A 52904-nucleotide genomic window follows, 5' to 3' on the forward strand; every position below is an offset into this window, starting at 1 on the left:
CCCCGTGGGACGGGGTGCATGACAACCGGGAGGGGAGGGGCGCAACACGGGAATGCAAAGGCACCCGGAGTTGCAGTCCGGGTGCAGAAAGGAGGTGAATCCTTATGGCTAGACACCGTAAGGATACACCCAAGCGTTCGCGCAGGCAATGGAAGCCGGGTGAAGTCGCTGTTCTCGTGACAGCGTTCGGAACCCTGCTGACGGGCCTCGCGGCGCTCCTGAATGCCCTGAAATAAGCCTCTTTCCCCCGGTCGCACCCTTGACGTAGAGACATGGCCTCGCCCAGCCTGGGCGGTTTTTATTTGCCGGTAAAGGAGCGCGGGACTCTGGGGGAGGCTTCCAGTGTCCCGCGCTTCTCGTCTTCCCGCTTTCTAGCCCTGCCGCTCCAGCCACCCGGCCAGCCACGGCAGCTTCTGCCCGACCTTCTCGCGCATCCCGCCCCAGTAGCGGCGACTCCAGCCTTCCACGTTGCGCTGCTTGCCCCGTGCAACGGCCATCGCGCCCTCGGGCACGTCCTCGTGGACGGCGCTGCCCGCCGCGATAAAGGCCGCGTCGCCCACCACGCGCGGGGCGATCAGGGTGGAGTTGGAGCCGATAAACACGCCCGCACCAACGGTGGAGCGGTGCTTGTTCACCCCGTCGAAGTTGGCGACGATGGTCCCAGCGCCCACGTTCGTCTCCGCGCCGATCTCCACGTCGCCCAGGTAGGCGAGGTGCCCCGCCTTGACCCCCGGCCCCAGCCGCGCCGCCTTCGTCTCCACGAAGTTGCCGATGTGGACGTCCCCCTCCAGCACCGTGCCGGGGCGAAGGCGGGCGAACGGCCCCACGTCGCTGCCGGGGCCGACATGAGCACCCTCCAGCACGGAGTGGGCCTTGACGACCGCGCCTTCTTCCAGCACCGAGTCGGTCAGGACGCTGTAGGCACCGACCGTCACGCCGTCCGCGATGCGGGTGTCCCCGCGCAGGATCACGCCGGGTTCCAGGGTCACGTCACGGCCAATTCGCACGGTGTCCTCAATTCGGACCGAGTCGGGGTCGTGCATCGTGACTCCGGCCCGCATGTGCCCGGCGTTGATGCGGCGCCGGAGGATCGCCTCGGCCTCGGCCAGCCCCGCGCGGTCGTTGGCGCCCATGACCTCGTCGGGGTCGTCCAGCTTGAAGGCCCGCACCGCCGCGCCCTCGGCCCGGTACAGCGCCAGCAGGTCGGTGAGGTAGTACTCGCCCGCCGCGTTGTCATTCGTGATGCGCCGGGCGAGTGCGGGGGCGCGGCCGTCCATCACGTACACGCCGGAGTTGAACTCGCGCACGGCCTGTTCCTCGGGAGTCGCCCCCTTCTGCTCCACGATGCGCTCCACGTTCCCCGCCGCGTCGCGGATGATCCGTCCGTAGCCGGTCGCGTCGGGCAGTTCGCCCGTCAGGATCGTGAAGGCCGAGGCGTGGGCGCGGTGGTCGTCCAGCAGCGCCCGCAGCGTTTCCGGGCGCAGCAGCGGCGTGTCCCCGTACAGCACCAGGATGTCGGCGTCACCCTGGTCAGACAGCGCGTCGGCCCCCGCAAGAAACGCGTGCCCGGTGCCGAGTTGCCCATGCTGCCGCGCGAAGGCCACGCCGGGCTGTTGCAGGGCCGCCTCCACCTGCTCGGCCCCGTGCCCGGTCACCACGACGATGCGCCGCGCTCCCAGCGCCTGCGCCGCCCGCACCGCCCACGCGACCATCGGGCGCCCGGCGACGGGGTGCAACACCTTGGGCAGCGCCGATTTCATGCGGGTGCCCTGCCCCGCCGCGAGAATCACCACGTCCAGCGGACGTTCAATCTGTGTCATTCAAGTTCACCTGTCCGCTCAGAAGTGTACGGGAAAGCCACCAGCTTCCAGTCGCCAGCAAAAAGCCGCAGCGCGTCGGCTGCGGCTCCTGGGTCCCGGCAGGGTTCAGCGGCCCGGCTCCCCATCGCGCAGGTTGCTCTCCACGCGGTCCACCAGCTTCTCGCCGCCCCGGCGCAGTTCGCCCCCGGCGGTCTGGAAGGCGGCGGCGGGCGACTCGCCGCGCGTCATGTCCGACACGCCCGTCTTCACGGCGTCCCCGGCGCGGGTCACGTTGCCCTCGGGGCCGGGGTTCACGCGCTTCAGGAGGCCCTGCACCTGCTGCTGAAGGCTGGGGTTCTTCTGGTAGAGCATGTAGGCGCCGTAGCCCGCGCCCCCCAGCAGCACCAGCGTCCAGGGAAAGCCGCCCCCGCCCTTTTTCTGCATCCGCAGGGCCGTGACCTCGCCCTGAAGCTCGCGGATGTCGTGCTGCTGGCGGGCGATCAGGGCGGCGGTCTCGGCGTGCTGCTTCATCACGGCCTTGGTGATCTCGCGCTCGAGATCGTGCTGGCCCTTCTTGGCCGCCTTGCGAAGCTGGTCGACGTGGTCCAGATGGGTGTCCTTGTTTTTCATGGGAAAGCCTCCTTGCCCGCCGAGTGTCCCCCGCCCGGCCCCGGCCCTGGTTGCGAGGCGCATGAAGGGGCCTTGCCGGGTCGCTCAGCCGGGGGGATGGAAGACAGGAGGCGGGGCGGTGGCCTGTCCTGCACCACCGCCCCGCCCTTTTTGCTCTCGCTTCACTCAGCGCATGTCCGGCTGGGGGGCCGCCGCTGCCGGGGCAGAAGTGACCGTATCGGGCTGGCGCCGAATCTTGATCAGCATGTAAAGGCTCAGCAGGATCAGCGGCACGCTGATGATGTGTGTGTCGGTCCACAGGCCGATGCCGGGGGCGTCGAGGCCCTGGTTGAGATAGGTCTTGATCGCCAGCGGGTTGAGGCGGAACGTTTCCTCCAGCCCGGCCCGCAGGATGGAGTACCACAGCCAGAACTGCCAGAAGGCCCAGCCTGCCTTGCGCGAGCGCAGCCAGAAGTAGGCGGCGATACTCAGCACGATGCCGATGAACACGCCGTAAAGCTGGGTGAAGTGCACGGGCGCCGTCATCACGAGCTGCCCGCCGATCTCCTGGCAGTAGCGCGAGAGGTCCATGTCGGGGTTGGGGTTGGGAATGCACATGCCCTCGTGAAAGGCGCGGGCGGAATCGGGCCAGCGGTAGCCGACCGGCCACCCGGTCACCCGGCCCACCGTGTCGGTGCCGTTCATGATGTTGCCGATGCGCCCGCCGATGATGCCGAACGCCACGCCGGGCACGAACAGGTCGGCGTACCGGTAGAAGTTCAGCCGGTAGCGCCGGGCGTAATACACCAGCACCAGAATCCCGCCGATCAGCCCGCCGTGAATCGAGATGCCGCCCTGGCGCAGGTTGATGATGTCCAGCAGCAGCCGGGGCATGGGCGTGCCCGCGAACTGCTCCCAGGAGGTCGCCACGAACACGATGCGGGCGCCCACCAGCCCCCAGATGATCGCCCACAGCACCATGTCGTTGAAGAGGTCCACGTTCAGCCCGCGCTGACGGGCCAGCCGGGTGCCGACCAGCAGCCCCAGGACGATGCCCAGCGTGATCAGCACGCCGTACCAGGCAATCGTGAAATTGCCGATCTGAAGGAATACCGGGTCCATAAGTCAGGAGCAGTGTAGAGCGAATGGGACCGTGAAGGCGCGGCAAAGACAAAGCCCGGCCTGCGGGGACCGGGCTCCGGGAAGGGGGGAGGGCAGACTCAGGCGCCCAGCGCGGCCTCGTCCTCCTGCGGCACCACCCGGAAGAGGCGCGAGAGCAGGATGCCCAGTTCATATAGGGCGTACAGGGGCACGCCCACCAGCAGCATGTTGATGGGGTCCGGCGTCGGCGTGATGAAGGCCGCGAACAGCAGCACCACGACCAGGGCAATGCGCCAGGCCCGGCGCAACATCACGTGATTGACCAGCCCGATGCGCGTGAGGATCACCGCCAGAATGGGCATCTCAAAGGCCAGCCCGAAGGCCACCAGAAAGCTGGTGATCGTGCCGATGTAGTTCGCCAGGCTCTGCATCTGCTGGACCGTGCCGCCCAGAAAGTCCAGCAGGAAGCGCACCATCGCGGGCAGCACGAACGTGTATCCGAAAGCCGCCCCGGCCAGAAAGGACAGCCCCGCCCCCACGATGAAGGGCAGCGCCCAGCGCCGCTCGTGGGCATACAGCCCCGGCGCGATAAAGGCCCACACCTGCCAGAGAATGAACGGGAGCGCCAGCGCCAGCCCCGCCCAGAACGACAGTTGCAGGCTTAGCAGGAACTGGTCGGCCAGGTTCACGGTGACGAGCTGGACGTTGTTCGCCTGGTACTGCTCGGAGTAGCGCAGCGGCCCCTTGATCAGCTCGATGAGTTGCAGGCGGTACTGAAACGCGGCCACCATGCCCAGGGCCAGAAAGATCAGGCTGTAGATCAGCCGCTTACGCAGTTCCTCCAGATGGTCCAGCAGCGGGGCACTGTGGAGTTCACCCGGCGGGGGAGGAGACACGGGCCTCGTCATTGGGCAGGCCTCCTGGGATCAGGCGCGGTGGTCGCGCTCGGGGGCCGCCGCGACGGGGTCAGCGTCCAGCGGGCGGGCCTGCACGTCGGTGACCGTCACGTCGCTCAGGGGCGTGGTCGCCTGGGGGGGCGGAGCGGGGTCGCGCGTCTCGCTCTTGAACTCGCGGATGCCCTGGCCCAGCCCCTTGCCAAGTTCAGGCAGTTTCTTGGCCCCGAAAATCAGGGCGACGACCAGCAGAATCAGGATCAGTTCCATCGGACCGGGCATGGGAAAACCTCCGGAGGGGAAAGCAGGGTGGGGGCGGGAGACAGGGCTCCGCCGGGGACCTCTCAGGGTAACGCGGCGGGATGAGGGGGACGGTATGCGGCAAGGCGCTCCGGTCCTGCCTGGGCTTATGCACCCGCGCCGCCTTTGGATGCCCGCCGCACCCTCATCAAGTCTGAAGGTGCCCGGCCCAGGGTCATCCAGTCGGGGCTCTGGGTGCATACAGCCGGGTGACCCGCCCCACGGGCGGCGAGAGGAGAGACCCTGTATGCCCAATATCGGAGCCGCCGAACTGATGCTGATCGTGGTCGTCGCCCTGCTGGTGTTCGGCCCCCGCAAGCTCCCCGAACTCGGCAGGAGTGTCGGCCAGGCGCTGCGCGAATTTCGCCGTACCACCCGCAGCGTGACCGACGAACTGCGGGCCGGGCTGGAGGACGTGCGCGACCGTCCGTAACCCGGTCCGGCCCCAGGTGCTAGCCTGCCCGCACCCCATGTCCGCCGAGCCGCCCGCCGAACCCACCGACGAGACGCTGCTGCGGCAGATGGCCGGGGGCGACGAGGCCGCGCTGGTAGAGCTGCACGCCCGTTACGCGCGGCTGCTGACGGCTCTGGGCTACCGGATGCTGCGCCAGCGTGAGGACGTGGATGCCTGCGTGCAGGACGCCTTCATGAATGCGTGGCGGCACGCAGCCCGCTTCGACCCCTCGCGGGCACGGGCAAAAACGTGGCTGGTGAGCATCGCGCATCACCGCTTTCTCCAGCACCTGCGCGACCGCCCGGACCTGAGCTTGGAGCTCGGAGACTGGGACACGCCCACCCCCGCCCCCGACCACGAGGGCAAGCTGCTGGCGGGCCGCGCCCTGGGTGTGCTGGACCCCGCGCAGCGCGAGCTGATCGAACTGGCGTACTACCGGGGGCACTCGCACTCGGAACTCGCCGCGCTGACCGGGCTGCCGCTGGGCACGGTCAAGTCCCGCCTGCGTTCGGCCCTGGAGCGGATGCGCGGGGCGCTGCGCCCGGAGGAAGGAGAAGAGACCCCATGACGCCCGACCGCGACGACCTGCTGGCCTACGCCCTGGGGACCCTCTCCCCGGCGGAGGCGGCGCGGGTCGAGGCCGAACTGGACCGCGACCCGGCGCTGCGGGCCGAGTTGCGGGCGGACCTGGACGCGCTCGCGCTGCTGCTGGACGACCTCGACCCGGCGGCGGTGCCTGTACCCGCAGGCGCCGGGGAGGCGTTGCTGGCGCGGGTGCGGGCGGAGGGGTCACCTGTGCAGGGAGCGGTCCCGACCCCACTCCCGCCCGCCCGCCCGCCACGCCGCTGGCCCGTCGCCGTGGCCCTCGTCGCCGCGCTGGCCCTGATCTTCGTGTTGCTGCCGCGCCCGCAGCCCGACCCGCTGGAGGCGTACCTGGAGACGCCCGGCGCCGTCGAGCGGTCCCTGGAATCGGACGGCGAGCGCGTCGGAACACTGGTGCAGTTGCCGGAGGGCCGGGTCTACGTCCACCTGTCGCGCCCCCTGCCCCCCGAGCGGACCTACCAACTGTGGCGGATCGAGAACGGCACGCCCGTCTCGCTGGGCGTCTTCGAGCGCGGCTTGCTGGTGACCCTGGCCCCCGGCTCCACCCTGGCCGTCAGCGTGGAGCCGCCCGGAGGCAGTCCCCAGCCCACGACCACGCCGTTGTTCGTGCAACCGCTCTGACCGAACGGGGGCTTCATCTCCTCTTCACCGTCGCACGGGCTCTGATCCAATCCTCCCTGGCCGGGATACAGCGCTCCTGAAGACCCCCGACCTCCCTGAACACGGACAGGCCCCCCGCCTGCTCCGGCAGGTGGGTGCTGGTCTTCGGTGGCCGCTGAACCGTCCCTTTGCCCCTTTCCCTCCCGGAGGACCCTGACATGAGCAACGATACGCAAGGCACGAGCACCCGACGCAAGTTCCTGGGGATGGCTGGCCTGATGGGCGCGGGCGCCGTGCTGTCCGGCTGCACCAACGTGATCGCCACGACGCCGCGCAAGGCGAACCTCGACGCCGCGATCTTCAACTTCGCCCTCAACCTCGAGTACCTCGAAGCCGCCTTCTACCTCGCGGCGGTGGGGCGCCTGGACGAGCTGACGGCGGCGGGCGGCGACGCGAGCAAGGTCATCCTGCCTGCGGGCTTCAGCGGACGCGGCGGGGCCACCGTGCCCGGCCTGACCGGCGACATGCTGGCGATGGCCCACGAGATCGCCGACGACGAGCTGGCGCACGTGCGGTTTATCCGGCAGGTGCTGAAGACGGGCGCCGTCACGCAGCCCCGGCTGGACCTCGGCCCGGCCTTCGACGCGGCGGGCCGGGCGGCGTCGAACGGGGCAATCACGGGCTTCAACCCCTACGCCAACGAGCTGTTCTTCCTGCACGGGGCGTTCGTCTTCGAGGACGTGGGCGTGACCGCCTACAAGGGCGCGGCCCGGTTGATCTTCGACGACAGCGCGAACGGCAACCTTGAACAGGCCGCCGGAATTCTGGCGGTCGAGGCCTACCACGCCGGGTCCATCCGCACCCAGCTCTACCGCCGCCGGGGCGAGGCCGCCGCCGCAGGGCTGAACGTGGAAGCGGTCGTGCAGGCGATCAGCAACCTGCGGGACTCGGTGGACGGTGCGGATGACCGCGACCAGGGCGTCACGGCGACCGGCAACGCGGGGGTTCCCGCCCGCAGCGCGAACATCGTCCCCACCGACGCGAACGGGGTGGCCTTCAGCCGCACGCCGCGTCAGGTGGCGAACATCGTCTTCCTGAGCCAGGGACAGACCAGGGGCGGCTTCTTCCCGGACGGCCTGAGCGCCAGCACGGCGGGCGGCACGACCGTGGATTACGGCCCCCTGCTGCGCCTCTGAGTCTCCAGACCCGCGAGTAGGCCCCGCCGTGCGAGGAGTGCGGCGGGGCCTCTGCCTTGTCCTCCCTCATACGGATTCCGGATGAACAGTTCTGGAGTCATTGTGAATCCCGACCGGACCCGCAGAGCTGCGCCAGCAGAGGGAGAAGGAAAAAGGGTAACGGATTATCAGGAATCCCCATCAGATGCTCCAGCCGCCGTCCACCAGAATCTCCTGCCCGGTGATGTATCCGGCTTCCGCCGTGGCGAGAAAGGCGACCGCCGCACCCACCTCCAGCGGCTGACCGAAGCGGCGGGCGGGGATGCGCCCCGCGAGCGCCTCGGCCGCCGCCGGGTCGGCGTGCAGGGCCCCCAGGCGCTCGGTGGCGGTGTAGCCGGGAGCGACGGTGTTGCAGGTCACCCCGTCGCGGCTGACCTCCAGCGCGAGCGTCCGCAGGTGGTTGGTGACGGCGGCCCGCATCGCGTTGCTCACCGGGAGGGTCAGCGAGGGGCGCCCCACCGTCAGGCTGGTCACCGCGATGATGCGGCCCCAGCCCCGCTCGCGCATGCCGGGCAACGCGGCCTCCGCGAGGCGCACGGTGGAGAGGAAGGTGGTCTCGAAGCCGCGCCGCCAGCCCTCCTCGGTCACCTCGCTGGGCAGGCTGGGGGGCGGTCCGCCCGCGTTGCTCACGAGGATATCCACCTCGCCCGCTGCTTCCACCGCCGCCCGCACGCCTTCCGGGGTACCCACGTCGGCCACCACCCAGCGCGAGCCAGGAATCTCGGCGGCCGCCTCCCGCAGCGCGGCCTCGCCCCGCGCCGCGAGGGTCGCGGAAGCCCCCAGCTCCGCGAGGGCCTGCGCCGCCGCCCGCCCGATGCCCTTGCTGCCGCCCGTGACGAGGGCGCGTTTGCCATCCAGCCGAAAGAGAGCCATGCGGCAGGGTAGCGCGGGGCGGTGCCTGCCCCCCGTGCCCGACGGTGAGCCGGGCCGCCGCGCCGGGCGGGGGCAAGCGGCTAGCATGGGGCCATGAACGCGCCGCGCCTGCTCGTCACCATGCTCACCGGGGTCTCGGCGGCCCTGATCGCCTACAGCGCCTTTTACGTGCGCGGGGACACGGCGGGCGTGATGCGCTACCTGCGCGAGCGCGGCGACGTGCGCGACCTGGAGGCGGGCGGGGCGAGCGCGGCGGCGGTGCGGGCCGCCCAGGACAACCTCAGCGTCCTTGCCCTGAGCATCGCCGATCCCGAGTTCGCCGCCCGGATGATCCCGGTCGCGGTCCTCATCGGCCTGCTGGTGGGCTGGCTGGTGTGGCGCTCGTTCGGCTCGCGCGAGGGACAGGCGAAGCGCGGGGACGTGCAGGAGCGCATGGTGCTGAAGGTCGCCTACCGCCGGGGCGGGCAGTTCACCGCCGAGGAACTGCGCCGCCTCTCGCCCCTCTCCGAGGAGCAGGTGCAGGCCGTGACCCGGCGAATGCTGGAGGCCGGGCAGCTCGTGCGCGACGGCGACACCTTCCGGTTGGCGCGGTGAGCGGGGTGACCCTGCCGCCCAGCGACCTCGCCCGGCTGCTGCACGACGCGCAGGAGGGGCCGCATTACAGCGTGCGGGCGGCGCTGGCGCTGGCGGATGGGCAGCCGTCGCCGCGTATCGCTGCACTGGTGGCGGGGCTGACCGCACGCAAGCGGGTGCTGTGGGCGGACATCGCCGCCGCCACCCGCACGCCTGCCCCGCCCGATGACGCCGGGTTGACCCGGCTCGCGGCCTGGGAGGTGGAGGCGGCCGCCGCCCTGACCTCCGAGCATCTGCGGCAGCGGGTGAGGGGGCGCTCGGTGGCCGAGCTGCTGCTGGAGCACACGCGGGAGGCGCTGTGGACGGCGGGGCAGATGGCGGCGCACGCGAGCCGGGTGCGGATGGCTTGAGGGTTGTAAGGTTCGTGGGCTGGTCATCTTGATTGCGGTCTTGCCCCTCCCCCCAGCCCCCCTCCCCAGAGGGAAGGGGGGAGCAGCGCTGCGCTAGGCAAAGGTTGTTCCTCCACATTCCAGCGCCGCCTGTCTCGCCCCCGTGTCCCCCTTCACGCCATCCTGTCGCCCAAGTGAAAGGCCTCGGCGCGTCCGCGCCGGACGGCTCGTCTGCCTGGAAATCAGACTTGTCAGGTAGGGACGGTGAGATCGGCGGACACAGGGAAAAGAGGACTTTGGCAAGAGCAGCACTTGACCCCTCGGCCCTTATGGGACTCGTAGAGCCGCTTGCCGAGAGGGGTACCCGCGAAGCAACGGGGTGAGGGGGCGTGTGACCACCCCGCCCGCCCCTTTCCCGCTGACCCCTGGAAGCTGGCGGCTGGCCGCCCCTACCCTCACCCCTCCCGCAGCCAGGGCCACCGCGCCCGGTAGTCAGCCACCTTCGCCGCGTACAGGCCCGGTGTGTGGTTGTGGGGATTGGGCCGCAGCACCCCGGCGGCGAGGTCGGTCAGGCCGTAGGGGGCGTACAGCTCGCCCGAGGCGTCCACGCCCACGCAGGTGCATTCCACCAGAAACTGGGCGATGCCCTCGCGGGCGCTGCGGATGGGGGGGCGGGTCAGGCCGTGTTTTTCGGGGAACCACAGGTGGACGCGGGCCTGGTTGCGAACCTCCACCCGCGCGCCGAGGTCTCCGAAGAGGCCAGCGGCGCGGCGGATGACGGCGTCCTCGGCCTCGTAGCTGGCGTCGGCGTCCCAGTAGAAGAGGTCATAGTCGCGGATGCCTGCCGCCGGGGCCTGCCCGCCGCGCACGTTCCAGACAGTCTGAAAGAGCGCTCCTGCAACGAGGTGCGCCTGGGGTGCCCCCAGCTCGGGCAGGCGGTCCAGAATGGCCGCGTTTGCCGGGTTCAGGCGGATGGTCGCCAGGAACTCAGCGCTGTTCATGACCGGAGCTGGGCACGGGCGGCCTCCAGCAGCGCCGGGAAATGCTCTGCGCAACTCCAGCCCCGCTCCCAGCCCGGCCAGGAGTGGCCCAGGCGCAGCCTGGGCAGCAGGTGGGGCGGCACCTCCAGGCCCCGCGCCCCGGCGACCGCCCCCACCACGCAGGCCACCGTGTCGCTGTCGTCGCCGCGCAGGACGGCGGGTTCGACGCAGGCCAGCCACGAGTCGGCGCGGGCGTGCGCGACGGCGGCCTCCAGCGTGTCCAGCACGTACCCGCTCTGGGAGGTGACGTGCCCCGAGAGGCCCGAGCGCACGCGGGCGCGAACCTGCGAGCGGGCCGAGCGGTCGCCTGCCCGGAAGGCGTCGTGGGCGGGGCGGGTGTCCAAGCCGAGGAGCCCGGCGTCCAGCAGGGCGGCGCGGGCGTCGAGGCGGTCCATTCGCTCCAGCGCCGCCTCTGCCGCGTCCCGGTAGCCTCCTCCCGCGCTTAGCCCCTCCAGCCACGCCGTGAAGAAGACCGAGGCGTGGACACAGCGGGGGTCGGTGTGGGTCAGGGCCGTGACCGCCGCCGACTCGCGGTCGAGGGCCTCACCCCGGAAGCCCGCCAGCCATGCGGCGGCGATCCGCATCATGCCGCCGTTTCCGGCGCTCTGGTGCCCACTTTCGGTCCAGGCCCGCGCCCCGCCCTCCAGCCCCCCGGAGCCCACCCCACCCGAGCGCAGCGCCGCCCGCGTCAGCCCGCCCACGTCGGGGGGAGCGGCGCCCAGCCACTCGCGGAGGGCCGCGAGGACCCCGGCCAGCCCGCCGCCCCGCGCGTAGCCCAGTAGGGTGGCCGCCGTCATCTGGCTGTCGTCGGTGGCCTCGCCGGGTGCGAAGCCGAACACGCTGCCGGGCTGGTAGTCGGTAAAGGACTCGCCGTAGCGGGCCAGGATCGCCTCCGGGGTTTTGAACTCGGTGGCGGCCCCCAGCGCGTCGGCGGCGGTCAGGGAGAGGAGGGTGGGCAGCGCGGCGCCGGACATGCGGGCAGGGTAGCGGACGGGCAGGTCCGGCCCGGCCACAAGTCGGCCCCCGCCGGGCGGCGGGACACCGTACAGTGGCTCCATGCGGGCAAGGTACGGGTGGGTGCTGGCCGGAATCCTGGTCCTGACGGGCTGCGAGGAAGCGACGCGCAAGTACGACGAGGAGCGGGCGACCCGGCTGGCCCGCGACAACGCGCTGTACTACCGCGAGCGCTGCGTGGAGGCCATCGAGCGGTTCCGGGTTCAGCCCGGTCCGAACGAGGGCACGTTGCCCCGTGTGCTGGACGGGCAGAGCTGCGAAAGTCCCGTCCTGAACGAGTACGCCCTCTCCGCCGAGCAGGCCGCGACGGTCCAGCGCAGCGTGATCCGCCTCGACCCCACCCGTCTGAGCGCCTATACGATCGAGGTCGTGGGCAAGGACGGCGAGACCTACGACTACCGCGACCGGGGGACCGCCGAGGCTGCCGCCGAGCAGGCCGGAACCTTCGGCGACTCCTCGGCGGGCGGCACCCTTCCGGCCCCCGCCACCCCCGAGGACGGCGACGAGAACCGTCCCGAGGTCAGCGAGACCGATCAGGCGGAGTGATCGCCGCCCCTTCCTCCAGCCACGGAAAACCCCAGGGGTCGGCCGCGCACCGGGCGTCCACCCGCGCCGCGTCGTGCGTGCGGACCGGGAGCGGGAAGTCGTCTGGAGTCACGGTCACCTGGAAGAGGGGCCGCACGGGGACCGGGCTCACCCACTGCGGCTCGCGCACGGTCCCCAGCCCCGGCCACTCGTAGGGCGGCATGGGCTCGAAGCCCTGCGGGGGCAGCACGTACACGGCGCCGGGGGAGAGGAGCGAGCGTCCGTCTGTCACAGCCGGGCCATGTGGGGCAAGCGAGAGGAAGGAGCGCGTCGCGCTCCAGCCGTCTTCCTCCCGGACCTGCAACGCCATATTCACCATCCGCGCCACCCGCGAGCGGTCCCGCAGGGCGTACATCAGCGCCCACAGGCCGTCCGAGGTGGCGTACACGCCCGCCCGGTTGCTGAACCCGTCGGGGCTGAGGTCCACCGCCTGCCGCACCTCGAACTCGGGGATGCCCGGCTGGGGGGAGCCGTGCAGCAGAAAGCCCTGCGCGGCCAGCCAGTTCAGAAAGAGCCAACGGGGTGTGTCTGGCGGCAACAGGCCAGAGTCGCGGGCCTCCAGCGCCCGTCCAAAGGCCGCGAGGTCGGCGTCGGAAGGCTCTACAGGCGGAGCTTCGAGCATCCAGGGGCGCACGGGTCAGCCGCCTCCCGCCTGCTCCTCCAGCAGGTACGCGAGGCGGGTCTGTGCGTTCTCCTGGCTGCCGTACACGCTCCGCAGCAGCTCGCCGCCCGGCGCGAAGGCCAGCCAGTGCGGGGTGCCCTCCGTCTCCCACGCGCGGGCGAGGTCGCCGGACACGTCGAGCGCGACGGGGAATGGGAGACGGGCGAAGTCGCGGGCGAATTTCACCAGCGTGGGCACCACGTCCTCCCGGGGCAGGAGGCGGTGGCCCCGGCTGGTGTGCAGGGCCAGCAGGTGAACGCGGTCGCCGTGCTCCGCGTGCAGCCGCTTCAGAAAGGGAATCCCGCGTGACACGCACCCGGCGCACTCCAGGTTGAAGACCATCACCAGTCCGGGGCGCTCCCAGCGGGTCGGCGGCGGCAGCGGCTCGCCGTGCACGAAGTCTTCGGGCGCGGGCCAGGGCAGGGGGGAGGGAGACATGGGGGCAGCGTACCGCCGCCGCCGCGCCCCCGGCAGACAGGCCCCGCTCAGCGGAGTGCCCGGCCCGCTAGCCTCGGGGCCATGGTGACCGCCCCCACCCCGTCCGCCTTCTGGCCCCCCTTCTGGCGCGGGTTTCGTGCCCTGACGCCGCTGTGGCTGGGGCTGATTCCCTTCGCGGTCGCGTATGCGGTCACCGCGCGGGCGGCGGGGCTGAGCGTGCTCGACACCCAGCTCATGAGCCTGACCGTTTTCGCGGGGGCCTCGCAGTTCGCCGCAGCGGGGCTGTTCGCGGGCGGCGCCTCGGCGCTGGGGATCGTGGCGACGACCTTTCTGCTCAATGCCCGGCACGTCCTGTACGGCCTGAGCCTCGCCCGGCAGGTGCCCCTGAGCGGGGCGCAGCGCCTCGTGGCCGCGCAGTTCCTCACCGACGAGGCGTATGGGGTGGCGGTCGTGCATGGTCCGCGCGAGCCGGGTGGCCTGAGCTTCGCCTTCCTGCTGGGGGCCGAACTCAGCCTGTACCTGGTGTGGAACGCCGCAACGCTGGCGGGGGCGCTCGCGGGCGAGGTGCTGCCCGACCCGGAAGCGCTCGGCGTGGGCGTGATCTTCCCGCTCGCGTTCCTGGGGCTGCTGGTGCCGCTCCTCGTGGACCGGAGGGCCGTGCTCGTCGCCCTCGCCTCGGGGCTGGGGGCGTGGGGGCTGGCGCGGGTGTTGCCGGGTGGCCTCGTCGTGCTCGCCTCCGGGGTGGGCGGGGCGCTGCTGGGGGCGTGGCTGGTCACGCGCCGGGGGCAGGCGTGAGTCACCTCCTCGTGATCGCCCTGATGTGGCTGGTCACCTACCCGGCGCGGCTGCTGGGCCTCTCGCTGGGGGGGCTGCGGCTGCCGCCGTTCTGGCTGGCCTTCCTGCGCTTCGTGCCCGTCAGCGTGTTCGCCGCGCTGATCGTCCCCGACGTGCTGGGCAGCCCGGAGTGGCCCCGGCGCCTGCCCGCCGCGCTGGTGGGGGCGCTCCTGCTGTGGCGCACGCGTCACCTCGCGCTGGGCATTCTGGGGGGCTTCGCGGCGTACTGGCTGGTCCGGGTGGCGGGCCTGTAGAGGCGCCTCGACGCGCTATGCTGGCGGCGCATGACGGTCCAGGGCGGGGTCATCGACGGAAAGTACGAGGTCGTGCGGGAACTCTCGCGCGAGGGGCACGTCACCCTCAGCGAGGTTCGCGCGGGCGAGGGCGTCACCCGGCGCCTCGCGTGGTTCGACGTGACCTCGCCCGCCGCCCGGCAGGGCTTTCACGCCTACCGCGCCGCCCTGCGGGCCGTGAACCCGGCCGGCCTGACCGACGTGGTGGCCCGCCCCGGCGCCTATTACGCGGTGTGGCAACCTGTCCCCGGCACGCCCCTCTCGGAGGTCGCCGCGCAGCCCACCAAGCAGGAGGAGGTCGTGCAGGGGGTGCAGACCCTCGCGGCGGCGCTCGCCGCGCACGGCCACGCTCTGCCCGACGCCGACGTGGTCGTGGACGGCAAGGAGGTGCGGGTGGCCTACCTGCGCCCCGCCCCCGAAGGCCGCACCCCGGAAGAGGTGCAGCGCCTGAACGCGGCGGCGCTCGCGGCCCTGGGCGGCGGCCGGATCAAGCGCAAGCGGCAGCCGGGGGCGTGGCTCACCTTCGTGCCGGGCCTGCTGTTCCTGGGGGGAGCGGTCTATCTGGGCGCCCAGGCCGCGCAGGTCTACCTCAACCCCCCCGTGCGCGAGGTGGCCTCGGTGACCGGGCAGCCGGGGCAGCAGGCGGCCCGCACCCTGACCGACGCGGGCTTCCGGGTGGAGTACACCCTGGGGGACGCCTCGGGGGTGGACGTGGGCGCCGTGATCCGGCAGGACCCGGCGGCGGGGACCAACCTGCCGGTGGGCCGCCTCGTTACCCTGACCGTGAACAACCCGCCCTCGGTGCCGGTGCCCCGGCTGGAGGACCTCAGCCTCGCGCAGGCCCGCGCCGCCCTGCGCGACGGGGCGCTGGTGCCCGGCAAGATCATCCGCGCGGACGGCACCCTCACCAAGACCTCGGAAGGCCGCGTGATCGCGCAGGTCCCGGAGGCAGGCGCGACCATCGAGCGCGGCCAGCCCGTTTCGCTGATCGTCTCGACCGGGGTGCGCGGCAAGGAAACCTACCTGCCGAACCTGACCGGCCTGGAGTACGAGGACGCCCGCGAGACCATCCGGCTGGCCGGGCTGGTGGTCACGCGGGTGGTGCAACAGCCCAGCGACGCCGCCGAAAACACCATCCTCGACCAGACGCCCGCCCCCTACGTGCGGGTGGCGGTGGGCAGCCCAGTCACCCTGACGGTCGCCACCGCCCGCTACAGCCCCCCCGCCGAGCCTGCGGGCAGCCTGCCCTTGCCGCCGCCTCCGGTGGTCCCCGAGCCGGAGGAGGAGGAGCCGCAAGACCCGTCCGGCGAGGGCACAGCCCCTGCCGAGCCGCCGACCGAGACAGCCCCTACCCCGGAGGCCCCCGCCGAGACGCCCACCCCGGTCACGCCCCCCGAGAGCGTGCCCCAGGAGACGGCCCCCACCGAGCCCGAGGCCGCCGAGCCGGAAGCGGTGCCCGACGCCACCCGCACGGTCAACTTCCGTTACGAGTTCCCCGCCGACCTGCCCGCCGGGACCTACACCATCTCGGTGCGTGACGCCGACGGCGAGCGCCAGGTGGACGGCCCCTACAGCGGCGCCGATCTCGCGGGCGCGGTGGCCGAGAGCGACCCCTCGGACCCCCTCACCGTGCGCGGCGACGCGGTGATCGTGATTCGCCGCGACGGCGAGGAATACGCGAGCATCACCCCGTAAAGTCGGGCGCCCAACAGGCTCCATGATCTACCTCGATTACGCCGCCACCCATCCCATGACGCCGGAGGCGCTCGCCGCCTACACCGAGGCCGCCGCGCTGCCTGGCAATCCATCCTCCGTCCACGCGGCGGGGCAGGCTGCCCGCGAGCGGCTGGAGGAAGGCCGCGCCCGAGTCGCCGCCGCGCTGGGGGTGGACCCCCGCACCGTGATCGCCAACGGTGGCGGCACCGAGGGCGACAACCACGTGCTCCTGGGCGTGGCCCGCGCCTGGGAGGAACGGCACGGACGCCCCGGCCACCTCGTGACCACCCCCACCGAGCACTCGGCGGTGTTGGCCCCGGCCCGCGCCCTGGCCGCGCAGGGCTGGGCGGTCACCTTCCTGACGCCGGACGCGGGAGGGCACTACGCCCCAGGGGAACTGGCGGAAGTTCTGCGGGAGGACACCGCCCTAGTCTCCATCCACCACGCGAACAATGAGATTGGGACCGTGCAGGACACGGCGGCGCTCGCGGCGGTGGCGCAGGAACGGGGCGTCCCCTACCACACCGATGCGGTGCAGGCCCCCAGTGTGCTGCCGCTGGACCTGACGGGCTGGGGCGTTACTTTCGCCACCTTCAGCGCCCACAAGTGGGGCGGGCCGCGCGGGGTGGGCTTCCTGTACCTGCGGCGGGGGACCGAGCTGCCCCCCGTTACCCTGGGCGGCGGGCAGGAGGGCGGCCTCCGCCCCGGTACCGGGAATACGGCGGGGGTGTACGCATCGGGCGTGGCGCTGACCGCTGCGGAGGCTGCACGGGAGGAGACATTCGCTCACCTCGCCCAAATGCGCGACCGCTTCCTGGCAGGCGTCTCGGCCATCCCCGGCCTGCGCCTCAACCATCCGACCGACGCCAGTCCCAAGGTCGCCTCGCTGACGGTGCCCGGCGCGGACGGCGAGGCCCTGCTGATGAATCTGGACCTGATGGGCGTGTGCGCGAGCGCAGGAAGCGCGTGCAGTGCGGGAACGATGCAGCCCAGCCACGTCCTGACGGCCCTGGGCCTCAGTGAAGCCAATGCCCGCGCTTCCGTGCGCTTCAGCTTCGGCGCGGCGACGACCGAGGCCGAGGTGGACGCGGCCGCAGCGGCGCTCGTGCAGGCGGCGGAGTTCAGCCGGATGTGAGGCGAGGCCCAGAAGCGCCGTCCCTGACGGGCCTACACTGGGTCTATGCAGAAGAACATGGGCACCACGGACCGCACCCTCCGCACTGTGGCTGGCGTGGGCCTGATCGGGCTGGCGGCCACCACCCGTGGCCCGCTGGCCCTGGCGAGCGGCACCCTGGCCGCCGTGATGCTGGGCACCTCTGCCGTAGGTACCTGCCCCGCCTACCTGCCCTTCGGCATCGACACCCGCGAAGAGAAGCGCTGAGGCTCAGCCGCCATACACCCGCGTCTCCAGCCCTAGGAACGCCCCCTCCAGCTCCTGCGCCAGCCGTCGCAGCCCCCACAACTCCGTGCGGCGGTGCCCCAGCGCCACCACCCCCAATCCCTGCTCCCGCGCCGCCCCCACCGCCGAGGGCCGAAGCTGCCCGGTGAGGTAGACCCGGACCCCCAATCCCGTGACGTGCCCGATCAACGCCGGATTCATCGCGTTCATCAGCGCCAGCCGCAGTGAACCGGCGGGCGGTTGGGGCGGCCACGACGTGTCCTCACCGCCCAGCTCGCCGTGCAGTGCGGCCCGCAGGCTGCGCCAGTTCCGCTGGGGCGGCGTCGCCATGATCCCGACGACGCGGCCCTCCCACACGACCTCTTCTAGGTCCGTCCAGCCCAGCGCCCGTGCCAGCCGGTAATTCGGGCCAGTCGTCAGGTGGATGTCGAAGCCGTCGTGGGCGGCCAGCACGCCCAGCCCCAGCCAGCCGTCCCCCACCCGGCGCGAGCGGTGCAGAAAGAGGGCGTCGGCCTCCACGGTGGGCGGCAGGGCGGCAGGTTCCAGCGCGAGGGCCAGCCGCCGCACCTCGGCGGGACCGTCCCGGCGCAGCGGCTCCGGCTCGCCCAGCTCGGCCTGAAGCCAGCGGGCGAGGTCGGTGAGGGTGGGTGGGGTCATGGGGTTAGAAAGCGTGAGTTCGCTTGCTCAGGCACGTCTATCTCGCGGCAGGGTGAGGGCCTCGAATACACGTTTATGCCCCCTTTTCAAGATGGGGCAGGCCAGGGCACCCCGGCGAATAGCCTCAGCCGTTTCAGGTGTGATTCGGCCGCACCACCTCCCCGCATCTAGCTGTGCGTGTGTAAAAGTGTAGACGTCCCCACACGCCGCGAGGGAGTCGTAAGACAAGAACGGGTGGTCCACCACAGGCACGATCACGAAGCAAGGTTCGAGTTCAGGTTTTTGCTGAAACTCGTTCAGCTCGGAATTGATGAAGAGGCCCTGCACGTAAGAAGCATTCGGTGGGGTGCTAGTGACGATGATGAACTTGGGCTTGGGCGGATTGGTCTGCACCGCAAAGAGGTGATAGACGTCCCAGAGCTGTACGGAGCGCCCTGCACTCAAGGGTTCGGATTCCTCAGGTGCTCAAGAACGGCTTCCGGCTGGGCAAAGGTGGAGACGATGGCCTCTATGCGCATCAACTTGTTGCGCTCAGTGGCGTTCCAGGCGGCGTCGTGACTGAGATCGGACAGCTCCCGGAAGCTGTGGGCTGAGTAATTGGCGATGGACTCATCCAGACAGGCCAGGTCGCTGTCACTCAGGGCGTCCAGGTCGGGCTGTGTGAGGCCCCGCACGTAGTGCTTCCCCTCTCGCCGCTCCACCCTGAGCGTGTCGGCCAGGGGATGGGGAAAAAGGGCGCCTGGTGCGCCGTTCCCCAGTTCCTTGACCATGCTGTAGGTCATGCTGGGCACGGGGCCATTTTCCATGGCGACGTACTGGTCGCCCGTGATGAAGCGACCGTACCGCTCCAGATGAGCTTTGTCGGCGAAGTACAGAATCTTCGCCAGTTTGTGCATGGTCAGCCCATCGACTCGTCCCGCGACATAAAGCAGGGCGGCAAGAGTCGCCTCCTGATCGAATGTGAACGGGAACTCGGTCATGCTGGGTGCCTCCAGAAGCACAGCATAATGCCTCGTTCGGCAGCAATCGTGCGAGAGTCCCGCCACCCTCCCAGGCAGCGGGACTCCCCCAGAATCCGGCTTACGCGAACTGCGCCAGCACCGCCTCCAGCCGTTCCTTCTGCGCGGAAAAGTCCTGCACCCGGCGCCGCTCCTCCTCCACGACTTCCTGCGGGGCGCGGGCCACGAATCCGGCGTTGTTCAGCTTGCCCTGGGCCTGCTTGATCTGCTTGTCCAGCTCGGCCAGCCGCTTTTGCTGCTTGCCCAGCCAGTCGGCAATGTCCACGGTGCCTTCCAGCGGGGCGCGGACGGTCACGCCCTGCTCCACGGCGCTCAGCGTGCGGCCCTCCAGCTCCGGCACCAGCGTCACGCGGGCGATGCCCTCCACGATGCGGGCGTTCTCCAGCACGGTCGCGGCGAGGTCACCCTCCACCGCCACGCCCAGGCGGTCCTGCGGCGAGAGGCCCAGCTCGTTCTTGAGAGAACGGGCAGCGCTCACGGCGGCCCGCAGCGCGTCGAAGGCGCGGGTGGCCTCCGCGTCGTGCAGCGCGGCGTCGGGCTGTGGCCACGAGTGCAGCGCGATCTGGCGGCGGTGCCCCAGGTGCGCGTACAGCTCGGAGGTGATGAAGGGGATGAAGGGGTGCAGCAGCTTCAGGATGTGCTCCAGCACGGCCTTGAGGGTCGCCAGCGTGCCCAGCTGCCCCGCCGCCAGCGCGGGCTTTGCCGCCTCGATGTACCAGTCGCAGAACTCGTCCCAGGTGAAGGCGTACAGGGTCCGGATCGCTGCGCCGATGTCGTACCCGTCGAGCTGGGCGGTCGCTTCCGCCGTCACCGCGTTCAGGCGGCTGATGATCCAGCGGTCGGCCAGGGTGAGGTCGAGCCGGTGGCGGAGTGCGGCCAGCACGTCCCGGCTCCGCATCGGGTCGCTGCCGTGCGCGTCAGGCTGCTCCACCGCGCTCCGCACGTAACGGGTCAGCTCGTCGTCACCCGTGAGCGCCGGGGCCGCCTCCGAGAGCCGTAGCCGGGCAAAGCGGGCCGCGTTCCAGAGCTTGTTGGCGAAGTTGCGGCCCTGCTCGAACCGCCGGGGGTCGTGCCGGATGTCCTGCCCACCCGTGCTGAGGCTGGTAAAGGCGAAGCGGCAGGCATCCACCCCGTACTCGCCGAACAGCTCGAGGGGATCGATGCCGTTGCCTTTGCTCTTGGACATCTTCTGGCCCTTGGCGTCGAGGTAGAGGCCGTGCAGCATCACCGTCTCGAAGGGCGCCTGCCCGGTCATCGCGTACCCGGCCATCTGCATCCGCGCCACCCAGAAAAAGAGGATGTCGTAGCCGGTCACGAGCACCTGCGTCGGGTAGAACTTGCGGTAGTCCTCGCAGTCCGTGTCGGGCCAACCCATCGTGGAGAAGGGCCAGAGGTTGGAGGAAAACCACGTGTCGAACACGTCGGGGTCGCGGCGCAGGTTGAGGTGCGCGTAGCGCGGGTCCTGGTCGCAATCCAGCTCGGGGTTCTCCGGGTCGGGCACGTAGACATTGCCCTCCTCGTCGTACCACGCGGGAATCTGGTGGCCCCACCAGAGCTGACGAGAGATGTTCCAGTCGCGGATGTTTTCCAGCCAGTCGCGGTTGACCTTGCCGTACCGCTCGGGCGTGAGCCGGATCTCGCCCGCGTCCAGCCCCTCCAGCACGCGCTGCGCCATCGGCTTCATGTTCACGAACCACTGGGTGGACACGATGGGCTCCACGGGCACCTTCGTCCGCTCGGACAGGCCAATGGCGGTGTCATGGTCCTTTTCCTCGATCAGGTCGCCGGACTCGGTCAGCGCGGCCACCACCGCTTTGCGGGCGGCGAAGCGCTCCATGCCCCGGAAGGCTTCGGGCACGAGGTCCGAGGTCAGGTTGCCGTGCAGGTCGATCACGCTGGGCCGCGCCAGCCCATGCCGTTCCCCGATCTCGAAGTCGGTGGGGTCATGCGCGGGCGTGATCTTGAGCGCCCCCACTCCGAACTCACGCTCCACGGCCTCGTCCGCGATGATGGGGATGAAGCGGTCGGTCAGCGGAATCCGCGCCCGCAAGCCGATCAGGTGGGCAAAGCGCTCGTCTTCGGGATGCACGGCGATCGCCTGGTCCGCGAAGATCGTCTCCGGGCGCACGGTGGCGATGCGAATCTCGCCGGGGTCGCCGTTGCTGGCGGGGGTAGAGGGGTCCTCCAGCTTGTAGGAGAGGGTGGACATCTTGCCCTTCCTCACCTCGCGGTCGATTTCCAGCTCGGACAGCGTGGTTTGCGATGCCGGGTCCCAGTTCACGATGCGCTCGCCCCGGTAGGCGAGGCCCTGGTGGTACAGCCGCACGAACTGCGCCCGCACCGCCTTGGACAGCCCCTCGTCCATCGTGAAGCGCTCGCGGGTCCAGTCGGCGCTCACGCCCAGGCGGGTGAGCTGTTCCAGGATCATGCCGCCCGACTGCGCCTTCCAGTCCCAAACCCGTTCCAGAAAGGCCTCGCGCCCCAGGTCGAAGCGGGTCTGCCCCAGTTCCTTCAGTTGCCGCTCCACCACCACCTGCGTCGAGATGCCCGCGTGGTCGGTGCCGGGGAGGTACAGCGCCTCGAAGCCTGCCATGCGCTTGTAGCGGATCAGGGTGTCGATCAGCGTGTTGTCCAGCGCGTGCCCCAGGTGCAGGTTCCCAGTCACGTTGGGCGGCGGAATCACGATGGTGAAGGGCGGGCGGGCGCTGCTCGCGTCGGCGCGGAAGGGTTCGCTGCGCCACCTCTGCGCCCAGCCGGGTTCGATGGCGGCGGGGTCGAAGGCCTTGGCGAGGGCGGTGTCGTTCGTGTCGGGGAGGGTGGGGAGGTCGGTCATGCGGGGGTCTCCTCGGGGGTGAGGGCGGGGAGGAAGGCGTCCATCTCCCAGTCGATGCGGGCATTGGAGAGCGGCTCCCAGCGGAAGCGGAACAGGTGGCCGTCGGCGGCGTGGTCCCAGGTGTCGGGCAGGCCCGGCGGGGCGGTCAGGTGGTAGAAGTGGCGCAGCTCGCGCTTGACATGGGGGTCGTGGGTCCACTCGGCGCTGCCGAGGTACCCCTCCAGGCGAAAGCCTGTGCGCCCGGTCTCTTCTTGCGCCTCCCGCAGCGCGGCCTCGGCGGGCGTCTCGCCGGGGTCCACGCCGCCCGCCACGACCTGCACGCCGGACCCGTTGTCGGGGACGTGGTCAAAGACCAGCAACTCGGCGCCCCCACGGGTCTGCCGGGTGATCTGGCACCCTGCCTTCTCCCGCAGGTGGCGGGCTATGGCGTGAGCGCGAGCTTCTTCGAGGTTCTGAAAGGTGAGCATGCTGACTCCTGCAGAGAGGAAAAACGAAAAACGCCCCGTCCGACCGGCATGTGCCGGATGCGGACGAGACGTGCTGTCTCTGAAACAGTCAAGGTCCCGTGGTACCACCGCGTTTCCCCACCCGTGTGGGGCACTCGTGCTGCGCTATAGCGGGCGCGTCCCGGAGGGTTCTACTCGGTCTCCTGACCTTTCTTCCCCCACGCTCGCGGGCGACTTTCCCCGGTGCGCCTTCCCGCTGGGACTTTCAGCCACGGCCCCGGCTCTCTGTGGGTGCGCTCCTGCCGGGTACTCCTCCCGGTCACTGCATGGGGAGTCTAGGGCGCGGGCGGGCGGGTTGCAATCCGCCTCCTGGCGAATAGTAGGGGCAGGGCGGGGCCGTCACCCTGGGGCGATGCCAGCTTTGAGCGAGTTCACCCTCTACCACCGGGTGGTGCGGGACGTACGAGGCGAGGCGCTACTGCCGCTCAACGCCCTGCGCGACACCCATCCTGACGTGTATGCCCGCGAGGCCACCAAGTACGCGGGCCGCGAGGAACTGGCCGCCGAGCGGGCACTTCCCCTGGAGTGCGGTTGGGGCGACGTGCTGTTCTTTTCGCCCGTTCACCCCGGCCCGTTGCTGGACGCTGTGCGCGAGTCTGGACGCGAGGTGCCTCCGCTCCGCTTCTGGACCCTGCGGGCCGACGCGCTGAATCCAGCACGGGCGTGCGTGAAGCGCGTGCGCCCCTGGCCCGGTGGACGCTACACACCGCCCCTCCCGGACGACTACGCCCCCTACGACGCTCCCACGCTGGCGCAGGTCAGCGAGCCGCCCGTCACAACCTTGAAGCGGCTGCGGACCCTCCCCCCGCACGCCCCCTTGATCCTGTGGTCGGACGTGCCCCATGTGCTGTACCGGGGAACGATCCCGCTTTCCGCGCTGGGAGAGGTCCGGCTCTAGTTAGCTGACCTCCACCAGCCCCGCCGTGACAAAGGGGTGAATGGTTTCCAGGGCGTTCCGGGGGGGAAGGCCGCAGCGGTCAAGCATGGTTCGCAGGGGCAGTGCCTCGGGAATCAGGCCCAGAGCTACGTACTGCGAGCGGGTCACGGGCTGCGCCTCCGTCCAGCGGGCGGTGAAGCGCAGCGGGCGGCTCCAGTCGGGAAAGACGTGCAGCAGCGGTCCCCAGGCGTCCGACTCCTCGATCAAGCGGCGCAGGGCAGCCTCACGCCGCAGTGAGAGCGTGCGCTCGGCGGCGGGCACGTCGGGGGCGAAGGTGAACTGCCCGCCGTCGAGCGTGCTCAGGACCTGCAGGGCGCCCTCGCCCGTCAGCCCCCCAGACCGGGCGTGGACCAGTTCGCCCGGCTCGACCCACACTTCGCCGCCCCGTGCGTGCGCCACGCTCAGCCGCCCCCGGCGACCGCTCGACAGCAACATCTGCATCACGGGCAGGAACGGAAAGACCGCCAGATCACCGCGCACCATGGGGGGCAGTGTAGGGGGGGCACTCATGCAGAGGTCTGACAGAGGGGGAGCCCTCACCCCGCTGCTGCGCAGCGCCCCTCTCCCAGAGACGCTTGATGTGAAATGCAGGTTGGTTCAGGACAAGCGAAACTGTTTTCGCCGTCTAACACGAGGGCGAGCTTCGCCCGTCACCCCCCTCTGCTGCGCAGCTCTACGAGTCCCCGACCCTCTGCAAGCAGCTCTACGAGTCCCCCACAAGGAGGGAGGGAGAAAAGCCTCACCTACACAACGTTCTCGCTATTGTCATCAGGCGTCAGAGGTAGAGGGGTCGGGGAATCTTTCCCGCAAAGCGAAAGGGAGCCACCCGTAGGCAGCCCCCCCCGACTTCTCGACGCCTCGGCCTCTCGACCAGTCAGTCGATGCTGGCCCGCCAGCGCCACTCGCTGGCCTTTTTCATCACGTGGGCGATGCCGCCCGTGATGGCGAGCTTCTGGTTCCAGGGCAGCTTCATCCAGCCCACCGCCATCAGGCCGCCGAGGGAGACGAACTCGCCCAGGGTGGTGGGCTCGTAGGGCTCCAGCTCCTCGCCGCGCACCAGCCGCAGGAGGTTCTTGCCTGTCAGGCGGCCCTGCTGCCCGGCGTGCTGCGCAGTGGTGGGCACCGGCTTGCCTTCCTGGTTCAAAGCAAGGCCCATGTCGCCCACCACGAACACGTCGGGGTAGCCCTTGGCCCGCAGGAACTCGTCCACGGCGATACGCCCGCCGGGACCCTTTTCCAGCCGTTCGCCCTTGACGATGTCACGGGCCTGGATGCCGCCGGTCCAGATGATCTTGCCCGCCTCGATGACCTTCTGTTCGCCGCCTTGCGTCTGCACGGTGACGCTGCCCTCGGTCGCCTGGGTGATGCGGTGCCCCACCAGAATCTCGATGCCGTAGTCGCGCAGCACGCGCTCGGCCTTCTGGCGCAGGGCCTCGTCGAGGATGGGCAGGATCTTGGGACCGGCCTCCACGAGGTAGATGCGGAAGGGGGGCAGGCCCCGCGCCTTGGACAGCAGCTCGGCCCGCTGCGCCAGCTCGGTGACCAGCTCGACGCCGGTCAGGCCCGCGCCGCCCACCACGATGTCGCGGTTGCCCTGGTACTCGCCCGAGTACACCTGGTTGACGAAGCCGTAGATCTCGTCGGCGTCGCTGAGCTGCTTGAGCTCGGAGGCGTGCTCGGCCAGTCCCGGAATCCGGTAGAAGTTCGTGACCGACCCCAGCCCCACGACGAGCGTGTCGTAGGTCAGCACGCGGCCATCCTTGAGGGTGACCTCGCGGGCGTCAATGTCCACGCCCTCGACCGAGGCCTGCTCGAACTCCACGCCCGTGCCGCGCAGCAGGGGCTGGATGGGCAGGGTCACGCGGGTGTTGTGGGCGGCGGCTTCGTGCAGCCGGGTTTCAAAGGTATGAAAGGGGTTCTGTTCAACCAGCAGGGCTTCGAGGCCCGGCATGGGCTTGAGCTTGGTGGCCACCGCGAGGCCCGCGTAGCCAGCACCGAGGATCAGGGTCTTCATGCACACTCTCCAGTGAAGGAATTCACGAGTTGGCTCCGGGGCAGGTGTCGTCCCACAAAAAGCCGCCGGGGGGTCTGCCCCGGTCGTGACAACAGCGTACAGCGTACACCAACGGCGTCTGTCACCGGGCACACCAGGGCTAGACCGCAGCCTGTCCCGCGCATGGGCGGCGGCGTTCATGGTTCAATAGGCGGGTACACACAACCCGGTTCCTGCCTGCCCCGCCCGCTCACCCCCCACCCGGAGGTCGACCATGCTGGAGCGCTCCCCGTCTTCCCGTCTCCCCACCCGCCCTGGGAGGCGGCCATGAACGTCACCGTGACAGTCAACGGCAAGGCCCACACCCGCGACGTGGAACCCCGCACCCTGCTGGTGCATTTCCTGCGCGAGGACCTGGGCCTCACCGGCACCCACGTCGGCTGCGACACCAGCCAGTGCGGGGCCTGCACGGTCCACCTGAACGGCGACGCGGTCAAAAGCTGCACGGTGCTCGCGGTGCAGGCGGACGGGATGGAGGTCACCACCATCGAGGGTCTGGGCACCGCCGCCGACCTTCACCCCCTTCAGGCGGGCTTCTGGGAGAAACACGGCCTCCAGTGCGGCTTTTGCACCCCCGGCATGATCATGAGCGCCGCCGAACTCCTGCGCCACGACCCCGACCCCAGCGAGGCCACGATCCGCCACCACCTCGAGGGCAACTACTGCCGCTGCACCGGCTACCACAACATCGTCCTCGCCGTGCAGCACGCGGCGGCGGCGATGCGGGAGCGGGAGGCGGGGCAGGCGGCGGACGACTGAAGCAGGTCGAAGGGTCGAGAGTCGAAGGGTCTAAGGGCATGAAGTCCCCGATTCTCTGGACACTTGGACCCTTTGACCCTGAGACGCCGACCCAAGGGAGGCACAATGACCGACCGAACCGACAAGTACATGGGCCAGGCCCTCAAGCGCAAGGAGGACCCGCGCTTTATCACCGGGGCGGGGCAGTACACCGACGACTTCGTGCTGCCGGGGATGCTGCACGCGGCGATGGTCCGCAGTCCCTACGCGCACGCCCGGATCACTGGGATCGATAAGAGCAGCGTGGAGGGCATGCCCGGCGTGGTCGCCGTCCTGACCGGCGAGGACGTGGCGGCGGCGGGCGCGGGGCCTATCCCGGTGGGCTGGCTGCTCCCCGACCTCAAGGTGCCCCCGCACCACGCGGTCGCGCAGGGCGAGGTCAACCACGTGGGCGACATCGTGGCCGTCGTGGTGGCCGAGACGCGGGCGCAGGCCGAGGACGCGGCTGGCCTGCTCGCGGTGGACTACGAGGCGCTGCCCTCGGTGGCGCTGGGGAGCGCGGCGCTGGGGGAGGGGAGTCCGCAGGTTCACGACGATGTGCCCGGCAACGTGGCCTTCCGCTGGGAGATCGGGGACGAGACGGCGCTGAACGAGGCTTTCAACCGGGCGCACAAGACGGTGAAGGTGAAGTTGCGGAACCACCGCCTGGTGCCCAATGCCATCGAGCCGCGGGCGTCCCTGGCGCAGTTCTCGCCTGCCAGTGGGGAATACCTGCTGTACACCACCTCGCAGAATCCGCACATCCACCGCCTGATCCTGGCGGCCTTCGTGCTGAACATCCCCGAGCACAAGCTGCGGGTCATCAGCCCGGATGTGGGCGGGGGCTTCGGCTCCAAGATCTTCCAGTATCAGGAGGAAGTGGCCGTGCTGCTCGCCTCCCGGCTGCTGGGCAAGCCGGTGAAGTGGGCGGCCCGGCGCTCCGAGAGCTTCGTCTCCGACATGCAGGGCCGCGACCACGAATCGGAAGCCGAACTTGCCGTGGACGCGGAAGGCCGGATGCTGGGGCTGCGGGTCAACACGGTCGCCAACCTCGGCGCGTACCTCACCCTCTTCGCGCCCGCCGTGCCGACCTACCTGTACGGCACGCTGCTGAACGGCGTGTACAAGTTCCCCGCCGTCCACGCCAAGGTGACGGGCGTGGTCACCAACACCGTCCCGGTGGACGCCTACCGGGGCGCGGGCCGCCCGGAAGCCACCTACCTGATTGAGCGCACCGTGGACGTGATGGCGCACGAACTGGGCATGGACCCCGCCGAGTTCCGGCGGATCAACTTCATCCAGCCCGACGAGTTCCCGTACCAGACGCCCGTCGCGCTGGTCTACGATTCCGGGAACTACGAACCTGCGCTCGATATGGCGCTGGACATGATGAAGTATCCGGACCTCCGCGCCGAGCAGGAGCGGAGGAAGGGCACGAACAAGATTCTGGGCATTGGCGTGATCTCGTATCTGGAGGCGTGTGGATTGGCGCCGTCCGCGCTGGTGGGTCAACTCGGGGCGCAGGCGGGGCAGTGGGAAAGCTCGCTGGTGCGCGTGCATCCCACCGGCAAGGTCGAGCTGTACACCGGCTCGCACAGCCACGGCCAGGGCCACGAGACGGCCTTTCCCCAGATCGCCGCCGACGAACTCCAGATTCCCATCGAGGACATCGACCTCATCCACGGCGACACGGGCCGGATGCCCTACGGCTGGGGCACCTACGGCTCGCGCAGCGCGGCGGTGGGCGGCAGTGCGCTGAAGATGGCCCTCCAGAAGATCACCGCCAAGGCGAGGAAGATCGCCGCGCACCTCCTCGAAGCCTCGGAGGAGGACGTTGAGCACGCGGACGGTGTGTTCCGGGTCAAGGGCGCTCCGGGGCAGCAGAAGACCTTCTTCGACGTGGCGCTGATGGCCCACCTCGCCCACAGCCTGCCCGACGGCATGGAGCCGGGGCTGGAGGCGACCGCTTTCTACGATCCCAAGAACTTCGTGTACCCCTTTGGCACGCATGTGGCAGTCGTGGAGATCGACACGGATACGGGCGTGGTGAAGCTCCGCAATTACGGCTGCGTGGACGACTGCGGCCCCCTCATCAACCCGCTGATCGCGGAGGGGCAGGTCCACGGCGGCATCGCGCAGGGGGCGGGGCAGGCCCTCTGGGAAGACGCCGCCTACGACGAGGAAGGCAACTTCCTGGCCGGGACCTTCATGGAATACGCCGTGCCCCGCGCCGACGACCTGCCGAACTTCCAGACCGACCACACCGTTACCCCCAGCCCGCACAACCCCCTGGGGGTCAAGGGCATCGGGGAGGCGGGCACCATCGCCAGCACCGCCGCCGTCGCCAACGCCGTGATGGACGCCCTGTGGCACGAGTGCCGCATCGCGCATCTGGACATGCCCTACACCTCCGAGAAGGTCTGGCGGGCGATCCGCGAGGCCCGGCAGGGGGCGGGGATGGGGCAGGCGGCGGACGACTGAAGAAGGTCTAAGGGTCGAGAGTCAAAGGGTCTAAGGGCTTAGCGTTCCCGCCCTTCTTGGACGCTTAGACCCTTTGACCCTGAGACGCCGACCAAAGGGAGGCCTATGTACCCAGTCAACTTCGACTACCACCGCGCCAGCAGCGTGCAGGAAGCCCTGACGATGATGGCCGAGAATCCCGACCTCAAGGTGATCGCGGGGGGGCACTCGCTGTTGCCCGCCATGCGGCTGCGGCTGGCCCAACCGCCCGCGCTGCTCGACGTGTTCGGGCTGGAGGAACTGCGGGGCATTCGGCGCGAGGGCGACACCTTTGTGGTGGGCGCGATGACCACCCACGCGCAGGTCTTGCGCTCGGAGCTGCCCCTTTTCCCCGAGGTCGCCCACGAGGTCGGGGACCCGATGGTCCGCAACCGGGGCACCATCGGCGGCTCGCTCGCCCACGCCGACCCCAGCGCGGACTACCCGGCAGCGGCTCTGGCCCTCGGCACAGAGTTCGTGATTCGTGGCCTGGGCGGTGAGCGCGTGGTCCCCGCCGACGAGATGTTCGTGGGCATGTTCGAAAGTGCGGTGCAGCCCGGCGAGCTGCTCACCCACATCCGCATCCCGGCGACCGTGCGGGGGGGCGCCTACGAGAAGTTCAAGCACCCCGCCAGCCACTACGCGATTGCGGGCGTGGCCGTGGTGCGCCACGCGGACGGGCAGATTCGTGCCGCCTACACCGGGGCGGGGGAGAAGGCCGAGCGCCTGACCCTCCTCGAAGAGCGCCTGAACGCGGGCCAACGCGCCGGAGAGGGGTTGGTGGACGCGGCGAATCTCCTGGGGGACCGCTTCGCCAGCCCCGAGTACCGGGCGCATCTGGTGGACGTGCTGGCAGGGCGGGCGGCGGCGAGGGTGTAGGAGCCGTCAGCGGTCAGCTTTCCGCACAAAAAGGAACGCTCCGGCCCGAAGCTGGAGCGTTTCCTTTGCTAAAAGCTGACTGCTGAGAGCTTATTCCTCGTCGTGCATGCCCGGCGTGTGGGCGTGCCCGTGCTCCAGTTCCTCGGCAGTGGCGTCGCGCACGCCGCGCACAGTCACGTCAAAGTCGAGCACCTTGCCCGCGAGGGGAGCATTGAAGTCCACCTGCACGGTCTCGCCCTCGACGGCGAGCACGGTGAAGGGCAGCACCGAGCCGTCTTCGGCCTGCGCGTAGTAGGTCGCGCCGACCTCGATGTCGTCCTCGAAGTCCTCGCGGTCGAGGGTCTCGACATTGTCCTCGTCGCGGGCGCCGTAGCCGTCTTCGGGCTGCACGGTCACGTGGAGGCTGTCGCCCTGGCGCTTGCCTTCCAGCGCCCGCTCCAGGCCGGGGATGATGTTGTTGTGGCCGTGCAGGTAGGTCAGCGGCTCGCCGCCTTCGCTGGCGTCGACGACCTCGCCGTCCACCTTGAGCACGTAGTCGATCTCGACAACCTTGTCCTGGGTAATGTTCATGGGAGTCTCCATTCGGGGAAATAGGCGGGCCGGAAGCGCGGACTTGCCCCCGGAGTCTACCCCGTCGCTCTGGCCCCGCTCCTTCGCCGCCCTATGCTGCCCCCATGACCCGCCCGACCTTTCCCATGCACGTCGGTGTGGCCGAGGCCCGGCAGAGCCTCGCGGCCCTGCTCCCCGACCCCGGCACCGAGCTGGTCCCCCTGGCCGGAGCGCGGGGCCGCCTCCTCGCCGCCGACCTCGCCGCCCGCGTGAGTCACCCCAGCGCGACCGAGAGTGCGCTGGACGGCATCGCCGCGCGGGAGGCCGACACGTTGGGGGCCAGCCCGGACGCCCCCGCACGCCTGCGGGTCGTGGGAGAGAGCCGTGCGGGGCTGCCCTTCGCGGGGACCGCGGGGCCGGGTGAGTGTGTCCGCATCTACACCGGGGCGCCGTTGCCACCGGGCGCGGACGCGATCTGCCCGGTGGAGCAACTGGCGGAGGATGGCCCCGAGCACGTCCTCCTGCGCCGCCCTGCCAGCCCTGGCGACGTGCGGCCCGAGGGGGGGGACTTCCGGGCAGGTGAGGTGGTGCTGCGGGCCGGAGCCCTCCTCACGCCCGCCCGCGTCGCACTCGCGGCGGCGCTGGGGCACGCCGAGGTGCCGGTGCGCCGCCGCCTGCGCGTGGCCCTGCTCTCCACCGGGGACGAGGTGCGTGAACCGGGCGAGGCCCTGCTGCCCGGCCAGGTCTACGACAGCAACCGCTATGGCCTCGCGGCCCTGCTGGAAGAGTGCGGCTGCGACGTGCTCAACCTCGGCCACGCCCCCGACAGCCCCGACGCGCTGGCGGGGTCCCTGGCGGCAGCGGGGGGCGCCGACCTGCTGCTCACCAGCGGGGGCGTCAGCATGGGCCGGTACGACTTCATGCGCGACCTGCTGATCGAGCGCGGCGAGGTCGTCTTCTGGAAGGTACGGATGCGGCCCGGTGGTCCCGCCCTGCTGGGACGCTGGGGGGGCCTCCCGGTCTTCGGGCTGCCCGGCAACCCGGTGAGCAGCCTCGTCGTCTTCGGGGTCATCGTGCGGCCCGTGCTGACCGGCCAGCCCCTGCGGACGCTGCGGCTGCGGGCCGGGACGGCCTTCAAGGGCCTGCCCGACAAGACAGCCTTCTGGCGCGGCGTCGTGTCGGGCGGCGAGGTCCGCGATTACGGGCAGCAGGGCAGCGGCGTGCTGCGCTCGCTGGGCGAGGCGGACGTGCTGGTGGTCATTCCGGAGGGGCCGGGCGTGCAGGTAGGCGAGGAGGTGGAGGTGGTGTGGCTGTAGGGGTCGGCCCCCGCCCCGATCTGCCGGGAACCGACCCCTGACGGCTTCCTACAGCAGCGCCCGGTGGTCCGCCAGCATGCAGCGGTCCTGAATCACGTCGATGCCCTGTTCGGTCAGTGCCCGCGCCGTCGCGTCGTCGCGGATGCCGAGTTGCAGCCAGACCACGCGGGGGAGGGGCTGCATGGCGAGGATGTCGTCCAGATGCTGATGCACCTTGTCGCTGCGGCGAAAGACCTCCACCACATCCACCGGGGTCCCAATCTCCGCGAGGGTGGCGACCGCCTTGTGCCCGAAGTAGCTCTCGCCCCGTGCGGCCAGCGCCGGGTTCACCGGAATCACCGTGTAGCCCTGGCGGTACATGTATTCGGGCACGTAGTGGGCGGGCTTCATCGGGTCGGGGTGAAAGCCGACCACGGCGATCACCCGGTTCTCGGTCAGGACGCGAATCACGTCGGGGGTGCTTTCCAGCAGGGTCATGCAGTCCTCCCCAGCCCGGCGTAGGCGGCGCGGGCGGCGTTCAGCGTGGCGTTCAGGTCGTGGTCGGTGTGGGCGGCGCTCACGAAGATGCTCTCAAACTGCGAGGGCGCCCAGTAGATGCCCCGGCCCAGCAGGGCCTGGAACCAAGTGGCGAAGGCCGCCGTGTCGCTGCGGGCCGCGTCCGCATAGGTGCGGATGGACCCGTCGGGCGCGTCCTGATGGAAAGCTGTCAGCATCGAGCCGATGTGGTTCACGCTGAGGGGCACGCCCGCCTCGCGTGCGGCCGAACGCAGGCCGTCCGCGAGGGCAGTCGTGTACGCTTCCAGCCGCTCGTAGATGCTGGGGTCACCCTCCAACACCTCCAGGGTGGCGAGGCCCGCCGCCATCGCGAGGGGATTGCCGCTCAGCGTCCCGGCCTGGTACACCGGCCCCTGCGGGGACACGAAGTCCATCACGTCGGCCCGACCGCCATAGGCGCCCACCGGCAGCCCGCCACCGATGATCTTGCCCCAGCAGATCAGGTCGGGGGACAGGCCCAGCCGACCCGTCGCCCCCCGCAGCGAGAGGCGGAAGCCCGTCATCACCTCGTCCGCGATCAGGAGGACGCCGTGCTCCCGCACCCGGTGCAGCGCCGCCAGGAACTCCGGCGTGGGAATCAGCACCCCGGCATTGCCCACCACCGGCTCGAAGATGACCCCGGCGATCTCGTGCCCGCGCTCGGCCATCAGCGCTTCCAGCGCCGCCGGGTCGTTGTACTCGCTCACCAGCGTGAGGGCCGCGTACTCCTCCGGCACGCCCGCGCTGCTGGGCGCCGCCTGCCCCAGGGCGCCCGCCGCGTTCGTCATCAGCCCGCTTCCAGCTTCCACCAGCAGGCCGTCGGCGTGGCCGTGGTAATTGCCCCGGAACTTGAGGATGAACTTGCGCCGGGTAAAGCCCCGCGCCAGCCGCAGGGCGCTCATGGTGGCTTCCGTCCCGCTGTTCACGAAGCGCACGCGGTCCACCCCGGTGATGCGGGTGACGGTTTCCGCCAGTTGCACCTCGCGCTCGCCGGGAGCGCCGAAGGACGTGCCGCCCGCGAGCGCCGAGGCGATGGCCTCCCGCACGGCGGGATGGTCGTGCCCCAGGATCATCGGCCCCCACGAGCCGATGTAGTCGAGATAGCGGGTGCCGTCCGCGTCGGTGAGGTAGGCGCCGTGGGCTTCCCGGATAAAGCGGGGAGTGCCGCCCACGCTCTTAAAGGCCCGCACCGGGCTGTTCACGCCGCCGGGGGTCACGGCGCGGGCGCGGGCGAACAGCGCCTCCGACCGGGCGGTGGAAGGAAGGGAGTCGGTGGTCATGGGCCTACCTTACGGGGTGTGGGGAAGGCCCGTCAGTAATCCGTGCTGAGCCTGCCGAAAGGAGCTGAGCTTGCCAAAAGGAAAGTGCCCCGGCCGGGGCCAGGGCATCTCCACTTGCTGGAGCAAAGGTTTACAGCCCCAGCAGTCCCAGCGCCGCCGTCTGCGTCAGCTCCGCCCGGTAGGGGGCGACCAGGGCGCGTTCCTCGGGCGTCGCCGTCTGCACGGTCGTCCCCAGGTCGGGCAGGCGGCCCGAGCGTAGGGCTTCAGCCGCTTGGGCGAAGTCGATATCGGGCACGCCCAGCGCCCGGTTCACCGCGCCGCGAATCTGGGCGTAGCGCTCGGGGCTGAGGCCCTCACGGGTCAGCGCCTGCGTCTGGGCGGTGCGGGCCGCGCCCACGCTCCCGCTGACGCGCCCCAGCACCTGCGCCAGCGTCAGGATGTTGGGCGACTGCCCCTGCTGAATATCGGTCCAGACCTGCTGAAGCTGCGTGAAGCTGTCGCCCAGCGCGGCCTGCACGTCCTGCCTCACGGCCAGGAAGCGCTGCACATCCTGCGCGGTCAGCGGCGCTCCTGCCGGGGGCGCGGGCTGGGTCGCCGTGTCGGGCGTCTGGGTCGGCGGGGTGGTCGCCGTCCCGTTCGGCCCCGGCAGGGTGGGCACGTCGATGCCCGTCCCGCCCGAGGAGGGCGGCGGGGTCTGCGGCTGGGTGGTGGCTGTCCCCGCCCCCTGCCACGACGCCAGAAAGGTCCGGGCGGGTTGAATCACCAGGAACCACGCGAGGGCGCCCAACACCACCAGCACGAGCAAGCTGCCGCCGCCACAGCCCAGGCAGCCCAGTCCAGGTCCACGTCTCGTCATATGACCCCCATACGGGCGCGGCGGGCGAGCGGTTCCCGCCCACATTGACAGGCCCCGGCGCGTGCCCTTAACTGGAGGGGCTTCTCTTCACAATGCGCTTCGCCTCTCCCCGGTCCCCTGCGTGGTTGCCGGACGGCTCCCCCTTTTTCGGAGGTTCCATGACGCTCTTCCGTTCCCCTGTGCCCGTGTTTCTCGCCGCCAGCCTGCTGCTGGGCAGTTGCACCCAGGTCCGGCCCCCCGTGACGGAGGTGCCCACCCAGGCGGGCCGCACCTTCAAGGCCGTTACGCCGACGCTCGCCTCCGTACCCGGTGCGGCCCTCTACCAGGGCACCTACGCGGGCCTGCGGGGCGAGGCGGCCTACCAGATCGAGGTTCCGGCGAACTGGAACGGCACGCTGGTCATGTACGCGCACGGCTACCGGGGCGAGGGCGCCAACCTCACCGTGGACCCGCCGCCCCTGCGGTCCTACCTGCTCGCGCAGGGCTACGCCTGGGCCGCGAGCAGCTACTCGGGCAACTACTACGACGTGCAGGCGGGGGTGGAGGACACCAACGCGCTCGCGCTGGCCTTCGAGCGCCTGACCGGCAACAAGCATGCTAAGCCGAGCAAGTACCTGATCATGGGCGTCTCGATGGGCGGGCACATCACGGCCGCCGCCGTGGAAAAGGAGACGCTGGCGACGGCCAAGAGCCGAGTCAACTACGCCGCCGCCCTCCCCCTGTGCGGGGTGATGGACGAGGAATACGAGTTCCAGTGGCTGGGCGACTACACGCTCGCCGCCGCGCAGCTCGCCGGGCTGGGGCCGCGCACCTTCCCCCAGAGCAACTACCAGGAGCTGCTGCCCGCGATCAAGCAGGCCCTCTTCACCGAGACCGAGGGACCGACCTGGACCGAGAACGAGGGCCAGGGTGCCCGCCTGCGCGAGATCGCCCGCCGCCTGACCGGCGGGGACCGCCCGGTTTTCGAGCTGGGGTTCCGCCTCGCCGGAACGCAGAACGCGGTGTTCAGCACGGGCGGCTCGGACGGCACCGTGAATGGCATCCTGACCCGCAACCTCTACGGCAACGAGGGCCGGGTCTACCGCTGGACGAGCGACGCCGCTCCCACCGCCGCCGAGAAAACCTTCAACGACGTGATTCTGCGCGTGCGGGCCGACCCCGCCGCCAACGTCGCTCGGCCCGGCGGCCTGCGCTGGCTGCCCGCCGTGAACGGTGAATTCAGCGTGCCCGTGCTGACCCTGCACACGCTGGGCGACTTCTACGTGCCCTTCCGGCACCAGCAGCTCTACCGCCAGGCGGCGCAGGCGAACGGCAACGGCGACCGGCTCGTGCAGCGGGCCATCCGCGCGGCGGGCCACTGCGAGTTCGACGGGGCGGAACTCGTCGAGGCCTTTAACGACCTCGTGGCCTGGGAGCGCACGGGCGTGAAGCCCGCCGGGGACGACGTGCTGACGGCAGCGACTGTGGCGAGCCCCACCTACGGCTGCCGCTTCACCCGCAAGACCCGTGCAGGTGTGGAGGCGTGCCCAGCAACGCCCTGAGTCTCAGGCCCTGACCTGTAGCCTCTCGTACCAACTTAAGAAACCCTTCTCGGCAATCGGGGGGCAGACGGGGTAGCGTGGGTCCCGTTTGCCCTCTTTCATCACCCAGGGTCAGGAGAATACCATGTTGAAATCCCGTCTGCTGCTGCTGTCCACCCTCGCCCTCGCCGCCACTTCGGTGGCCCACGCCGAACTCGCCGATGTCCGCAAGCGCGGCGAACTGCGCGTCGTGATGAGCGGCGAGTACCCGCCCTTCTCGCAGCCCGCGCCCGACGGCTCGCTGACCGGCTTCGACGCCGACGTCGCGCGTGAAATTGCCAAGCGGCTCGGCGTCCGTGCCCGGCTGATCAAGGCCGAGTTCCCCTCCATCATCGCGGGGTTGCAGGCCGGGCAGTTCGACATCGCCGTCGCCTCCCAGAGCAAGACGCCCGAGCGCGAGCGGGCAGTGGACTTCCTGAGCCGCCCGTACTACTACGACGGTCTGCAACTGGTGGTGCCCGCCAACTCGTCGGCCCGCAGCCTCGCGGGGTTGGGCGGCAAGCCCGTCGCGGTGGCCCAGGGCACCGTCTTCGAGAAGTTCCTGCGCGACCGCAAGTACACCAACGTCGTGACCTACAGCGGCGAGCAGGAGATTTTCCTGGCGCTGAACGCGGGCCGCGCCGCCGGGATGATCACCACCCGCACGGTGGGCAGCGTCGCCATCAAGAACGGGCAGAAGCTCAAGCTGGCCGGGCCGGTGCTGTTGCAGGACAACCCCTACATCACGCTGGGCAAGAACCAGCCGCAGCTCAAGGCCGCTGTGGAAAAGGCGATGGCCTCCATGCGGGCCGACGGCACGATGAAGCGCCTGAGCCTCAAGTACCTCGGCTCCGACATCACGGTGCCCGCAAAGTAAGACGGATTCCGATGGACGGGTGTGGACGACACCCGGGAATCCGACCAAAGGGAGCAGGAACAACGACGGATTTCGGGAGATGGATGAACAGGCGGTGCCCTCCCGCCTGTTCAGGAATCGGAAGGAATCCGTACAAGACCAGGCAGCCGGAAGTGGGCCGTGCGGATCAGCCGTGCGGCCCCTTCTTCTGGCCCCACCGATAGAGGAGGTTCTGCCCATGCTGTCCACCCTCTCCACCGTGTTCACCCCCGACGCGCTCGCGGCCCTGTGGCGCGGCGCCCAGCTCACGCTGTCCCTCACGGTCCTGGCGAGCATCTTTGGCCTGATCCTGGGTCTGATCGCCGGGCTGGGGCGGATGTCGCGCCTCGCGCCCGTGCGGCTGCTGGCGGGGGCCTATATCGAGACCTTTCGCGGCACACCGCTGCTGGTGCAGCTTTTTTTCCTTTTCTTCGCGTTGCCGCAGATCACGGGTGTTTCCCTGCCCGCCTTTAACACGGCGGTGCTGGGCCTGAGCCTGTTCGCTGGGGCCTACGCCGCCGAGATCATCCGGGGCAGCCTGAACGCCGTGGACCGGGGCCAGACCGAAGCGGCACGGGCGCTGGGCCTCAAGCCCTGGGACATCCTGCGGCTGGTGCTGATTCCACAGGCGGCCCGCACCGCCGTGCCCGCGCTGGGGAACCAGTTCATCGGCCTCTTGAAGGATTCCAGTCTCGCCAGCGTGATCACGGTGTCCGAGCTGCTGCTGACCACCCGTGGGCTGGTGTCCATCACCTACCAGCCGGTGCCGCTGTACCTCGCCGTCGCGCTGATCTACTTTCTGCTGTCGAACGTGGCGGCGCGGCTGTTCGCCCTGTTGGAGCGCCGACTGAACCGGCCCTACCGGGCGAGCGCGGTCTGACCTTCTCCCGGATGCAGGACCGTGACCAGCCCCGTCCCGGCGGCGAGGCTGACCCGGACCTCGCCCCCCAGGGCCTCGTTGCTGACGGTCCACCCGCTGCCCAAGGGCACGTCGGCCCCGGAGAGCGGCCAGCGCACCCCGGTCAGGGTCAGGCCACGAAGGTCACTTAGGGCGAGCACGCTCAAGGTGGCACCGGGGGGAAGGTCGAGGCTCAGGACCTGACCCGGTAGCAGCGGATTCCCGCTCTCGTCGCCGCTGTGAAGGGTGACCTTCAGCCCCTCCCGCGCCAGCCGCACCGCGCCGAGCGCCAGCGCCGCCGCGTGGTCGAAGCGGCCTCCGAAGGCCCCCAGGAACACGAGCTGGGTGGCCCCCCGGTCCCGTGCCACCCGCACGGCGAGTTCGGCGTCCGTCTCGTCCTTGGCTGCGGGATGGACCTCGCGCGGGGCGTCCACCTCTAAGCCTTTCGACGAGTCGAAGTCGCCCACCCACACGTCGATAGGCACTCTCAGCACCGCCGCGTGCCGTGCTCCACCGTCGGCCGCCACCACGAGGTCGGGGCGGGGGAGGGCGGCCAGGGCAGGCGTTGAAACGAGTCGTCCGCCGACCAGAATCCAGGCGGTCACAGACCCCCCCGGTCATCTGGCAGGATCAAGACCCTCTGATCGTCCACACTCAGCCTGAGGCGACCTTCTTCGATGCCCGCTGCCTCCCGAGGACTGAGGTGCAGGGTGAGGGGGCCGAGGGGGTGCGCGACCGTGACCTCGGCCCCGGTGTCGGTGGGCTGGTGCGCGGTGACGGGGAGGGGGGCACCCTCGCCCAGTCGGACCGCGTCCTCCGGGACCAGCCGCGCCATGCCACCCGGAGCGGCCAGCACATTCGCGTGCCCCAGGAAGGCCGCCACCCACGCGGTCGCGGGCCGGGCGAAGACCTGCTGTGCCCCCCCCACCTGCACCAACCGTCCAGCCCGCATGACGGCCACCCGTGCCGCCAGCGCCAACGCTTCCCGCTGGTCGTGGGTGACGAGCAGCACGCCCGCGCCGACCTGGCCGAACAGGTCCTTCAGATCAGAGCGCAGCCGCGCCCGGAGTTGCTCGTCCAGATTGCTCAGCGGCTCGTCGAGCAGCAGCAGGGGAGAGCCGGTCGCCACCGCCCGTGCAAGGGCCACCCGCTGCGCCTGCCCGCCGGAGAGTTGCGCGGGCTTGCGGTCCGCCAAGCTCTCCAACCCCACGAGCGCCAGGGCTTCCCGCGCCCGCCCCTCGGCCTCTGCCCGCCGTGCCCCCCGTATCCGGGGACCGTAGGCGACGTTTCCGAGCACGCTCAGGTGCGGGAACAGGGCGTAGTCCTGAAAGACCAGCCCGACGTGCCGCGCCTCCGGCGGCAGGGGGGTCACGTCCCGCCCGCCGATCTCCACCCGGCCCGCATCTACGCGCTCCAGTCCCGCCACGCAGCGCAGCACCGTGCTCTTGCCACAGCCGCTCGGCCCCAGCAGCGCGACGGTTTCGCCCGCGCCGACGGTCAGGGAGACTTCCTCGGCGGCCAGGGTGGGGCCGTAGCGTTTGGAGAGGCTCTGGAGGGAGAGGGCGGAAAACACCCCGGCATTCTGGCTCACGTCACCTCCCCCTCCCCGCCGTCCAGCAATGTGAAGGCTCCCGCCGCGAGCAGCAGCAGCACCGTCGCCAGCGCACACGCTTCGCCCAGATTGCGTTCACCGGGGCGGCCCAGGCGGTCATAGAGGCCCACGCTGAGGGTCGCCCACTCCGGGCGGGTCAGCACCAGCGTCGCTCCGAACTCGCCCAGTACGGTTGCGAGTGCCAGCGCCGCACCGCCCCGCAATGCCGGAAGAGTGAGCGGAAGCGTGACCGTACGGTGCGCCCCGAGGGGCCGGGCGCCCAGGGTGCGGGCGGCCTCGGTCAGGCGAAGCGGCAGCGCCCGCAACGCCGGAAGCAGGCTGCGCGTCACCAGCGGAAAGCCCAGCAGCGTGTACGCCGCGATCAACAGCGGCAGGGTAGCCGACAGCGCCGGATACGCCAGCAGGTAGCCTACCGCCAGACTCACGGGGGACACCATTAGCGGCAGCAGGGACAGCAGGTCGAGGAAGCGCGACCGTGCCCGCCACGCCCCCAGCGCGTGCAGTCCACCCAGCAGCACGGCCCCTACCAGCCCGAACAGCCCGAAGCGCAGCGTGTTGCCCACCAGCAGCGGCGTCTCCGGGTCGGCCAGGATGCCCTGCCAGTACGCCAGCGTCGGCCCGGCCGACCCCAAGAGTCCCCGCGCCACGACGGCGAGCAGCGGCCCGAAGCAGAGCAGGACCACCAACGTCACGAGGCTCCACAGTCCTGCCGCCGCCGCGCCCCGCGCCGGGGGCAGGCCGCTCGCGGGCACGCCCGTCCCGCCGCGCAGCAGGGCCACATACGCCCACGTCGCCCCCAGCGTCAGCGCGAGTTGTCCGGCGATCAGCGCACTCGCCTCTGGGAGCCGGAACTGGTAGGCCGTCAGCGTGTAGATCTCCACCTCCAGTGTGGCGTACCGCTCGCCCCCCAGCGCCAGCGGCAACCCGAAGCTCAGCGCCGAGTACAGGAACACCAGAATGGCTCCAGCCAGCAGCCCCGGCAACGCCAGCGGCAGCGCCACCGTCCACGCTGCCCGCCCGCCCGATGCTCCCAGGGTCCGCGCCGCTCCGACCAGCCCCGGCGACACGCGCGAGAAGCCCGCGTAGGCCAGCCTGACCATCACGGGCAGGTTAAAAAAGAGGTTCCCCAGGATGAGCAGCGCGGGCGTCTCCTCCAGGTCCAGACCCAGCGGACGGCTCACCCACCCCTGCGGTCCCAGCAGCGCCGAGAGGCCGAGCACCGCTACCAGCGTTGGCGTCACGAAGGGCAGGAGCAGGAGACGCAGCAGCAGGGCCTTACCGGGAACCGTGTATCGCGAGAGGAGATAGGCAAGAGGAGCCCCGATCAGCAGGGCGATCAAAGCCGACGCGCTCGCCTGGGCCAGCGTCCATGACAGGCGGCCCAGGAAGTAGGGGTCCTGCCAGACGCTCAGGTTGACGCCCCCCTCGGCTAGGGTGCGGGTGAGGGGTAGAGCCAGCAGCAGAGTCAAGAAGAGGAGGGGGGGGAGGGCGAGGAGCCAGCCGGTTCGGGGGGCAGGGGTCATGGGATGGGGGGCTGGGCACCTTGATTCGGCTTGCCCCTCCCCCCAGCCCCCCTCCCCAGAGGGAAGGGGGGAGCGGCGCTGCGCTAGGCAGGGCCTTCGTCCGGTGCGCTGGTGGTCGACTCACTCGGCGTGGAATGTTTGATCTTGGTGCGTGCTGCTCGCGGCCACCGTCTCGCTGCGCGAGCCGACGTGGTGAAGGCGGTGCGAGAGTCGGTCGCTCGGGTTGATCGGCCGTCCACGGTGGGCGGTTTTGGGAGGCTGAAGCGTTGGCCGCCCGCCCTGCTGCACAGAAGCGGGAGGGGGCCAAGCCCACCCCGCCTGACGGCTGACCGCTCAAAGCTGACCGCTCCCCTCTCACCTCGCCCGCAGCACCTGCGTCACCCACGCGTCTACCAGCCGCTGCGGATTGGCCGTCACGCTGGACTTCACAGGCTTGACCTCGGGCTTCTCGGCAAAGCGGAAGACGGGGTCCAGTTTGGTGCCGCTCACGGCCGGGTATATCCACATCCGGGTGGGAATGTCGGCCTGCACGCCGCCTGACAGCATGAAGTCCACGAACTTGCGGGCCAGCGCGGGCTGCTTGCTCCCCTGTAGGACGCCCACGCCCTCCAGTTGCAGGAAGGTGCTGCCCGGCAGGAACAGGTTGGCGGTGGGGGCCTGGGCGGGCGGCTTTTTGGGGTCGTAGCCGTCGGCGTAATAGACCTCGGCGGCGGGGCTGCTCGCGTAGCTCAGAACGATGGGGTATTTACCGCCGTTCTTGCTGAAGTCCTTGTTGTAGGCGTCTGACCAGCCGCGCACGACCTTCATGCCGTTCGCGCGGGCTTCTCTCCACCATGCCCACGCGCCCGCCTCGCCGTAGTGGTTCACGGTGGCGAGCAGGAAGGCGAGGCCGGGGCTGCTCGTCGCGGGCGAGGGCACCACCGTCAGGCGGGCGTACTGGGGCTTCTTCAGATCGTCCAGGCTGCGGGGCAGGGGCAGGCCCGTCTTCGCCCACGCCGCCCGGTCGTAGTTCAGGGCCACCAGGCCGTAGTCCACCGTGTTCAGCAGCCCCGCCTCGTCCAGACGGTAGGCGGCGGGCACTTTCGCCAGCGCGGGTGAACGGTACGCCTCCAGAATCCCGGCCGCCTTCGCGCGGGGCAGCATGGAGTTGTCCAGGCCGTACACCACGTCGGCAATGGGGGCGCGGCGGGTCAGGATCAGGCGATTGAGGAGTTCTCCTGTGTCCCCACCCCGCACAAAGCGCACGCGGGCCTTGTTCGCCTGCTCGAACTGGGCCACCAGCTTCTTGTCCACGTCGAAAGAGTCGTGGGTGATCACCGTCAGGGTGGTCTGGGCGTGGGCGGTGCCCGCGAGCAGCAGGCCGAGCAGCAGTGTCTTACGCATAAAAAATCCCCCTCGCGTCACGAGGGGAAGCCGAGGAGCCGTGCCCCGTGTGGGGGCCAGCTCCGTCACGCTCCCTCCGCCGGAATGACCCGGTTCAGGTTCCTGGGGTGTGATCTCAGCCCGTGCCGATTGCAGCAGGGCACCCCCGGTGACGCGGAGGCAGCATAGCGCAGCGGCTAGAGTGGCGCGGTGTTAACTCTCGTGGTGTGGTTGATCGTGCGGGACGCCTCGGGCCGGGTGCTGCTGGGGCGGCGGTCGGGGACGACCTTCGCGGACGGCCTGTGGAACCTGCCCGGCGGCGCGGTGGAACCCGGCGAGGGCCTGCTGGACGCCGTGACCCGCGAGGCCCGTGAGGAGGTTGGTCTGCGGCTGGACCCGGCCGCGCTGCGTTCGTTGGGCGTGTCCCGCTACGACATCGTGGGGCTGGGCGGTCCAGTCGCGGGCGTGGATTTCCTCTTCCTGGCTGACACCTGGGAGGGCGAGCCGCTCCCCCTCGACAAGACTTCTGAGGTGGGCTGGTTCGCCCCTGACGCTCTGCCGCCGGATTGCCTCCCCTGGCTTCCTGACGTGCTGCGGGCGCATCTGCTGGACGGCGTGCGCCTCAGCGAGCAACTCACCGGGGTGGAGGGGGTGCGGGGGTGGGCGGGGTAGGCTCGGACGTGGCCTTTCACGAGCGTCAACCTGCCTGGCCCCGCTGGCTGCCCCTCGCGCTGGAGACCGAGGTGGACGGGGAATGCCTGCGCTTTCGCACGACTCGCAGGGGAAAGTGGCGGGAGGTCCCTCTCCATGAGATCGGGCGAACGGAGGGAGTGCGTGTGGGTTTTTTCGCGTGGCCCGTTGGCTACAAGATGGCTTTCAGTGGCGAGGAAACCTATTACGTGACCAGCGGCCGGGCTGTGCGCCTCCATCTCCGTTCCGGCCGCATCCTGACCCTGGGCACCCGTGACCCCGAGGGACTGCGGCGGGCGCTGGACGGCGCTTAGCTTCCGCCCCCTCTGGCGACTGGCGACTGGCGACTGGCGACTCTCTCCTCCAGCACCACCACCGCCGACGCATGTTCCTTCGTATGCGTCAGTGTCAGGTGCGCGACCCACCCCCGCGTCTCCAACTCCGCCGCGATCTCCGGCGCGAAGCCCAGCACCGGCCGCGCGAAGGGAAAGGGACCCTCCGGCGTGGGCTCGCGCTCGACCCACACGTCGCGCCAGCCGTGTGGGCGCGGCCAGACCTTCTGAAAGGCCTCCTTGGCCGCAAATCGGGCCGCTAGGCTGGGGGCGGGATCGGCGTGTCCGGCGCAATAGGCCAACTCGCACGGGGCGAACAGCTTCTCGGCCCGCCGCCCCTCCCGCGCGAGCAGGCCCCGGATGCGCTCGATCTCGATCAGGTCATGGCCGATAGCGACGATCATTCCGCAGGCATCCTGACACGGCCCCGCCCTATCCTGCCGGGCATGGCCGCGCCGCCCCCCAGCCTCTTTCCCGACCTGCGCCTCCCCACCATCGCAACTGTCTTGCGCGACGGCGAGACTGCGTGGCGGGCGGCGGGCGTCTCCCGCGTGCGCGTTTTCGGCTCGGTCGCGCGGGGTGAAGCGGATTCGTCGGCCGACATTGACCTGCTGCTGGACTTCGGGGAGGAGGTCGGCCTGCTGGGCCTGATGCGGGCAAAAGCCGTCTTCGAGGACCTGCTGGGCCGCCGGGTGGACGTGCTCACCGAAGGCGGCCTGCACCCCGCCCTGCGCAGCGAGATTCTGGCCGACGCGGTGGACGTGCTGGCCGTGCCGGACCCGCCGCCCCACTCGCACCGGGGCAAAGGCTGGCGCTGGCGGGTCCACGATCTGCTGCGGGCGGTGGACCGCGTGACCGCGTACACGGGCGGCCACAGCCTTACCACCTTTCTGGCCGACGAGCGCACCCAGGACGCCGTCCTCGCCAACCTGCTGCGGTTGGGCGAGGGCACCAAGTACATCCCCCAGAGCGTGCAGGACCGCACCCCCGAGGTGCCCTGGCCCCGACTGCGCGACATCCGCAATCTCCTCGCGCACGACTATTTCGGGGTGGACCCCCGGCTGGTCTGGCACACGGCGCGGGTGGAGTTGCCCGCCCTGCGCCCGGCCCTGCAAGCCCTCGCGGACGCGCCCGAGGGCGACCTCCAGCCCTGATTTCCCTCTTCACTTTGTGAGCCAGGGAAGGTGGCCGAGGCTGCTATCCTGTACTATCTAACAAACGCTCGTTAGGCAAGTTGTCCCGACCCAGGAGGAGCCCGCCATGACCCAGACCCTGACGCCCGCCGAGACCGCCGAACAGCACGCCGCCTTCAATGCCCGCATCGCCCGTGGTGAGAAGATTGAGCCTGGCGACTGGATGCCCGCCGAGTACCGCCGCCAACTGATTCGCATGATCTCGCAGCACGCGCACTCGGAAGTGGTCGGGATGCTGCCCGAGGGCGAGTGGATCACGCGGGCGCCGTCCCTCAAGCGCAAGACCATCCTGATCGCCAAGGTGCAGGACGAGGCGGGGCACGGGCAGTACCTCTACCACGCCGCCGAGACGCTGGGCATCAGCCGCGAGGAGATGCTGGACGCGCTGCTGTCGGGCCGGGCCAAGTACTCGTCCATCTTCAACTACCCGACGCACACCTGGGCCGACGTGGGCATGATCGGCTGGCTGGTGGACGGCGCGGCGATCAAGAACCAGACCATGCTGGCGGGCTGCTCCTACGGCCCCTACAGCCGGGCAATGGTGCGCATCTGCTCGGAAGAGACCTTTCACCACAAGCAGGGCAAGGAGATGATCGTCACCTACGCGGGGGGCACGCCCGAGCAGCGCCAGATGGCGCAGGACGCCCTGAACCGCTGGTGGTGGCCTGCCCTGATGATGTTGGGGCCGCACGACGCCGATAGCCCCAACACCGGGGCGCTGAGCAAGTGGGGCATCAAGCTCAAGACGAACGACGAGGTCCGCCAGGAGTTCATCAACGAGCACGCCCCCGAACTGCTGGAAGCCGGACTGACCATCCCCGACCCCGACCTGCATCAGGACGCCGACGGCAACTGGAAGCACGGCCCGATCAACTGGGACGAGTTCTGGGCGGTCGTGAAGGGGCAGCAGGGCCTGAACCGGGAGCGCCTTGGCGCCCGCCGCGAGGCGCACGAGGACGGCGCGTGGGTGCGCGAGGCGCTGGAGGTCTACGCCGCGCGGCAAGTGGCGCAGGCGGCGGACTGATGACCGCGCCTGCCGACACTCAGTGGCCCCGCTGGGAGGTCTTCAAGCAGGACGCCCCTAACCGCCCCCACCAGGCGGTGGGCAGTGTCCACGCAGGTGACCCGCAGCATGCGCTGGTGACCGCCCGCAACGTCTTCGTGCGCCGCCCCGCCGCCGTGAGCCTCTGGACCGTGCGCGAGGCCGACATCCTGACCGCCACCCCCGAGGAACTCGCCGCCCACCCTGAGGTGCTGGACACCCCCGGCGAGGCGGGCACCTACCACGTGGGCCTCAAGCGCACGCACAAGCGCTCCATGACCTTCGTGGACCTCGTGGGGACCCTGGAGGCGAGCGGCCCCGGCGACGCGCTGCGGCAGGCGCGGGAGGGGCATCCCGACGCGTTGACGTGGCTGGTCCTCCCTGAAAGCGCGGTCGTCCGCACCGATGAGGACCCCGGAACGGTGGAAAGCTGGTTCGCCCCCGCGAAGGAAAAGACCTACAAGCAGCAGCAGTTTTACGGCGTGATCGGCCGCCACATCGGGGAACTCAAGCGCGAGGGCCTGATTCCTGGCCGCGCGAAGGAAGGGGTGCAGGAATGACGGTGAGCAGCCAGCAGCCAGCAGCCAGCGGCCAGCAGGACCTTGCTCCGGAGCTTCGGGCCGCGCTGATCGAGAAGCTCACCGCTCTCGCGGACGACGAGATCGTTCTGGCGCACCGGGACGGCGAGTGGACCGGGCACGCGCCCATATTGGAAGAGGACATCGCGCTGGCGAACATCGCGCAGGACGAGCTGGGGCACGCCGGGCTGTATCTGGAGCTGCGGCGGGCGTTAGACGGCTCGGACGCCGACCAGCTCGCCTTCTTTCGGGATGCCGCCGAGTACCGCTCTGCCCGCTTTGTGGAGTTGCCGAAGGGCGATTGGGCCTTGACCATGCTGCGTCAGTTCCTCTTCGACACCTACGAGGCGCTGTGGCTGGAAGCGGCCCGCACGAGCAGTTACGCGCCGCTGGCCGAGGTCGCGGCCAAGGCGCTGCGCGAGGAGAAGTTCCACCTCCAGCACACGGCCCTGTGGGTGGAGCGACTGGCCCTGGGCACCGACGAAAGCCGCCGCCGCACCCAGGCCGCGCTGGACGAGCTGTGGCCCTACGCCGCGCAACTCTTCCAGCCCGTGCCCGGCGAGGCCGAGTTGGTGACGGCTCGCATCGTCCCCGATCTGGAGAAGCTGCGCGGCAGTTGGGAAAGCTTCGTGCTGCCCCACCTGACCGGAAAGTGCGGCCTGACGCTGCCCGATGCGCCCGCCGACGCGGGAGCCGGACGCGACACGCACACCGAGCACCTTGCCCCACTGCTCGCCGAGATGCAGAGCGTGGCCCGCGCGGTGCCGAACGCCGAGGTGTGGTGAAGCCATGACGACCTCCACCGTCACCCCCGAACAGGTCTGGACCGCGCTCGCCACCGTGCCCGACCCTGAGATTCCCGTCGTCTCCGTGACCGACATGGGCATGGTCCGGGACGTGACGGTGGACGGCGGGCGGGTCAGCGTGACCTTCACGCCCACCTTCTCCGGCTGCCCGGCCCTGCACGTCATCCGCGACTCCATTGGGGAGGCGGTGCGGGCGCTGGGCGTGCAGGACGTGGAGGTGAGGAGTACCCTCACGCCCCCCTGGACGACCGACTGGATTCAGCCCGACGCCCGCGAACGCCTGCGCCAGTACGGGATCGCGCCCCCGGCTCCAGCGGGCGACTCGCCCCTGATCACCCTCGACATTGAACCGACCCGTTGCCCCCGGTGCAGCAGCTTCAACGTGCGAATGACCGGCAGCTTCGGTCCGACGCTGTGCAAGCGGCTGTACGTGTGCGATAGCTGCAAGGAGCCGTTTGAGGGATTTAAGAGCGTTTGAGGCGCCAATTCCGATCCGTGCAGCAGAGTGTTCTGGAATAGACTGAAGCTGCTGTGTTGGCTCGCCTGTTCTGGACTCTATTTATTTCAATTTTTGGGATCTCGACCCTATTTACCTTTGTCAGCTACACGGTTCGGTTCTTCGCGGCGAACTCATATCAGAGTACTGAGGGCCGCGTCCTCCAGTTGGACTATGACCCCTTTCAGGGTGGCAAGCGACTTCGGGATTGTCGTCTTCGGTACGTCTACGAAGTGGGCGAACGGACATATGAAGGCACCAGGGACGGAGGTGCAGTCGGCATAGAGGGCTTGAGTGGTGCAAACTCCCTATGCCGCAGGCGCGAACTTCGTCAGGATTCCCCCGTAATAGACATTGGCTCGCCCGTAGAAGTTCTCTACGATCCCGACCAACCTCAGCTCTCAATGACCCGTGCGGAGTTTCCACGAGGCATCCTGTGGACGGTGGGGCTCGTCACCCTATTTTGGCTGGGAGGTTTGTACGCCCTTTGGGTTCCTTCCGCCCGGCCAGCCTCCCCATCCAAGGAGCATTCATGACCACCCTTCCCACCCCTGACCTCCTCCGCCCGGCCTCCTACGTGTACGGCACCTGGCACGCCAACCCCGACGGCGAAACACTGGTAGATGCCATCTACGGCCGCCCCGTCGCCATCATCTCCTCCGAGGGGGTGGATTTCGCGCAGGCGCTCGCTTACGGGCGCGACGTGGGTGGCCCGGCCATCCGCAAACTGACCTTCCACGCGCGGGCGCGGGCGCTGCGGGCGCTGGCGACGTATCTGATGGAGCGCAAGGAGGACTACTACACCCTCAACCTGCTGACCGGCGCGACCCGCCGCGACGGGTGGGTGGATATCGAGGGCGGCATCGGCACCCTGTTCTCCTACGCCAGCCTCGCCCGCCGCGAGCTGCCCGACGAGCGCTTCCTGCCCGACGGCAAGGTGGAGCAGCTCGGCAAGGGGGGCACCTTTGTGGGCCGCCACATCCTGGTGCCGCGCGACGGGGTGGCGGTGCAGATCAACGCCTACAACTTCCCGGTCTGGGGAATGCTGGAAAAACTCGCCCCTGCCTTCATCGCGGGGATGCCCAGCCTCGTCAAGCCCGCCCCGCAGACGGCCTACCTCACCGAACGGGTGGTGCGCGACATCGTGGCGTCGGGCCTGCTGCCCGAAGGGGCGCTGCAACTCGTGACGGGCGACCCCGGCGACCTGCTGGACCACCTGGAGGAACAGGACATGGTGGCCTTCACGGGCTCGGCGGCGACGGCGCAAAAGCTCAAGGTCCACCCGAACATCGTCGCCCGCAACGTGCCCTTCGTGACCGAGGCCGACAGCCTGAACGCCTCCGTGCTGGGCCTGACCGTGCGCCCGGAGGATCCCGAGTTCGCCCTCTACATCAAAGAAGTCGCCCGCGAGATCACTGGAAAGGCCGGGCAGAAGTGCACCGCCATCCGCCGCGCCCTGGTGCCCCGCGACCGGGTGGAGGCCGTCGTCGAGGCCCTCCGCAAGGAACTCGGCAAGGTTACCGTGGGCGACCCCGCCCGCGACGACGTGCGGATGGGCGCCCTCGTGAGCACCGCCCAGCGTGAGCGGGTGCAGGCCACCCTGGAGGCCCTGCGCGAGGAGGCCCGCGTGGTGATCGGCGGCGAGGAACGCGACCTGCTGGGCGGCGACCGCGAGAAGGGCGCTTTCCTCGACCCCACCGTGCTGCTGTGCAACTCGCCCCTGACCGCCCGTGGCCCGCACGAGCTCGAAGCCTTCGGCCCGGTGGCGACCCTGCTGCCCTACGACACGCTGGACGACGCGGTGCGGCTCGCCCGGATGGGCCGGGGCAGCCTCGCCGGGAGCATCATCACCCACGACCGCACCGAGGCGACCGAGCTGGTGATGGGCCTGGCGAGCACCCACGGCCGCCTGCTGGTCCTTAACCGCGACAACGCCAGGGAGAACACCGGGCACGGCAGCCCCCTGCCCCAGCTTAAGCACGGTGGCCCCGGTCGCGCGGGGGGCGGCGAGGAACTCGCGGGCGCAGCAGGCATCAAGCACCACATGAACAAGGTGGCGGTGCAGGCCGACCCCACCACGCTGGCCGCCGTGACCCGCGAGTACGTCCCCGGCGCCGAGGTGCGCGAGGACGTGGTGCATCCTTTCCGTAAGTCCTTCGACGAGATTCAGGTCGGCGACAGCCTGCTGACCCACCGCCGCACCGTCACCGAGGCGGACATCGTGAACTTCGCGGGCCTGACCGGGGACCACTTCTACGCCCATGTGGACGAGATCGGCGCGAAGGAGGGCATCTTCGGGAAGCGGGTGGCGCACGGTTACTTCTTGATCTCGGCCGCCGCCGGGCAGTTCGTCTCCGCCGCGCCGGGGCTGGTGCTGGCGAACTACGGGTTGGAGAACCTGCGCTTCATCACGCCGGTGGGCATCGGCGACACTATCCGCACCCGCTTGACCTGCAAGCGCAAGATTCGCAAGGACCTGCGCCCCGGCGAAACCCGGCCGACCGGCGTGGTCGAGTGGCGGGCCGAGATCACCAACCAGAACGAGGAACTCGTCGCCACCTACGACATCCTGACCCTGGTGGAGCGGGCGCGGGACGGGGTGGACCCGGCGCTGGACGCGTAAGGCCAGCGGGGAAGAGGGGGAGGGCCACCCGGCCTTCCCTCTTTGTCTTAGGAAAAGGTCATGGTGACGGTCAGGGCGCGGCTGCGGCGCTGGGGTACGTTGAGCCGGGCCGCCCCAGTGGGCGGCAGTTTCCCACGCCCCTTCCCTGTCTGCCCAGGAGCCTGCATGACCGTGAATGATCCGCTCGTTTCCTTTTTCGGCCCCGCGACGCCCGCTCTGGGCGAGATCGCCGGGCTGTCCCCCGCCGACTCCGGCCGCGTGCTGGAAGGCGGCCTCCCCCTGCTCGTGCAGGCGCTGGCCGACACCGACCGCACACTGGAAGGCCGGGCTGCCATTGACCAAGCTTACGCAGCCATCCCCAACTTTCCCAGCGTGGACGCGGCCCTGTCGGCCCCCGGCGGCGCCTCCGAGCTGATGCAGGCGGGCGAGGTGCTTTCCGCGAACGTGCTGCGCGAGCCGCTGCCGTCCATCGCGGCTCGGCTCGGCTCGGCGGATTCGGCGGGCGCCACCCGCCTGCTCCAGCTTGCCCTGCCTCTCCTGCTGAGCCTGCTCGCGGGGCGGGGCCTGCGGCCCGGCGATCTGGTGGGAACGGCCACGGTGGGAAGCACGGGAACGGCCCCCATCGCCGCTGGGCTGACCGCTGCCGGGCTGCTCGAAACCCTGCGCGGTCACCTGGGCGGGTCGTCGGGCGAGGCGCTGGGCCGCGCCGCCGGATTCACCTCCAGCACGGCGGGTCGTGCGGCGGCCGCCTCCCTCCCCGTCCTCCTCGCCGCCATCGCCCGCAAGGGGCAGGACGAGGCCGGAGCCGCCGACCTCCTGAACCGCAGCCGCGATCTTGAGGGATTGGCCGCCGGGAGTCTCCCCAGCGATCCCGCCGAGGTCACCCGGCTGGAGGGGCAGGGCCGTCCGCTCGTCACGCACCTGTTCGGCTCCGCCGACGCCGTGACTGGGCGCCTTGGCTCGGCGGTGGGCGGCTCGGGGGCCAGTGCCGGAAAACTGCTGGCGCTCCTCGCCCCCGTGGTGTTGGGGCTGCTGGGCCGCGAGGCTCGGGTCAGTGGCACCAATGCGGCAGGCCTCAGCCGGGTGATGGGTGACCTGCCAGGCCTGCTGCCGGGGCTGATCCCACCGGGCATGTCGGGCCTCTCCGCTCTGCTGAATCCGCCCACCGTCGTGGCAGCGACTCCCCAGGTGCGGGCTGCTCCTGCGCCCCGGCCTGCCCCCGCTCCCGCCACCAGCACGACGACCAGCACGACCACCGTCACCCAGACCCGGCGGCGCGGTGGCTTTCCCTGGTGGCTGATTCCCCTGCTGCTGGTGCTGGGCCTGGGCGGCTGCTGGCTGACCCAGCAGAATGACCGCGAACCCACGACCGCCAGCGCCCCCGCCGCGACCCAGGGCGATGGCGAGAGCATCCTGGTCACCAACCCGACCTCGGACGCCGACCTGCCCGCCGAACCTTTCGTCATGAGCGGGACGGCGGCTCCCGGCGTGACCCTCACCATCTCCGACGAGGGGGATGAGGTCGCCACCTCCACCGTGGACGACGCGGGCAACTGGGAAGCCCAGATTCCGGCGCCCACGCCCGGCGAGCACACCTACACGGTGGAAGGCTCGGACGGCACCCAGAGCCAGTTCAAGGTCAACGTCGTGGACGGGGCGGCGGCCGCGCCCGGCGACGGCGAGAGCATCCTCGTGACCAACCCCACCGCCGGGGCCAATCTCCCCGCCGAACCCTTCGAGATGAGCGGCACCGCCGCGCCCGGCATCACCCTCACCGTCTCTGACCAGGGTCAGGAGGTCGCCACCGCGACGGTGGACGACGCGGGCAACTGGCAGGCTCAACTTCCTGCCCCCACCCTCGGGGAACACGTCTACACCGTGGAAGGCTCCGATGGCACCCAGAGCCAGTTCAGAGTGAATGTCGTGAAGGATGCTGCGGCCACGACGGGCGCGGGTACGGGCGCCGCCGACGGCGACAGCGCAGCGGCGGAGAGCCCAGCGCAGGATGAAGCCAGCGAGACCACCATCCCGGCCACTCAGCCGAGTGGCGGAACTGGTGCGTCGGGCGCGACGACTGCGCCCTCCCGCCCAGCCGCCGGAACTCCGGCGACGCAAACCCCAGCCACGCCTCCTGCTGCTGCGGCCACAGGTGATGCAACCGACACCACGGCGACGGAGCCGACCGAACCCGCAGCCGCCTTCGCCATTGCCGAGCCTGCGGCCGACGCCGAACTCCCGGCCGGGGGCTTCACGCTGAGCGGCACGGGTGAGCCCGGCCAGAGCGTGCAGATTCTGGAAGACGGCACCAGCCTCGGCACCGTCACGGTCGCGGACGACGGTACCTGGAGCCTTGACGTGCCCAGCCCCGCCGAGGGTGCCCACACCTACGCCGTGCAGGACGAGGCGGGCACCGAACTCTCCAGCGTGACGGTGACTGTAGCCGCCGCCGATCCCACCGCCAGCGCCGCCACCTGCGACGAGTCCTACAGCCTCAGCATCTCCGACGGCCAGACGGTGAGCGAGCCTTTCCGCTTCGGCGGGGTGGGTGCGGGCGAGGGCTACCTTGTGACCGTGCGCCGGGGCGAGCGGGTCGTGGGCACCAAGCGGGTTCCGCTCGACAGCACCTGCGGCTGGAGCTACCAGAGCCGCCCCGGTCCCGGTGAATTGACCTATGAGGTGCGTCCGCTGGAAAACCCCAATGCCGAGCCCCTCAGCACCGTCAACCTGACTGTCGCCAACTGACCTCTTGCACCTTCGTAGGCCGCCTCTTCGGGGGCGGTTTTTGCCTGCTTAGCGGCTAACGGTCCAGATTCCGGCGAACTCCGCAAACTGCGTATCGGTCTGCGGCGTCGCGTAGGCGCTGATGCTGCCGTCCAGATAGAGGGCGTCCGGACATCCCAGCGTGTCTCGGAAGAACACCGCGAAGCTGTAGAAGTTGACGGGCGCACCGCTCACCACGAAGCGCACCCTCCCGTCCGAGCACACGCCCACGCCACTGCGAACCTTGAAGCTGGTGCCGCTCTTGTTGAAGGCCGGATGCAGCCGCCCCTTTTCGACCAGCAGTGGCCCGGACTGGCTGGCAAAGGTGGGCCGCAGGTCCGCACGGCGATAGGCCTGGGTCTCCGTGACACCCGCCTGCTTGCCCCTGACCCAGAACACCCCGTTCGGCAGCAGGGCGAAGTTGCCGCCCG

General features: G+C 70.2%; 56 protein-coding genes and 1 riboswitch (1 of these 57 only partly in view). Of the genes, 30 read left to right on the forward strand and 26 right to left on the reverse strand.

Annotated elements, in window-relative coordinates:
• Window positions 1-371: 371 nt before the first annotated feature.
• From glmU to tatA, 5 genes are all read right to left on the reverse strand, one after another.
• Window positions 372-1820 carry a bifunctional UDP-N-acetylglucosamine diphosphorylase/glucosamine-1-phosphate N-acetyltransferase GlmU gene (glmU, locus tag C3K08_RS02600; RefSeq protein ID WP_104989906.1) on the reverse strand — a complete coding sequence of 483 codons (1449 nt, stop codon included), beginning with the start codon at window positions 1818-1820 and terminating at the stop codon, window positions 372-374.
• Window positions 1821-1925: 105 nt separating this feature from the next.
• The gene (locus tag C3K08_RS02605) at window positions 1926-2429 is read right to left on the reverse strand and encodes a hypothetical protein (RefSeq protein WP_104989907.1); all 504 of its coding nucleotides are present in this window, start codon (window positions 2427-2429) and stop codon (window positions 1926-1928) included.
• A gap of 165 nt (window positions 2430-2594) precedes the next feature.
• Window positions 2595-3530 carry a prolipoprotein diacylglyceryl transferase gene (gene lgt / locus C3K08_RS02610; RefSeq protein WP_104989908.1) on the reverse strand — a complete coding sequence of 312 codons (936 nt, stop codon included), beginning with the start codon at window positions 3528-3530 and terminating at the stop codon, window positions 2595-2597.
• A gap of 98 nt (window positions 3531-3628) precedes the next feature.
• Window positions 3629-4417, reverse strand: a complete 789-nt coding sequence (gene tatC / locus C3K08_RS02615; RefSeq protein ID WP_104989909.1) for a twin-arginine translocase subunit TatC — start codon at window positions 4415-4417, stop codon at window positions 3629-3631.
• 18 nt (window positions 4418-4435) lie between these two features.
• Window positions 4436-4684: a twin-arginine translocase TatA/TatE family subunit gene (gene tatA, locus C3K08_RS02620; protein ID WP_104989910.1), complete on the reverse strand. Its 249-nt coding sequence runs from the start codon at window positions 4682-4684 to the stop codon at window positions 4436-4438.
• A gap of 265 nt (window positions 4685-4949) precedes the next feature.
• Here tatA and C3K08_RS02625 point away from each other — a divergent pair, with 265 nt between their 5' ends.
• From C3K08_RS02625 to C3K08_RS02640, 4 genes are all read left to right on the forward strand, one after another.
• Window positions 4950-5135: a twin-arginine translocase TatA/TatE family subunit gene (locus tag C3K08_RS02625; RefSeq protein WP_104989911.1), complete on the forward strand. Its 186-nt coding sequence runs from the start codon at window positions 4950-4952 to the stop codon at window positions 5133-5135.
• Between the two features lie 37 nt (window positions 5136-5172).
• The gene (locus C3K08_RS02630; RefSeq protein WP_104989912.1) at window positions 5173-5724 is read left to right on the forward strand and encodes an RNA polymerase sigma factor; all 552 of its coding nucleotides are present in this window, start codon (window positions 5173-5175) and stop codon (window positions 5722-5724) included.
• Window positions 5721-6380, forward strand: a complete 660-nt coding sequence (locus C3K08_RS02635) for an anti-sigma factor domain-containing protein (protein WP_104989913.1) — start codon at window positions 5721-5723, stop codon at window positions 6378-6380. The genes C3K08_RS02630 and C3K08_RS02635 overlap by 4 nt, the downstream gene beginning before the upstream one ends.
• A 197-nt stretch (window positions 6381-6577) precedes the next feature.
• On the forward strand, window positions 6578-7555 hold the full coding sequence (locus tag C3K08_RS02640; RefSeq protein WP_104989914.1) for a ferritin-like domain-containing protein: 978 nt from the start codon (window positions 6578-6580) through the stop codon (window positions 7553-7555).
• Between the two features lie 180 nt (window positions 7556-7735).
• Here C3K08_RS02640 and C3K08_RS02645 read toward each other — a convergent pair whose 3' ends face one another.
• Window positions 7736-8467 (reverse strand): SDR family oxidoreductase, encoded by a 732-nt coding sequence (locus C3K08_RS02645; RefSeq protein ID WP_104989915.1) that lies wholly within the window; start codon window positions 8465-8467, stop codon window positions 7736-7738.
• A gap of 93 nt (window positions 8468-8560) precedes the next feature.
• On the opposite strand from C3K08_RS02645, the gene C3K08_RS02650 reads away from it, so the two are divergent.
• Together C3K08_RS02650 and C3K08_RS02655 are read left to right on the forward strand one after the other, a co-directional pair.
• Window positions 8561-9061 carry a hypothetical protein gene (locus tag C3K08_RS02650; RefSeq protein ID WP_104989916.1) on the forward strand — a complete coding sequence of 167 codons (501 nt, stop codon included), beginning with the start codon at window positions 8561-8563 and terminating at the stop codon, window positions 9059-9061.
• Between the two features lie 5 nt (window positions 9062-9066).
• Entirely contained in the window at window positions 9067-9450 is a 384-nt protein-coding gene (locus C3K08_RS02655) for a hypothetical protein (RefSeq protein WP_104991876.1), read from the forward strand.
• Between the two features lie 434 nt (window positions 9451-9884).
• Here the strand turns inward: C3K08_RS02655 and C3K08_RS02660 are convergent, their stop codons facing one another.
• Together C3K08_RS02660 and C3K08_RS02665 are read right to left on the reverse strand one after the other, a co-directional pair.
• On the reverse strand, window positions 9885-10430 hold the full coding sequence (locus C3K08_RS02660; protein ID WP_104989917.1) for a nucleotidyltransferase family protein: 546 nt from the start codon (window positions 10428-10430) through the stop codon (window positions 9885-9887).
• Window positions 10427-11527, reverse strand: a complete 1101-nt coding sequence (locus tag C3K08_RS02665; RefSeq protein ID WP_369848421.1) for an ADP-ribosylglycohydrolase family protein — start codon at window positions 11525-11527, stop codon at window positions 10427-10429. The genes C3K08_RS02660 and C3K08_RS02665 overlap by 4 nt, the downstream gene beginning before the upstream one ends.
• Between C3K08_RS02665 and C3K08_RS02670 the strand changes: the two genes are divergently transcribed.
• Window positions 11526-12029 carry a hypothetical protein gene (locus C3K08_RS02670; RefSeq protein ID WP_104989919.1) on the forward strand — a complete coding sequence of 168 codons (504 nt, stop codon included), beginning with the start codon at window positions 11526-11528 and terminating at the stop codon, window positions 12027-12029. The genes C3K08_RS02665 and C3K08_RS02670 overlap by 2 nt on opposite strands.
• Here the strand turns inward: C3K08_RS02670 and C3K08_RS02675 are convergent.
• Both C3K08_RS02675 and C3K08_RS02680 read right to left on the reverse strand, forming a co-directional pair.
• Entirely contained in the window at window positions 12004-12702 is a 699-nt protein-coding gene (locus tag C3K08_RS02675; protein ID WP_234009139.1) for a hypothetical protein, read from the reverse strand. The two genes, C3K08_RS02670 and C3K08_RS02675, sit on opposite strands and share 26 nt — an antisense overlap.
• Before the next feature lie 3 nt (window positions 12703-12705).
• Window positions 12706-13167, reverse strand: a complete 462-nt coding sequence (locus C3K08_RS02680) for a TlpA family protein disulfide reductase (protein ID WP_234009140.1) — start codon at window positions 13165-13167, stop codon at window positions 12706-12708.
• A gap of 81 nt (window positions 13168-13248) precedes the next feature.
• Between C3K08_RS02680 and C3K08_RS02685 the strand changes: the two genes are divergently transcribed.
• From C3K08_RS02685 to C3K08_RS02705, 5 genes are read left to right on the forward strand one after another with little or no spacing between them, the layout of a single operon-like run.
• Window positions 13249-13962 carry an AzlC family ABC transporter permease gene (locus C3K08_RS02685; RefSeq protein WP_104989921.1) on the forward strand — a complete coding sequence of 238 codons (714 nt, stop codon included), beginning with the start codon at window positions 13249-13251 and terminating at the stop codon, window positions 13960-13962.
• Entirely contained in the window at window positions 13959-14255 is a 297-nt protein-coding gene (locus C3K08_RS02690; protein ID WP_104991878.1) for an AzlD domain-containing protein, read from the forward strand. The genes C3K08_RS02685 and C3K08_RS02690 overlap by 4 nt, the downstream gene beginning before the upstream one ends.
• 30 nt (window positions 14256-14285) lie before the next feature.
• Complete coding sequence (locus tag C3K08_RS02695; RefSeq protein WP_104989922.1) at window positions 14286-15989, forward strand: PASTA domain-containing protein; 1704 nt, start codon at window positions 14286-14288, stop codon at window positions 15987-15989.
• 22 nt (window positions 15990-16011) lie between these two features.
• A complete protein-coding gene (locus tag C3K08_RS02700) occupies window positions 16012-17145 on the forward strand; it encodes a cysteine desulfurase family protein (protein WP_104989923.1) in 1134 nt (377 codons plus the stop codon).
• Between the two features lie 45 nt (window positions 17146-17190).
• Window positions 17191-17391 carry a DUF2892 domain-containing protein gene (locus tag C3K08_RS02705; RefSeq protein WP_104989924.1) on the forward strand — a complete coding sequence of 67 codons (201 nt, stop codon included), beginning with the start codon at window positions 17191-17193 and terminating at the stop codon, window positions 17389-17391.
• Between the two features lie 3 nt (window positions 17392-17394).
• Here the strand turns inward: C3K08_RS02705 and C3K08_RS02710 are convergent, their stop codons facing one another.
• From C3K08_RS02710 to C3K08_RS02725, 4 genes are all read right to left on the reverse strand, one after another.
• The gene (locus C3K08_RS02710; protein ID WP_104989925.1) at window positions 17395-18066 is read right to left on the reverse strand and encodes a Nif3-like dinuclear metal center hexameric protein; all 672 of its coding nucleotides are present in this window, start codon (window positions 18064-18066) and stop codon (window positions 17395-17397) included.
• Window positions 18067-18506: 440 nt separating this feature from the next.
• A complete protein-coding gene (locus C3K08_RS02715; protein ID WP_104989926.1) occupies window positions 18507-19046 on the reverse strand; it encodes a Panacea domain-containing protein in 540 nt (179 codons plus the stop codon).
• Window positions 19047-19146: 100 nt separating this feature from the next.
• Window positions 19147-21918 (reverse strand): valine--tRNA ligase, encoded by a 2772-nt coding sequence (locus C3K08_RS02720; protein WP_104989927.1) that lies wholly within the window; start codon window positions 21916-21918, stop codon window positions 19147-19149.
• Entirely contained in the window at window positions 21915-22385 is a 471-nt protein-coding gene (locus C3K08_RS02725) for an NUDIX domain-containing protein (protein WP_104989928.1), read from the reverse strand. Before C3K08_RS02725 ends, C3K08_RS02720 begins: the two co-directional genes overlap by 4 nt.
• Before the next feature lie 391 nt (window positions 22386-22776).
• Here C3K08_RS02725 and C3K08_RS02730 point away from each other — a divergent pair, with 391 nt between their 5' ends.
• Window positions 22777-23322 carry a hypothetical protein gene (locus tag C3K08_RS02730; protein ID WP_104989929.1) on the forward strand — a complete coding sequence of 182 codons (546 nt, stop codon included), beginning with the start codon at window positions 22777-22779 and terminating at the stop codon, window positions 23320-23322.
• Here the strand turns inward: C3K08_RS02730 and C3K08_RS02735 are convergent, their stop codons facing one another.
• Entirely contained in the window at window positions 23323-23844 is a 522-nt protein-coding gene (locus C3K08_RS02735; RefSeq protein WP_104989930.1) for a DUF4388 domain-containing protein, read from the reverse strand.
• Between the two features lie 391 nt (window positions 23845-24235).
• The gene (locus C3K08_RS02740) at window positions 24236-25375 is read right to left on the reverse strand and encodes an NAD(P)/FAD-dependent oxidoreductase (RefSeq protein WP_104989931.1); all 1140 of its coding nucleotides are present in this window, start codon (window positions 25373-25375) and stop codon (window positions 24236-24238) included.
• A gap of 306 nt (window positions 25376-25681) precedes the next feature.
• Here C3K08_RS02740 and C3K08_RS02745 point away from each other — a divergent pair, with 306 nt between their 5' ends.
• From C3K08_RS02745 to C3K08_RS02755, 3 genes are all read left to right on the forward strand, one after another.
• Complete coding sequence (locus C3K08_RS02745) at window positions 25682-26173, forward strand: (2Fe-2S)-binding protein (protein WP_104989932.1); 492 nt, start codon at window positions 25682-25684, stop codon at window positions 26171-26173.
• Window positions 26174-26278: 105 nt separating this feature from the next.
• Window positions 26279-28672 carry a xanthine dehydrogenase family protein molybdopterin-binding subunit gene (locus C3K08_RS02750; RefSeq protein WP_104989933.1) on the forward strand — a complete coding sequence of 798 codons (2394 nt, stop codon included), beginning with the start codon at window positions 26279-26281 and terminating at the stop codon, window positions 28670-28672.
• Between the two features lie 105 nt (window positions 28673-28777).
• Entirely contained in the window at window positions 28778-29569 is a 792-nt protein-coding gene (locus C3K08_RS02755; RefSeq protein WP_104989934.1) for a xanthine dehydrogenase family protein subunit M, read from the forward strand.
• A 90-nt stretch (window positions 29570-29659) separates the two neighbouring features.
• Here the strand turns inward: C3K08_RS02755 and C3K08_RS02760 are convergent, their stop codons facing one another.
• Window positions 29660-30139 (reverse strand): peptidylprolyl isomerase, encoded by a 480-nt coding sequence (locus C3K08_RS02760; protein ID WP_104989935.1) that lies wholly within the window; start codon window positions 30137-30139, stop codon window positions 29660-29662.
• Window positions 30140-30243: 104 nt separating this feature from the next.
• On the opposite strand from C3K08_RS02760, the gene glp reads away from it, so the two are divergent.
• Window positions 30244-31434 carry a gephyrin-like molybdotransferase Glp gene (gene glp / locus C3K08_RS02765; RefSeq protein ID WP_104989936.1) on the forward strand — a complete coding sequence of 397 codons (1191 nt, stop codon included), beginning with the start codon at window positions 30244-30246 and terminating at the stop codon, window positions 31432-31434.
• Between the two features lie 48 nt (window positions 31435-31482).
• On the opposite strand, the gene C3K08_RS02770 is transcribed toward glp, so the two are convergent.
• The 3 genes from C3K08_RS02770 to C3K08_RS02780 form a co-directional block, all read right to left on the reverse strand.
• Window positions 31483-31911 carry a CoA-binding protein gene (locus tag C3K08_RS02770; protein ID WP_104989937.1) on the reverse strand — a complete coding sequence of 143 codons (429 nt, stop codon included), beginning with the start codon at window positions 31909-31911 and terminating at the stop codon, window positions 31483-31485.
• Window positions 31908-33248 (reverse strand): glutamate-1-semialdehyde 2,1-aminomutase, encoded by a 1341-nt coding sequence (gene hemL / locus C3K08_RS02775; protein WP_104989938.1) that lies wholly within the window; start codon window positions 33246-33248, stop codon window positions 31908-31910. Before hemL ends, C3K08_RS02770 begins: the two co-directional genes overlap by 4 nt.
• Before the next feature lie 130 nt (window positions 33249-33378).
• Entirely contained in the window at window positions 33379-34104 is a 726-nt protein-coding gene (locus tag C3K08_RS02780) for a hypothetical protein (RefSeq protein ID WP_104989939.1), read from the reverse strand.
• Window positions 34105-34262: 158 nt separating this feature from the next.
• Between C3K08_RS02780 and C3K08_RS02785 the strand changes: the two genes are divergently transcribed.
• The 3 genes from C3K08_RS02785 to C3K08_RS02795 all read left to right on the forward strand — a co-directional run bounded on the left by C3K08_RS02785 (window position 34263) and on the right by C3K08_RS02795 (window position 37438).
• A complete protein-coding gene (locus C3K08_RS02785) occupies window positions 34263-35645 on the forward strand; it encodes a S9 family peptidase (RefSeq protein WP_104991879.1) in 1383 nt (460 codons plus the stop codon).
• Between the two features lie 124 nt (window positions 35646-35769).
• Complete coding sequence (locus C3K08_RS02790) at window positions 35770-36540, forward strand: transporter substrate-binding domain-containing protein (RefSeq protein WP_158679819.1); 771 nt, start codon at window positions 35770-35772, stop codon at window positions 36538-36540.
• Window positions 36541-36757: 217 nt separating this feature from the next.
• Complete coding sequence (locus C3K08_RS02795) at window positions 36758-37438, forward strand: amino acid ABC transporter permease (protein WP_158679820.1); 681 nt, start codon at window positions 36758-36760, stop codon at window positions 37436-37438.
• Here C3K08_RS02795 and C3K08_RS02800 read toward each other — a convergent pair.
• From C3K08_RS02800 to C3K08_RS02815, 4 genes are all read right to left on the reverse strand, one after another.
• Window positions 37417-38061: a thiamine diphosphokinase gene (locus tag C3K08_RS02800; protein WP_104989942.1), complete on the reverse strand. Its 645-nt coding sequence runs from the start codon at window positions 38059-38061 to the stop codon at window positions 37417-37419. The genes C3K08_RS02795 and C3K08_RS02800 overlap by 22 nt on opposite strands.
• On the reverse strand, window positions 38058-39047 hold the full coding sequence (locus C3K08_RS02805; protein WP_199776973.1) for an ABC transporter ATP-binding protein: 990 nt from the start codon (window positions 39045-39047) through the stop codon (window positions 38058-38060). The genes C3K08_RS02800 and C3K08_RS02805 overlap by 4 nt, the downstream gene beginning before the upstream one ends.
• Complete coding sequence (locus C3K08_RS02810) at window positions 39044-40591, reverse strand: iron ABC transporter permease (protein WP_104989944.1); 1548 nt, start codon at window positions 40589-40591, stop codon at window positions 39044-39046. Before C3K08_RS02810 ends, C3K08_RS02805 begins: the two co-directional genes overlap by 4 nt.
• 354 nt (window positions 40592-40945) lie before the next feature.
• Window positions 40946-41974, reverse strand: coding sequence for a thiamine ABC transporter substrate-binding protein (locus tag C3K08_RS02815; RefSeq protein WP_104991880.1), 1029 nt, complete (start codon window positions 41972-41974; stop codon window positions 40946-40948).
• A gap of 53 nt (window positions 41975-42027) precedes the next feature.
• Window positions 42028-42131: riboswitch (TPP riboswitch) on the reverse strand.
• A gap of 32 nt (window positions 42132-42163) precedes the next feature.
• On the opposite strand from C3K08_RS02815, the gene C3K08_RS02820 reads away from it, so the two are divergent.
• Window positions 42164-42625: an NUDIX domain-containing protein gene (locus C3K08_RS02820; RefSeq protein ID WP_104989945.1), complete on the forward strand. Its 462-nt coding sequence runs from the start codon at window positions 42164-42166 to the stop codon at window positions 42623-42625.
• 8 nt (window positions 42626-42633) lie between these two features.
• Window positions 42634-42957, forward strand: a complete 324-nt coding sequence (locus C3K08_RS02825; RefSeq protein ID WP_199776974.1) for a hypothetical protein — start codon at window positions 42634-42636, stop codon at window positions 42955-42957.
• Here C3K08_RS02825 and C3K08_RS02830 read toward each other — a convergent pair.
• Window positions 42954-43379, reverse strand: coding sequence for a 4'-phosphopantetheinyl transferase superfamily protein (locus C3K08_RS02830; RefSeq protein ID WP_104989947.1), 426 nt, complete (start codon window positions 43377-43379; stop codon window positions 42954-42956). The genes C3K08_RS02825 and C3K08_RS02830 overlap by 4 nt on opposite strands.
• A gap of 42 nt (window positions 43380-43421) precedes the next feature.
• On the opposite strand from C3K08_RS02830, the gene C3K08_RS02835 reads away from it, so the two are divergent.
• From C3K08_RS02835 to C3K08_RS18360, 8 genes are all read left to right on the forward strand, one after another.
• Window positions 43422-44129, forward strand: a complete 708-nt coding sequence (locus tag C3K08_RS02835; RefSeq protein ID WP_104989948.1) for a HepT-like ribonuclease domain-containing protein — start codon at window positions 43422-43424, stop codon at window positions 44127-44129.
• Window positions 44130-44235: 106 nt separating this feature from the next.
• Window positions 44236-45192, forward strand: coding sequence for a 1,2-phenylacetyl-CoA epoxidase subunit PaaA (gene paaA / locus C3K08_RS02840; RefSeq protein WP_104989949.1), 957 nt, complete (start codon window positions 44236-44238; stop codon window positions 45190-45192).
• Complete coding sequence (locus tag C3K08_RS02845; RefSeq protein ID WP_104989950.1) at window positions 45192-45770, forward strand: phenylacetic acid degradation protein; 579 nt, start codon at window positions 45192-45194, stop codon at window positions 45768-45770. Before paaA ends, C3K08_RS02845 begins: the two co-directional genes overlap by 1 nt.
• A complete protein-coding gene (gene paaC / locus C3K08_RS02850; protein WP_104989951.1) occupies window positions 45767-46573 on the forward strand; it encodes a 1,2-phenylacetyl-CoA epoxidase subunit PaaC in 807 nt (268 codons plus the stop codon). The genes C3K08_RS02845 and paaC overlap by 4 nt, the downstream gene beginning before the upstream one ends.
• Before the next feature lie 4 nt (window positions 46574-46577).
• A complete protein-coding gene (gene paaD / locus C3K08_RS02855) occupies window positions 46578-47072 on the forward strand; it encodes a 1,2-phenylacetyl-CoA epoxidase subunit PaaD (protein ID WP_104989952.1) in 495 nt (164 codons plus the stop codon).
• A gap of 53 nt (window positions 47073-47125) precedes the next feature.
• Entirely contained in the window at window positions 47126-47626 is a 501-nt protein-coding gene (locus C3K08_RS18875) for a DUF3592 domain-containing protein (protein WP_104989953.1), read from the forward strand.
• Window positions 47623-49713, forward strand: a complete 2091-nt coding sequence (gene paaZ / locus C3K08_RS02865) for a phenylacetic acid degradation bifunctional protein PaaZ (RefSeq protein WP_104989954.1) — start codon at window positions 47623-47625, stop codon at window positions 49711-49713. Before C3K08_RS18875 ends, paaZ begins: the two co-directional genes overlap by 4 nt.
• Window positions 49714-49878: 165 nt before the next feature.
• The gene (locus C3K08_RS18360; protein WP_158679821.1) at window positions 49879-52455 is read left to right on the forward strand and encodes a DUF937 domain-containing protein; all 2577 of its coding nucleotides are present in this window, start codon (window positions 49879-49881) and stop codon (window positions 52453-52455) included.
• A gap of 48 nt (window positions 52456-52503) precedes the next feature.
• Here the strand turns inward: C3K08_RS18360 and C3K08_RS02875 are convergent, their stop codons facing one another.
• Window positions 52504-52904: the 3' portion of a phosphodiester glycosidase family protein gene (locus C3K08_RS02875; RefSeq protein ID WP_234009213.1), read on the reverse strand. It continues 292 nt past the right edge of the window; only the last 401 of its 693 coding nucleotides appear in the window; its start codon lies beyond the right edge, outside the window; its stop codon occupies window positions 52504-52506.

The organism is Deinococcus sp. NW-56, from assembly GCF_002953415.1.
Classification (GTDB): domain Bacteria; phylum Deinococcota; class Deinococci; order Deinococcales; family Deinococcaceae; genus Deinococcus.

What these genes read in the sequence shown, in the direction of transcription:
- C3K08_RS02630 (WP_104989912.1), top strand. Translation starts at nt 5,173, where the DNA reads ATGTCCGCCGAGCCGCCCGCCGAACCCACCGACGAGACGCTGCTGCGG.
- paaD (WP_104989952.1), top strand. Translation starts at nt 46,578, where the DNA reads ATGACGACCTCCACCGTCACCCCCGAACAGGTCTGGACCGCGCTCGCC.
- hemL (WP_104989938.1), bottom strand. Translation starts at nt 33,248, where the DNA reads ATGACCACCGACTCCCTTCCTTCCACCGCCCGGTCGGAGGCGCTGTTC.
- C3K08_RS02605 (WP_104989907.1), bottom strand. Translation starts at nt 2,429, where the DNA reads ATGAAAAACAAGGACACCCATCTGGACCACGTCGACCAGCTTCGCAAG.
- C3K08_RS02815 (WP_104991880.1), bottom strand. Translation starts at nt 41,974, where the DNA reads ATGCGTAAGACACTGCTGCTCGGCCTGCTGCTCGCGGGCACCGCCCAC.
- C3K08_RS02715 (WP_104989926.1), bottom strand. Translation starts at nt 19,046, where the DNA reads ATGACCGAGTTCCCGTTCACATTCGATCAGGAGGCGACTCTTGCCGCC.
- C3K08_RS02785 (WP_104991879.1), top strand. Translation starts at nt 34,263, where the DNA reads ATGACGCTCTTCCGTTCCCCTGTGCCCGTGTTTCTCGCCGCCAGCCTG.
- paaC (WP_104989951.1), top strand. Translation starts at nt 45,767, where the DNA reads ATGACGGTGAGCAGCCAGCAGCCAGCAGCCAGCGGCCAGCAGGACCTT.
- C3K08_RS02795 (WP_158679820.1), top strand. Translation starts at nt 36,758, where the DNA reads ATGCTGTCCACCCTCTCCACCGTGTTCACCCCCGACGCGCTCGCGGCC.
- glmU (WP_104989906.1), bottom strand. Translation starts at nt 1,820, where the DNA reads ATGACACAGATTGAACGTCCGCTGGACGTGGTGATTCTCGCGGCGGGG.
- C3K08_RS02635 (WP_104989913.1), top strand. Translation starts at nt 5,721, where the DNA reads ATGACGCCCGACCGCGACGACCTGCTGGCCTACGCCCTGGGGACCCTC.
- C3K08_RS02710 (WP_104989925.1), bottom strand. Translation starts at nt 18,066, where the DNA reads ATGACCCCACCCACCCTCACCGACCTCGCCCGCTGGCTTCAGGCCGAG.
- C3K08_RS02760 (WP_104989935.1), bottom strand. Translation starts at nt 30,139, where the DNA reads ATGAACATTACCCAGGACAAGGTTGTCGAGATCGACTACGTGCTCAAG.
- lgt (WP_104989908.1), bottom strand. Translation starts at nt 3,530, where the DNA reads ATGGACCCGGTATTCCTTCAGATCGGCAATTTCACGATTGCCTGGTAC.
- C3K08_RS18360 (WP_158679821.1), top strand. Translation starts at nt 49,879, where the DNA reads ATGACCGTGAATGATCCGCTCGTTTCCTTTTTCGGCCCCGCGACGCCC.
- C3K08_RS02755 (WP_104989934.1), top strand. Translation starts at nt 28,778, where the DNA reads ATGTACCCAGTCAACTTCGACTACCACCGCGCCAGCAGCGTGCAGGAA.
- C3K08_RS02790 (WP_158679819.1), top strand. Translation starts at nt 35,770, where the DNA reads ATGTTGAAATCCCGTCTGCTGCTGCTGTCCACCCTCGCCCTCGCCGCC.
- C3K08_RS02735 (WP_104989930.1), bottom strand. Translation starts at nt 23,844, where the DNA reads ATGGTGCGCGGTGATCTGGCGGTCTTTCCGTTCCTGCCCGTGATGCAG.
- C3K08_RS02830 (WP_104989947.1), bottom strand. Translation starts at nt 43,379, where the DNA reads ATGATCGTCGCTATCGGCCATGACCTGATCGAGATCGAGCGCATCCGG.
- C3K08_RS02625 (WP_104989911.1), top strand. Translation starts at nt 4,950, where the DNA reads ATGCCCAATATCGGAGCCGCCGAACTGATGCTGATCGTGGTCGTCGCC.
- paaA (WP_104989949.1), top strand. Translation starts at nt 44,236, where the DNA reads ATGACCCAGACCCTGACGCCCGCCGAGACCGCCGAACAGCACGCCGCC.
- C3K08_RS02680 (WP_234009140.1), bottom strand. Translation starts at nt 13,167, where the DNA reads ATGTCTCCCTCCCCCCTGCCCTGGCCCGCGCCCGAAGACTTCGTGCAC.
- C3K08_RS02745 (WP_104989932.1), top strand. Translation starts at nt 25,682, where the DNA reads ATGAACGTCACCGTGACAGTCAACGGCAAGGCCCACACCCGCGACGTG.
- tatC (WP_104989909.1), bottom strand. Translation starts at nt 4,417, where the DNA reads ATGACGAGGCCCGTGTCTCCTCCCCCGCCGGGTGAACTCCACAGTGCC.
- C3K08_RS02665 (WP_369848421.1), bottom strand. Translation starts at nt 11,527, where the DNA reads ATGGAGCCACTGTACGGTGTCCCGCCGCCCGGCGGGGGCCGACTTGTG.
- C3K08_RS02705 (WP_104989924.1), top strand. Translation starts at nt 17,191, where the DNA reads ATGCAGAAGAACATGGGCACCACGGACCGCACCCTCCGCACTGTGGCT.
- C3K08_RS02750 (WP_104989933.1), top strand. Translation starts at nt 26,279, where the DNA reads ATGACCGACCGAACCGACAAGTACATGGGCCAGGCCCTCAAGCGCAAG.
- tatA (WP_104989910.1), bottom strand. Translation starts at nt 4,684, where the DNA reads ATGCCCGGTCCGATGGAACTGATCCTGATTCTGCTGGTCGTCGCCCTG.
- C3K08_RS02685 (WP_104989921.1), top strand. Translation starts at nt 13,249, where the DNA reads ATGGTGACCGCCCCCACCCCGTCCGCCTTCTGGCCCCCCTTCTGGCGC.
- C3K08_RS02670 (WP_104989919.1), top strand. Translation starts at nt 11,526, where the DNA reads ATGCGGGCAAGGTACGGGTGGGTGCTGGCCGGAATCCTGGTCCTGACG.
- C3K08_RS02645 (WP_104989915.1), bottom strand. Translation starts at nt 8,467, where the DNA reads ATGGCTCTCTTTCGGCTGGATGGCAAACGCGCCCTCGTCACGGGCGGC.
- paaZ (WP_104989954.1), top strand. Translation starts at nt 47,623, where the DNA reads ATGACCACCCTTCCCACCCCTGACCTCCTCCGCCCGGCCTCCTACGTG.
- C3K08_RS02770 (WP_104989937.1), bottom strand. Translation starts at nt 31,911, where the DNA reads ATGACCCTGCTGGAAAGCACCCCCGACGTGATTCGCGTCCTGACCGAG.
- C3K08_RS02695 (WP_104989922.1), top strand. Translation starts at nt 14,286, where the DNA reads ATGACGGTCCAGGGCGGGGTCATCGACGGAAAGTACGAGGTCGTGCGG.
- C3K08_RS02780 (WP_104989939.1), bottom strand. Translation starts at nt 34,104, where the DNA reads ATGACGAGACGTGGACCTGGACTGGGCTGCCTGGGCTGTGGCGGCGGC.
- C3K08_RS02640 (WP_104989914.1), top strand. Translation starts at nt 6,578, where the DNA reads ATGAGCAACGATACGCAAGGCACGAGCACCCGACGCAAGTTCCTGGGG.
- C3K08_RS02700 (WP_104989923.1), top strand. Translation starts at nt 16,012, where the DNA reads ATGATCTACCTCGATTACGCCGCCACCCATCCCATGACGCCGGAGGCG.
- C3K08_RS02650 (WP_104989916.1), top strand. Translation starts at nt 8,561, where the DNA reads ATGAACGCGCCGCGCCTGCTCGTCACCATGCTCACCGGGGTCTCGGCG.
- C3K08_RS02740 (WP_104989931.1), bottom strand. Translation starts at nt 25,375, where the DNA reads ATGAAGACCCTGATCCTCGGTGCTGGCTACGCGGGCCTCGCGGTGGCC.
- glp (WP_104989936.1), top strand. Translation starts at nt 30,244, where the DNA reads ATGACCCGCCCGACCTTTCCCATGCACGTCGGTGTGGCCGAGGCCCGG.
- C3K08_RS02725 (WP_104989928.1), bottom strand. Translation starts at nt 22,385, where the DNA reads ATGCTCACCTTTCAGAACCTCGAAGAAGCTCGCGCTCACGCCATAGCC.
- C3K08_RS02845 (WP_104989950.1), top strand. Translation starts at nt 45,192, where the DNA reads ATGACCGCGCCTGCCGACACTCAGTGGCCCCGCTGGGAGGTCTTCAAG.
- C3K08_RS02810 (WP_104989944.1), bottom strand. Translation starts at nt 40,591, where the DNA reads ATGACCCCTGCCCCCCGAACCGGCTGGCTCCTCGCCCTCCCCCCCCTC.
- C3K08_RS02730 (WP_104989929.1), top strand. Translation starts at nt 22,777, where the DNA reads ATGCCAGCTTTGAGCGAGTTCACCCTCTACCACCGGGTGGTGCGGGAC.
- C3K08_RS02835 (WP_104989948.1), top strand. Translation starts at nt 43,422, where the DNA reads ATGGCCGCGCCGCCCCCCAGCCTCTTTCCCGACCTGCGCCTCCCCACC.
- C3K08_RS02660 (WP_104989917.1), bottom strand. Translation starts at nt 10,430, where the DNA reads ATGAACAGCGCTGAGTTCCTGGCGACCATCCGCCTGAACCCGGCAAAC.
- C3K08_RS02720 (WP_104989927.1), bottom strand. Translation starts at nt 21,918, where the DNA reads ATGACCGACCTCCCCACCCTCCCCGACACGAACGACACCGCCCTCGCC.